46 protein-coding genes are annotated in these 44,959 nt (G+C 72.0%); 19 read left to right on the forward strand and 27 right to left on the reverse strand.

Annotated features, from left to right (window positions below; genetic code table 11):
- On the reverse strand, window positions 1–948 hold a 948-nt coding region (locus HWD93_RS12085), incomplete at its 3' end, for an epimerase (RefSeq protein ID WP_261646947.1).
- Between the two features lie 129 nt (window positions 949–1,077).
- Entirely contained in the window at window positions 1,078–1,623 is a 546-nt protein-coding gene (locus tag HWD93_RS12090; RefSeq protein ID WP_092384800.1) for a DUF4166 domain-containing protein, read from the reverse strand.
- Window positions 1,624–1,670: 47 nt separating this feature from the next.
- On the opposite strand from HWD93_RS12090, the gene HWD93_RS12095 reads away from it, so the two are divergent.
- Window positions 1,671–2,591 carry a cation diffusion facilitator family transporter gene (locus tag HWD93_RS12095; RefSeq protein WP_070419278.1) on the forward strand — a complete coding sequence of 307 codons (921 nt, stop codon included), beginning with the start codon at window positions 1,671–1,673 and terminating at the stop codon, window positions 2,589–2,591.
- A gap of 37 nt (window positions 2,592–2,628) precedes the next feature.
- Here HWD93_RS12095 and HWD93_RS12100 read toward each other — a convergent pair whose 3' ends face one another.
- Window positions 2,629–3,240, reverse strand: a complete 612-nt coding sequence (locus tag HWD93_RS12100; protein WP_092384802.1) for a hypothetical protein — start codon at window positions 3,238–3,240, stop codon at window positions 2,629–2,631.
- 156 nt (window positions 3,241–3,396) lie between these two features.
- A complete protein-coding gene (locus HWD93_RS12105; protein ID WP_092384804.1) occupies window positions 3,397–4,671 on the reverse strand; it encodes an MFS transporter in 1,275 nt (424 codons plus the stop codon).
- A 48-nt stretch (window positions 4,672–4,719) separates the two neighbouring features.
- Here HWD93_RS12105 and HWD93_RS12110 point away from each other — a divergent pair, with 48 nt between their 5' ends.
- Window positions 4,720–5,649: a LysR family transcriptional regulator gene (locus tag HWD93_RS12110; RefSeq protein ID WP_175495988.1), complete on the forward strand. Its 930-nt coding sequence runs from the start codon at window positions 4,720–4,722 to the stop codon at window positions 5,647–5,649.
- 73 nt (window positions 5,650–5,722) lie between these two features.
- Here HWD93_RS12110 and HWD93_RS12115 read toward each other — a convergent pair whose 3' ends face one another.
- From HWD93_RS12115 to HWD93_RS12145, 7 genes are all read right to left on the reverse strand, one after another.
- Entirely contained in the window at window positions 5,723–6,484 is a 762-nt protein-coding gene (locus tag HWD93_RS12115) for a hypothetical protein (RefSeq protein WP_139219747.1), read from the reverse strand.
- Window positions 6,474–7,013: an RNA polymerase sigma factor gene (locus tag HWD93_RS12120; RefSeq protein WP_083403343.1), complete on the reverse strand. Its 540-nt coding sequence runs from the start codon at window positions 7,011–7,013 to the stop codon at window positions 6,474–6,476. Before HWD93_RS12120 ends, HWD93_RS12115 begins: the two co-directional genes overlap by 11 nt.
- A 104-nt stretch (window positions 7,014–7,117) precedes the next feature.
- Window positions 7,118–8,614 (reverse strand): DHA2 family efflux MFS transporter permease subunit, encoded by a 1,497-nt coding sequence (locus tag HWD93_RS12125; protein ID WP_254789388.1) that lies wholly within the window; start codon window positions 8,612–8,614, stop codon window positions 7,118–7,120.
- A complete protein-coding gene (locus HWD93_RS12130) occupies window positions 8,586–8,849 on the reverse strand; it encodes a hypothetical protein (RefSeq protein ID WP_070417166.1) in 264 nt (87 codons plus the stop codon). The genes HWD93_RS12125 and HWD93_RS12130 overlap by 29 nt, the downstream gene beginning before the upstream one ends.
- Window positions 8,846–9,487, reverse strand: coding sequence for a DUF308 domain-containing protein (locus HWD93_RS12135; RefSeq protein WP_254789389.1), 642 nt, complete (start codon window positions 9,485–9,487; stop codon window positions 8,846–8,848). The genes HWD93_RS12130 and HWD93_RS12135 overlap by 4 nt, the downstream gene beginning before the upstream one ends.
- A 118-nt stretch (window positions 9,488–9,605) precedes the next feature.
- Entirely contained in the window at window positions 9,606–11,567 is a 1,962-nt protein-coding gene (locus HWD93_RS12140; RefSeq protein ID WP_261646948.1) for a hypothetical protein, read from the reverse strand.
- 98 nt (window positions 11,568–11,665) lie between these two features.
- The gene (locus HWD93_RS12145; RefSeq protein ID WP_092384814.1) at window positions 11,666–13,303 is read right to left on the reverse strand and encodes an alpha-amylase family glycosyl hydrolase; all 1,638 of its coding nucleotides are present in this window, start codon (window positions 13,301–13,303) and stop codon (window positions 11,666–11,668) included.
- A 103-nt stretch (window positions 13,304–13,406) separates the two neighbouring features.
- On the opposite strand from HWD93_RS12145, the gene HWD93_RS12150 reads away from it, so the two are divergent.
- From HWD93_RS12150 to HWD93_RS12170, 5 genes are all read left to right on the forward strand, one after another.
- Window positions 13,407–13,964, forward strand: coding sequence for an NADPH-dependent FMN reductase (locus HWD93_RS12150; RefSeq protein ID WP_070417170.1), 558 nt, complete (start codon window positions 13,407–13,409; stop codon window positions 13,962–13,964).
- A 138-nt stretch (window positions 13,965–14,102) separates the two neighbouring features.
- Entirely contained in the window at window positions 14,103–14,615 is a 513-nt protein-coding gene (locus HWD93_RS12155; protein ID WP_070417171.1) for a MarR family winged helix-turn-helix transcriptional regulator, read from the forward strand.
- 92 nt (window positions 14,616–14,707) lie between these two features.
- A complete protein-coding gene (locus tag HWD93_RS12160) occupies window positions 14,708–15,214 on the forward strand; it encodes a Dps family protein (protein WP_070417172.1) in 507 nt (168 codons plus the stop codon).
- A gap of 10 nt (window positions 15,215–15,224) precedes the next feature.
- Complete coding sequence (locus HWD93_RS12165; RefSeq protein ID WP_261646949.1) at window positions 15,225–16,025, forward strand: SDR family oxidoreductase; 801 nt, start codon at window positions 15,225–15,227, stop codon at window positions 16,023–16,025.
- 8 nt (window positions 16,026–16,033) lie between these two features.
- The gene (locus HWD93_RS12170; RefSeq protein ID WP_092384818.1) at window positions 16,034–17,227 is read left to right on the forward strand and encodes an NAD(P)/FAD-dependent oxidoreductase; all 1,194 of its coding nucleotides are present in this window, start codon (window positions 16,034–16,036) and stop codon (window positions 17,225–17,227) included.
- A gap of 92 nt (window positions 17,228–17,319) precedes the next feature.
- On the opposite strand, the gene HWD93_RS12175 is transcribed toward HWD93_RS12170, so the two are convergent.
- From HWD93_RS12175 to HWD93_RS12195, 5 genes are all read right to left on the reverse strand, one after another.
- Window positions 17,320–18,399 carry an alpha/beta fold hydrolase gene (locus HWD93_RS12175; RefSeq protein ID WP_092384820.1) on the reverse strand — a complete coding sequence of 360 codons (1,080 nt, stop codon included), beginning with the start codon at window positions 18,397–18,399 and terminating at the stop codon, window positions 17,320–17,322.
- Between the two features lie 89 nt (window positions 18,400–18,488).
- Window positions 18,489–19,364, reverse strand: a complete 876-nt coding sequence (locus HWD93_RS12180; protein ID WP_261646950.1) for an SMP-30/gluconolactonase/LRE family protein — start codon at window positions 19,362–19,364, stop codon at window positions 18,489–18,491.
- A 48-nt stretch (window positions 19,365–19,412) separates the two neighbouring features.
- The gene (locus HWD93_RS12185) at window positions 19,413–20,246 is read right to left on the reverse strand and encodes a DUF1206 domain-containing protein (protein ID WP_261646951.1); all 834 of its coding nucleotides are present in this window, start codon (window positions 20,244–20,246) and stop codon (window positions 19,413–19,415) included.
- Between the two features lie 123 nt (window positions 20,247–20,369).
- Window positions 20,370–21,536 (reverse strand): RtcB family protein, encoded by a 1,167-nt coding sequence (locus tag HWD93_RS12190; RefSeq protein ID WP_261646952.1) that lies wholly within the window; start codon window positions 21,534–21,536, stop codon window positions 20,370–20,372.
- Between the two features lie 390 nt (window positions 21,537–21,926).
- Entirely contained in the window at window positions 21,927–22,400 is a 474-nt protein-coding gene (locus HWD93_RS12195; RefSeq protein WP_261646953.1) for a MarR family winged helix-turn-helix transcriptional regulator, read from the reverse strand.
- Between the two features lie 63 nt (window positions 22,401–22,463).
- On the opposite strand from HWD93_RS12195, the gene HWD93_RS12200 reads away from it, so the two are divergent.
- From HWD93_RS12200 to HWD93_RS12215, 4 genes are all read left to right on the forward strand, one after another.
- Window positions 22,464–22,991, forward strand: a complete 528-nt coding sequence (locus HWD93_RS12200) for a phenolic acid decarboxylase (RefSeq protein ID WP_261646954.1) — start codon at window positions 22,464–22,466, stop codon at window positions 22,989–22,991.
- Window positions 22,991–23,758 carry an alpha/beta fold hydrolase gene (locus HWD93_RS12205; RefSeq protein ID WP_261646955.1) on the forward strand — a complete coding sequence of 256 codons (768 nt, stop codon included), beginning with the start codon at window positions 22,991–22,993 and terminating at the stop codon, window positions 23,756–23,758. Before HWD93_RS12200 ends, HWD93_RS12205 begins: the two co-directional genes overlap by 1 nt.
- A 94-nt stretch (window positions 23,759–23,852) precedes the next feature.
- Entirely contained in the window at window positions 23,853–25,682 is a 1,830-nt protein-coding gene (locus tag HWD93_RS12210) for a glycoside hydrolase family 15 protein (RefSeq protein WP_261646956.1), read from the forward strand.
- Window positions 25,683–25,695: 13 nt separating this feature from the next.
- On the forward strand, window positions 25,696–26,298 hold the full coding sequence (locus HWD93_RS12215; RefSeq protein ID WP_261646957.1) for a DUF1992 domain-containing protein: 603 nt from the start codon (window positions 25,696–25,698) through the stop codon (window positions 26,296–26,298).
- A gap of 95 nt (window positions 26,299–26,393) precedes the next feature.
- Here the strand turns inward: HWD93_RS12215 and HWD93_RS12220 are convergent, their stop codons facing one another.
- Window positions 26,394–27,074 carry a hypothetical protein gene (locus HWD93_RS12220; protein ID WP_070417182.1) on the reverse strand — a complete coding sequence of 227 codons (681 nt, stop codon included), beginning with the start codon at window positions 27,072–27,074 and terminating at the stop codon, window positions 26,394–26,396.
- Window positions 27,075–27,283: 209 nt separating this feature from the next.
- On the opposite strand from HWD93_RS12220, the gene HWD93_RS12225 reads away from it, so the two are divergent.
- The 5 genes from HWD93_RS12225 (at window position 27,284) to HWD93_RS12245 (ending at window position 32,432) form a co-directional block, all read left to right on the forward strand.
- Window positions 27,284–29,755 (forward strand): phosphoketolase, encoded by a 2,472-nt coding sequence (locus HWD93_RS12225; protein WP_070417183.1) that lies wholly within the window; start codon window positions 27,284–27,286, stop codon window positions 29,753–29,755.
- Window positions 29,756–30,189: 434 nt separating this feature from the next.
- The gene (locus HWD93_RS12230) at window positions 30,190–30,405 is read left to right on the forward strand and encodes a hypothetical protein (RefSeq protein ID WP_071303366.1); all 216 of its coding nucleotides are present in this window, start codon (window positions 30,190–30,192) and stop codon (window positions 30,403–30,405) included.
- A 34-nt stretch (window positions 30,406–30,439) separates the two neighbouring features.
- Entirely contained in the window at window positions 30,440–31,123 is a 684-nt protein-coding gene (locus tag HWD93_RS12235; RefSeq protein ID WP_261646958.1) for a fumarylacetoacetate hydrolase family protein, read from the forward strand.
- A 159-nt stretch (window positions 31,124–31,282) separates the two neighbouring features.
- Complete coding sequence (locus HWD93_RS12240; protein ID WP_261646959.1) at window positions 31,283–32,245, forward strand: sugar phosphate isomerase/epimerase; 963 nt, start codon at window positions 31,283–31,285, stop codon at window positions 32,243–32,245.
- Between the two features lie 10 nt (window positions 32,246–32,255).
- Window positions 32,256–32,432, forward strand: coding sequence for a hypothetical protein (locus tag HWD93_RS12245; RefSeq protein ID WP_156794789.1), 177 nt, complete (start codon window positions 32,256–32,258; stop codon window positions 32,430–32,432).
- A gap of 27 nt (window positions 32,433–32,459) precedes the next feature.
- On the opposite strand, the gene HWD93_RS12250 is transcribed toward HWD93_RS12245, so the two are convergent.
- The 6 genes from HWD93_RS12250 to HWD93_RS12275 form a co-directional block, all read right to left on the reverse strand.
- Window positions 32,460–32,789 (reverse strand): hypothetical protein, encoded by a 330-nt coding sequence (locus HWD93_RS12250; RefSeq protein ID WP_070417187.1) that lies wholly within the window; start codon window positions 32,787–32,789, stop codon window positions 32,460–32,462.
- Window positions 32,786–33,355: a hypothetical protein gene (locus HWD93_RS12255; protein WP_261646960.1), complete on the reverse strand. Its 570-nt coding sequence runs from the start codon at window positions 33,353–33,355 to the stop codon at window positions 32,786–32,788. Before HWD93_RS12255 ends, HWD93_RS12250 begins: the two co-directional genes overlap by 4 nt.
- A complete protein-coding gene (locus HWD93_RS12260; RefSeq protein ID WP_229086513.1) occupies window positions 33,352–33,966 on the reverse strand; it encodes an RNA polymerase sigma factor in 615 nt (204 codons plus the stop codon). The genes HWD93_RS12255 and HWD93_RS12260 overlap by 4 nt, the downstream gene beginning before the upstream one ends.
- A 206-nt stretch (window positions 33,967–34,172) precedes the next feature.
- Window positions 34,173–34,328: a hypothetical protein gene (locus HWD93_RS12265; protein ID WP_175473746.1), complete on the reverse strand. Its 156-nt coding sequence runs from the start codon at window positions 34,326–34,328 to the stop codon at window positions 34,173–34,175.
- Between the two features lie 135 nt (window positions 34,329–34,463).
- Entirely contained in the window at window positions 34,464–36,986 is a 2,523-nt protein-coding gene (locus HWD93_RS12270) for an ATP-dependent DNA ligase (RefSeq protein ID WP_261646961.1), read from the reverse strand.
- The gene (locus tag HWD93_RS12275; protein WP_261646962.1) at window positions 36,983–37,873 is read right to left on the reverse strand and encodes an SDR family oxidoreductase; all 891 of its coding nucleotides are present in this window, start codon (window positions 37,871–37,873) and stop codon (window positions 36,983–36,985) included. Before HWD93_RS12275 ends, HWD93_RS12270 begins: the two co-directional genes overlap by 4 nt.
- A 106-nt stretch (window positions 37,874–37,979) precedes the next feature.
- Between HWD93_RS12275 and HWD93_RS12280 the strand changes: the two genes are divergently transcribed.
- Complete coding sequence (locus HWD93_RS12280) at window positions 37,980–38,942, forward strand: Ku protein (protein ID WP_261646963.1); 963 nt, start codon at window positions 37,980–37,982, stop codon at window positions 38,940–38,942.
- Between the two features lie 49 nt (window positions 38,943–38,991).
- Window positions 38,992–39,597 (forward strand): antibiotic biosynthesis monooxygenase, encoded by a 606-nt coding sequence (locus HWD93_RS12285; RefSeq protein WP_374115162.1) that lies wholly within the window; start codon window positions 38,992–38,994, stop codon window positions 39,595–39,597.
- Here HWD93_RS12285 and HWD93_RS12290 read toward each other — a convergent pair.
- Genes HWD93_RS12290 through HWD93_RS12305 form a run of 4 tightly spaced genes read right to left on the reverse strand, consistent with a single transcriptional unit; the run spans window position 39,594 to window position 43,844 of the window.
- Window positions 39,594–40,529, reverse strand: a complete 936-nt coding sequence (locus HWD93_RS12290; RefSeq protein WP_071296586.1) for a Ppx/GppA phosphatase family protein — start codon at window positions 40,527–40,529, stop codon at window positions 39,594–39,596. The two genes, HWD93_RS12285 and HWD93_RS12290, sit on opposite strands and share 4 nt — an antisense overlap.
- A 50-nt stretch (window positions 40,530–40,579) precedes the next feature.
- The gene (locus HWD93_RS12295; protein WP_261646965.1) at window positions 40,580–41,437 is read right to left on the reverse strand and encodes a ribokinase; all 858 of its coding nucleotides are present in this window, start codon (window positions 41,435–41,437) and stop codon (window positions 40,580–40,582) included.
- The gene (locus tag HWD93_RS12300; protein ID WP_092388224.1) at window positions 41,434–42,843 is read right to left on the reverse strand and encodes an MFS transporter; all 1,410 of its coding nucleotides are present in this window, start codon (window positions 42,841–42,843) and stop codon (window positions 41,434–41,436) included. Before HWD93_RS12300 ends, HWD93_RS12295 begins: the two co-directional genes overlap by 4 nt.
- A gap of 5 nt (window positions 42,844–42,848) precedes the next feature.
- On the reverse strand, window positions 42,849–43,844 hold the full coding sequence (locus HWD93_RS12305) for a nucleoside hydrolase (protein WP_071303357.1): 996 nt from the start codon (window positions 43,842–43,844) through the stop codon (window positions 42,849–42,851).
- A 179-nt stretch (window positions 43,845–44,023) separates the two neighbouring features.
- On the opposite strand from HWD93_RS12305, the gene HWD93_RS12310 reads away from it, so the two are divergent.
- Window positions 44,024–44,959 (forward strand): LacI family DNA-binding transcriptional regulator (locus HWD93_RS12310; protein WP_261646966.1); only part of this gene is annotated, 936 nt, incomplete at its 3' end.

The following is a 44,959-nucleotide window of genomic DNA, read 5'->3' on the forward strand; positions in this document are numbered from 1 at the left end:
AGTGTGTATAAGAGACAGGCGCAGGTGCGGGTAGCGGAACTCGTACCCGGCCTCCACCAGGCGCGTCGGCACCACCCATCGGCTCTTCAGCACCAGCTCGGTCTCGGTCCGGATCGCGAACGACCCGAGCTCGAGCATCCACCGCCACGTCGGGATCCCGAAGCGTCGCCCGACGGCGTCCCGGATGGTGGCCATCACGGTGCGGTTGTCCGACGGGTTCGGGCTGGAGACGTTGACCGCGCCGTCGATGTCCTCGTGGTCGCGGACGAAGCGGATCGCCCCGAGGACGTCCGCGATGTGCACCCAGCTGAACCGCTGCCGGCCCCGGGTGTGGCGGTTCACGTGGTACGTGCCGGCACGGAGCCGGGAGCGCGTCGGGAACCACGGGCCGTCGTACTGCGGCCCACCGAGTCCCGCCTGCGCCAGCCGGAGCAACGGCACGAGGGCGCTGCCGTCGCCGAACACGATGGCCATCCGGAGCGCCACGCGGCGGGTGCCGGGCAGGTCGACCGCGGACAGGGCGTCCTCCCACGCCTTCGCGACCGAGACCGAGAACCCCTCGCCGAGCTCGCCCGTCGCCTCGTCCTGGGGGCGGTCGTCGGCGTGCCGGTAGATCGTCGCCGTCGAGGCGTTCACCCACAGCGGCGGCGGGTGCTCGCTCGTGCGGATCGCCTCGGCCAGTTCGAGCGTGGTGTCGACCCGGGAGCGGATGATCTCCGCCCGGTTCCGGCGCCCGTACCGGCAGTTGACGCTCTTGCCGGCCATGTTCACGACGAGTGCGGCCCCGTCCACGAGCTCGCGGATCCGCATGGTGTTGCCCCACACAGCGTCGCCGGTGCGGCCGATCGTGACGACCTCGTAGCCCTCGTCGCGGAAGGCGTCCTGCAGGTACTGCCCGACGAAACCGCTCGCCCCCGCGATCACGGCGCGGCCCTTGTGGTCGCTCATCTCATCCCCGTCCTGTGTCCGGCGCGATCTCGTACCGGAACGCCCCCTCGTACCGGTACAGCGTGCCGACCAGCGGGGCCGAGAGCACCAGGGACACGCGCTGCTGGTCGGCATCGTCATCGAATCGTTCTACGCGCCCCGCTCGGCGGCAACGCGCCAGCGTTGCGCGGGGTGCGCCGGGCGAGCCTGCGAGTCCGGGTCCCACGCCCGAGTTCGGACCAGGCGCAGGGCGCCCGCGTCCGGCCCCTGCGCGTCGACCTCCGCCCGGAGCAGGGCGCTGACGCGCCCACGGCGACCGAGGTGGTCGACGAGCCCGTCGGGTCCGGCGGTGATGGCGTCGACCATCGTGCGGGAGCCGGAGCGGAAGCGGAAGGTGCGGTGCGCGCGGACGGCGACCCGGACCTCCTGGACCGCATGCCCGCGACCGACGCGAGCCGGGCGGTTCTCGACCGTGAAGGGGACGTCCCGTTCCCAGACCGGGAACATGACGGCGTCGCGGGCGAACCACGCGAGTACCGGCCAGAGCCAGCGGCGGGGCGTGCCGACGACGTCGAAGAGGCCCTCGCCACGGCCGACGTGTCCGGGCGGGATCGCGCCGAAGTAGGTCGACAGTCGCGGGTGCAACCGGGCCAGCACGTCGGGCGGTGTGGACAGCTCGTATGGCGACCGGGTCACGTCCCGATCCTGGCATGTCGTCGGTGCGGATCCCTACGATGATGCGCATGGGACACGACCACGGAGCAGGGCACTCGCACGGGCACGCGTCCGAGCGCGCACTGCTCATCGCGTTCTGCATCTCGGCGACGATCCTGCTGGCCGAGGTCGTCGGTGCCGTCGTGACCGGATCGCTCGCCCTGCTCGTCGACGCCGGGCACATGGTCGTCGACACCGGCGGGCTCGGCATCGGCCTCGTGGCGACGCGGCTCGCACGACGCTCGCCGACCGCGCAGCGCACGTGGGGCTTCCAGCGCGCCGAGGTGCTCGGGGCCACGGCGCAGGCGGCGATCCTGCTCGCCGTCGGCGTCTACGTGATCATCTCGGCGATCCAGCGGCTGTTCGTGCCGGCGGAGATCCACTCCGGTCCGCTGCTCGTGTTCGGGATCATCGGCCTCGTCGGCAACCTCGTGGCGTACGCCGTGCTGCTCCGGGCCTCCGGCGAGGGGTTCACCTCGCGGGCCGCCCGGCTCGAGGTCCTCAACGACACCCTCGGCTCCGTCGCGGTCATCGCCGCCGCGGTCGTCCTCATGCTGACCGGGTGGGAGCGTGCGGACTCGGTCGCGGCGATCCTGATCGGGCTGCTCATCCTGCCGCGGGCGATCCGGCTGCTGCGCGAGACCGCCAATGTGCTGCTCGAGTCGACGCCCCCGGGGCTCGACCTCGACGACGTCCGGGGGCACATCCTCGAGCTCGACCACGTCATCGCCGTGCACGACCTGCACGCGACCCTCGTGGCGACCGGGGTGCCCAACCTGACCGCGCACGTGGTGGTGGACGACGAGTGCTTCTCGACGGCGCACGCCCCGCGGATCCTCGACGAGCTGCAGCAGTGCGTGGCGGAGCACTTCGACGTCCCCGTGGAGCATTCGACGTTCCAGCTGGAGCCGGCATCGCACCGGCGGCACGAGCACGAGGTGCACGCCTAGGCGGTGCCCGCCGCGCCACCGTCGCCCGGGGACGAGGTCAGCAGCCGCCGTCGCTCGTGGGGAACGCCGTGATCACGCGGTCGGTGGTGGCCGACACGATCACGCGGACGAACGGCTCGGCCGCGGGGCGAGACCCGTCGTCGAACCGCACGGGAGCGGCGAAGCAGACCTTGCCGTCGCCGGCGTCCTGCGGGTACCCGGTCGCCGGTGCCTCGAGGGCGGACTGCACCGCGGTGAGCATCGCGTCGTCCCAGTCCCGGGAGCCGTGGCCGGTCACGACGTCCTCCCAATCCGCGGTGTGCCGGACCCGGATGTGCTCGTAGCCCTGGCCGGAGTTCCCGCACTGCAGCACGACCGTGCCGAGCGCATCGGTGTCGTACCGGGCCACGGTCTCGCGGGTGCTCCGGTCGCAGCGGGCGAGGACGTCGTCGCCGGGCAGGTCCGGGCCGGTGCGGGTGATCGTCACCGTGCCGTCCTTCGTCGCGCCCCCGCCGGCGGTCGCACTCGGGACGACGCTGGCCGCCGTGCCCCCGAGCACCGGGTCGTCCGCACCGCGCTGCGCCGTCAGCGCGACGCCACCGGCCACGAGGCCGGCGGCCAGCACGGCGGCGACGCCGGTGATGACGGAACGGTTGCGCTTCTGGGACACGCGCCCAGTATGCCGGACGGGTGTCGCGCCTCCTGGACCGGCCGCGGGACGCAGTCGAACCACGTTCCCGACATCGCGCCGCGCCCCAGCGGTGGTGCGAAGTCGGAAACGTGGTTCGACGTGGCCGAACGCGCAACGCGGGACGCGGACCAGCGCTCAGGCCCGCGCCGCCAGGCGGGTCCCGGCGACGACGGCCAGTGCGACCACGAACACGACGTACCCGAGCAGCACGGGCAGCGTCGGCAGCACGAGGAGCGCGGCACCGACCGCCACCACCGGCACGGTCAGCCCGGCGTAGGCGATGAGGAAGGTCGCGGCGAGGACGCCGCCGCGACGTTCCGGGCCGACGAGGGCGCCCGCGCTGCCGATCGACGCGCGGAACAGCAGCCCGACGCCGGCTCCCGCGACGACCCCGCCACCGATGAACCCGGCCACCTGCAGCACCACCGCGGCACCGGCCAGGACGACCAGACCACCGACGAGCAGGACCATCCCGAGGCGGATCTGCGCCCGCTGCGACAGCCGGGCGAAGACGATCTGCGACACCGCGCTCGCGGCGAACACCCCGAACGTCGTGGCTCCGGCGGCGAGCCGGTCGGTCACGTGGAAGGTCGTCCCGAGGAACGTCGGCGCGACCGAGGTGAAGAGTCCCTGCACCGCGAGCGCGGCGAACGCGGCGGTGCCGGCGGTCCAGAACGCGCCGGCCTGCCCCTCCGGCGCCTGCAGTCGCTGCGGGCGGTAGGGCACGGGCGACGTGGGACGGTCGACGGTCTCCGGGGCGGCGAGCACCACCACGAACGCGACGGCCAGCGCCACGACGAACACGACGTACGGCACCATGAGCGGCTGCCCGACGAACTCCGCGAGCGCTCCTCCGACGAGGGCGCCGAGCGACAGCCCGCCGAGGTTCACGACCCCCGCAACCACGCCCGCCCCACCGGCCGACGACTGCGAGCCCGTCGCCCGGACCCGCAGCTCGCCGAGGTGCGCGGTCGCCGTCGCCGTCAGGAGCCCGACCCCGAGCCCGGTCACGAGCCGGGCGACGATGAGGCCGCTGACGTCGTTCCAGAGCAGGAAGAGCACCGCTGCGACGAGCTCGAGCGCCACCGACACGAGGATGAGCGGGCGCCGTCCGTGCACGTCGCTGAGGTGTCCGGCGAGGTACAGGGACCCGACGACGCCCACGCCGTACGCCGCGAAGACCACGGTCGTCGTGAAGGTCGGGAAGCCGTCGCGTGCCTGGTAGATGACGTAGAGCGGTGCGGGCACGGTCGCGAACGCCATCACCGCGAGGAACGCGAACGCCACGGCCCAGAACCCGACGCCGTGCCGACGGCGCGTGTGCGCTCGTCGTCCACGCGGGGCGGCGACGCGCTCGCTCGCGGTGGCGACGGTCGACGACGTGGGAGCGGATGCGGTGGCGGTTGACATGCTCCGATCGTGCCGCCGAACACCCATCGAGTCCAACGGATGCTCTTGATGTCGTCCATCGACCTGATCGATACTGAACCGGTGGAGACCCGCCTGCTCGAACAGTTCGTCACCGTCGCCGCCGAGGGCAGCGTCACCCGCGCCGCCGAACGGCTCTGGGCGGCGCAGTCCACGGTGTCCGCGGGGATCGCGTCACTCGAGCGGAGCTTCGGGGTCCGGCTGTTCGACCGCACCGGACGGCACCTCGTGCTGACGACCGCTGGTGAGGACCTGCTCCCCCACGCCCGCGGCGTGCTGGAGTCCCTCGACCGGATGCACGACCTCGCGACCGTCGACGACGCCGACCTGCGGGGACGGGTCCGGCTCGGCATCTTCACGAGCATGGACATCGTCGACCTCACGGGCGTACTGCGGCGGTTCCGGCAGCGGCACCCGCTGGTCGCGGTGGAGCTCATGACCTCGCCCTCCGGGACGACCGGGCTCGTGCAGGATCTGGTCGCCGGGCGGCTCGACATCGCCTACACGGGCCTCCCGGCGGTCCCGGCCGGGGTCGAGGTGGCGCCGCTCCGAGAGATGCCGTTCCGGGTCTTCACCGCCGCCGACCACCGGTTCGCCGGTCGTCGGTCGGTCTCGCTCGCCGAGCTCGCCGACGAGCCGTTCATCGACACGGCGCACGGCTTCGGCAACCGGATCATCCTCGACACCGCGCTGGAGCGACTCGGGATCCGGCGGCGGATCGTCGCGGAGATGAACGACATGCCCGCGGTGATCCGGTTCGCGTCGGCCGGCCTCGGTGTCGGCGTCGTCCCGGACTCCGGGGTGCGCCACGACGGTGCGGTGCTCGAGCTCGAGGACGAGGTCGACCCCCTGCGCATCGGCCTCGCGATGCGGACGAGTCCGGAGCCGAACCGAGCGGTGCGCACGCTGGCGCGCGACATCGTGGCGGCGCGCGTCGACGTCGCTGCGCAGCCGGGCTGAGCGGCCGGATTCCCGTCGTACCCCACCGACGGCCTGGAGGCGCGGGTCGTCCCCGCCACGCGCCTCCAGGCCGTCAGTCCCCCCAGATCTCCCCGACGATCGCACCCAGCAGGTTGTCGGTCGGGAAGTTGGTCTGGTCGATCACGACCCATGCCGTGCCGCGCGTGTAGTACGTGTACGCGCGGTCGACGTCGTACGGCTCGACGTTGGACACGGTCTGGCAGACGGTCCCGTGATCGCGCTCGCTGCAGGTCCCACCCTCGCCCCGGATGACGGCGAGGTTCTCGCTGATCGCCTCGGGGGTCGACTCACCGGCCATGATCCCCAGCCCGGTCACGTCTGCCTGGGGGTCCCGCCAGACGCACCGCAGCGATATGTCGTCGCCCGTCTCCCGCTCGAGGTCGCGGTACTCCTCCGGGGTGTCCGGGAGCGACGGCTTGATCTGCACGAGCGGTGTCTCACCGAAGAACCGGTCGTAGTCGGACGACGGGACGAGTGCACGGCAGTCGGTCGGGATCGTCGCCGTCGTGTTGACCGGGGTCGGGCGTGGTGTCGGGCGCTGGGTGATCGGCGCGGACGTCGGGGTCGTCGCGGAGGGCGACGGCTCCGGCTGTTGCGTCCGGGTGGGCGCGGCGACGGGCGTCTCCTGCTGCGACAACGACAGGGCCACGGCGCCCGTTGCGGTCCCGATCGCCAGCAGGCCGATGACGCCGAGCGCGATGCCCGGACGGAACCGACGCCGCTTCGGACGCGGGGTGGCACGTTCGAGGACGTTCTGCTTCATCGAGACGAGCATGCGCTGCAGGTCGTCTCCCTCGGGGGGCTCAGTGTTCATCGTGCATCACCACCTTCTTGAGTCGGCGTCGGGAGCGGGAGACCCGCTGGGTGACCGCACCGACGCTGAGGCCCAGCATCTCGGCGGCCTCGGCGTAGGAGTGCCCCTCGAGGAGGCACAGTTCGCAGATGCGTCGGTCGGTCTCGGGCAGCGCGGCGATCTCGTCGCGGACCCAGCGGAGGCGCTCACGGGCCTCGGCGTGGTCCTCGGGTGCGGCGAGCTGCTCGGGGAGTTCGTCGGCGCGACGGCGGGCTTGCTTCCGGCCGGTGTTGAACGCGTGGTTCCGGCAGACGACGAGCAGCCACGGGAGCATCGTGTCCGCGGGGAGTTCGAGGGTCTCGGCACGCTGCCAGAGCGTCAAGAAGGCGTCCTGCACGATCTCCTCGACGTCCTGGCGGTCGTCGACGAGTGCCCAGGCGTAGCGGGTGAGGGTCGCGGCGTACCGGTCGAACGCCCGGGCGAGCGCGCTCTTGTCGCCCCGTGCCATCGCACGGACGATCGCCTCGTCCGTGTCGGTGCCGGTCGTCACGTCCACATCCCACCTCCTTCACTCCAGAGGTGTCGGCTGCACGCGCGATCGTGACAGGACCGTGGCGAAAACGTGATCCCGGGCGTGTCGGTCGCCCGAGCGGCTCAGGCGTCGAGCAGGTGCGCGATGCCGGCGACCGAGCGCTTCGCCGCAGCCGAGGTCGACAGGTACCCGACGAGGACGATCCCAGCTCCGATCCCGACGACGATCCACCACATCGCGTGCGTGGCCACGGCGAACCCGGCGCCGACGGTCGCGACCGCACTCGCGCCGGTCACGGTGCCGGCGAGTGCGACCCCGAGCGACACCCCGGTCTGCCGGCTCGTCGACGCGACGGCCGCAGCGGACCCGGATTGCGCGCGGGGCATGCCCGAGACGGCCGTGTTCGTGATCGGCGCGTTCACCATGCCGAACCCGAACCCGAACAGCACGAAGGCGACGACGAGCACCCACATCGGTGTCGTGGCGTCGATCGTCGTGAGGATCGCCCCGGCGCCGCCGACGCCGATGCCGGCGAGGACGAGCGGGACCCGGGTGCCGATCGAGCCGACGAGCCGCCCGGACAGCGGCGAGACGAGCATCGTCGCGACCGCCGCGGGCAGCGTCCACAGGCCGGCCTGGAACGGCGACATGCCCCGGACCTCCTGCAGGTAGAGCGCGTTGAGGAAGAGGAACGCCCCGTTGGCGCCGAACGCGCCGATCGCGGTGACGACCGCGGCCGAGAACGGGATGCTCCGGAAGAACCGGACGTCGATGAGCGGTTCGCGGCGACGGCGCTCGACGGCGACGAGCACGACGAGGGACGCCGCGGCGAGGACGAACAGCCCGAGGGCGGCCGGTGACGTCCAGCCGAGCCGCGGCCCCTCGATGAGCCCGCCGACGAGCGTCGCCAGGAGCACGATCACGAGCACCTGGCCGACGGGGTCGAGGCGGCGGGGCTTCGGCGACTTCGACTCGGGGACGAACAGGAACGTCAGCACGATCGCCGCGATGCCGATCGGCACGTTGATCCAGAAGATCGCGCGCCAGCCGACGGTGTCGGTCAGCGCGCCGCCGACCAGCGGCCCGAGCCCCATCGACACACCGACGACGGCACCCCAGACGCCGACGGCACGGGCACGCTCCTTCGCGTCGTCGAAGGTGGCGGTGATGATCGACATCGCGACCGGGTTCATCATCGAGCCGCCCACCGCCTGGACCATGCGGAAGACGACGAGCCAGCCCACCCCGGGCGCGAGCGAGCAGAGCAGCGACCCGACCGTGAAGAGCGCGAGCCCGATCTGGAAGGTGGTGCGGCGGCCGATGCGGTCGGCGGCGGAGCCGGAGAGCAGCAGCAGGCTGGCGAGGACGAGCGTGTAGGCGTCGATCGTCCACTGCAGCCCGGAGATCGAGCTGCCGAGTTCACGCCCGATCGAGGGCAGGGCGACGTTCACCACGGTGGCGTCCATCGAGACGATGAAGAGGCTCATGCAGCAGACCGCGAGGATGAGGTACCGGTGCCGGTACCGCTGCGGCAGGCCCGGGTCGCCCTGGAACGGCCGCCGTGACAGCACCGCGGGGGCGGTCTCCGACTCAGTGGAAGTCGTTGCCGTCTCCTTCACCCGGGGTCTTGTGACCACCGAGCATGTCGTTGTCGTCCTGGTCGCTCGTCGAGGCGAGCTGCAGCATCGCGAGGACGACCACGACGACGATGAACGCGATGCCGAGGAAGATCGCGGCGAGCTGGAGCTCACGCGTGGCGAGCAGCACGACGAGCCCGGTGAAGACCGCGACGATCGCGGAGATCCCGAGGAGCTCGACCGGGCGCAGGCGGTCGCGACGGCTGGGGGTGGTCATGCGTGTGGTGCTCCGTCCGGGGTTGCGGCCGGGGCCGCCGTTCCCCACTTGTGCGAGAGGCCGGCGATCACGTGGAAGACCGCGGTGATGGCGAGGTAGGCGCCGAGCAGGCCGACGAGGACGATCGAGGCGTCCAGCGTGCCGGTGACCCGCTCGACACCGCCGAGCTCCTGCGAGTAGTCGGGCGGCGTCACCAGGAAGGCGACGGCGAGCAGCAGCGTCAGGCCGCCGACGGTCGTCCAGTCGCGCGCGAACGGCGAACGCTCACGGGCGCGGAGCCCCTGCGTGAGCTCGAGCGCCCCGGTGAGGACGGCGAAGGCGACGACGACCGCGATGAACGCCGGCAGGCCGAGGCCGTTGCACGCGAACGCGGCGACCGCGGCGACGAGGGTGATCACCGCCTGCAGGAGGGTCGTCCGGCGCGACCGTCCGTCCGCCGGGAGCCGCGTCGTGCCCGCGAGCAGCAGCACGAGTCCGTCCACCGCCGCGAACCCACCGAACAGCAGCAGGCCGTAGCCCGCCGCGTGGTTGGACGAGAAGGTGATGACGATGGCCACGATCGCGGCTGGCACGGCCCGGAGGACGGGGATCGGCCAGTACCGCGCGCGCTGGCCGGAGTCGTCCACGGAGTCGGACACGAGACCTCTTTCGGGCATGCGGATCGTGGTTCGATCCTACCGCCGCACGGTGCAGCGGCCGACCGCGCGGGGCGATCGGCCGCTGAGGATGCTCGAACCAGCAGGCGTCAGCGAGGGGTCAGCGGGGCCTCGACCCGACCTCGTCCTCCGCCGCACGTCGGCGCGCACGCCGCCGCGCGAGCCACCAGCACGTCGCCCCGGCCGCCACACCGACGGCGGCCACCGCCGCGACCACGCCGAGGTCCTCCGTGCCGGTGTAGGCGAGCGCTCCGGTCCGGGCTGGCCTGGCGTGCCCGCCGTCTCCACCGTCCCCGGCGGGACGGGCCCCGCGGTCGTCGGGCGCCCGGTCGCGCGGACCCGTGTCAGCGTCCCCGCCGTCACCCGGCCCGTCGGGGCCGCCGTCGCCACCGCCGTCGCCGCCGGGGACCACCACGATCCCGACGCCCGGCGAGGGGTCGCCGCCGTCCGGATCGCTCGGCGACGTCGCGGTCGCGACGTTCACCACGTCCGACCCGTCCCCGGAGTACGCCGGGTCGAGCTGCGCGCGGACTCGGAACGACACGGTCTCCCCCGCGGCGAGCGCGGCACCGGAGCGACAGGTCACGTCCTGCCCCTCGGCCGTGCAGTCGTCCGGCGACCCGACGAACCGCATCGCACTCGGCAGCTCGTCGACCGCCCCGACGTCCTCGGCGGTACCCGGGCCCCGGTTGCGGGCGGTGATCGTGTACTCGACCTCGTCACCGGGCTCGACCGCGGTCGAGGGGGACACGGACTTGTCCGTCTCGACGTGTGCGTCCACCCGGGCGGCGACCGTGGTGCTCGCCGCCGAGGTGTTGTCGTCCTCGTTCGTGTCGGCGGTGCGGGGCGCCGGTCGGATCGTGGCGACGCTCTCGAGCGTGCCCTCGGCGTCGTCGGCGGTGCGGCCGCGGATCGTCACCGTGGCCGTCCCGTCGCGCGGCAGGCCGAGATCGGTGGCGACGTCGCCGGTGCCCGATTCGGTCCCGCACGACGACCCAGCGGCCGCCGAGCAGGTCCACGTGACGTCGCGCAGGGCGTCGGGCACGTCGACCTCGAGCGCGCTCGGGTCCGACGCGTTCACGCCGGCGTTCCGTGCGGTCACCGTGTACTCGACGTCGGCACCCGCCGGGACGCTCGGCGCGAGGTCGTGCGTGACGGCGACGTCCGTCGGGGTCCAGACGCGCAGGGCGTCGACCTCGTGCACGTTGACGTGGCTGCCCGTCGCCCCCGCGAAGCCGAGGCGGAGCGTGCTCGGCAGCGGTGCCTGGCCGTCGCCGTGCAGGGGGACCCGGTCGAGCACGGTCCGCATCCGGTCCCCGTCCTGCAGCCGGACGGTGACCGCGAGTTCTCCGGCGTCACCGGGGAGCAGGGTCACGCGGACCTTCCGGAGCGTCGCCCCGGCGGTCTCCGTGCCACCGGGAGCGGGGGCAGCGCCGACCCAGCGGTAGCCGAGCACCCCGTCGCCGGAGCCACGGATCGACACGGTGTCCGGGCGCGCCCCGGGACCGGAGTAGTTGATCGGCGTCGAGAAGTTGCCGTAGTGGTCGACCGCGATGCCCGCGAAGCCGCCGGGCACCCCGGGCAGGTCGCAGGAGAGGCCACCGCCCTGGGACGTCTCGCGTCGGCACGCGTACCCGAGCCCGGCCCCGAACGACCCGACGCCCTGCTCGGCGGCGCCGTCCGCGAGGAACAGCAGCAGGCCGTCGGCACCCGGGTCGTCCACGTCGCGGTACATCGCGTAGCTGAACTCGATCTCGAGCCCGAGGTCGGACGGGAACGTGTCCTGCATCGACCACGCTCCCGCCTGGTCCTTGACGTCGTCGGTCAGCCGGAGCCGACCGTCGACGATCGCCGCGTCGCCGTGCAGGGCGCCGCCGGCAGCGGTGGAGAACTGGTTCTCGTAGGGGAAGGCGAGCTCGTCGGCCGAGGAGGCCGACGGCACGAGGCCGGGTGCCGCGAGGACACCGAGCGCGGTCAGGACGGACGCGACGGCCGCGACGCGGCGGAGCCGGCGTGACCTGGCGGGCGGTCGACCGCCCGGCGGGGTGTTGGGAGCTGTCATGCCCCGATCGTCGCGACCGGAGGGTCCCCGTCAGGCGGGCATCGGCCGATCTGTGGAACGCGTCCCCGCGCCTCCTGGCTGTGGAGGAAGAGTCCGGCTCAGCGCAACCAGACGGTGGTCTCCCCGGGGAGCACCCCGTCGCCGAGCGGACCGGACGACACGACGACCTCGCCGGCGGGCAGCTCCACCGGCTCGGTCCCGAAGTTCGTGACGGAACGCCACCCGTCGTGCCGCGCGAACGCCACGACCCCGTCCGGCGCCTCGATCCACGCGAGGTCCTCGCCCCGCTGCAGGTCCCGTCGGGCAGCGGTCGCCGCGCGGTACAGGGAGAGGGTCGACGCGGGGTCGCCGTCCTCCGCCTCGACCGAGGACGCCCCGAAGTCGGCCGGTTGCGGCAGGTGCGGTGCGACCGCCCCGAACCCGAACGACGGCCCGGACGTCGTCCACGGGATCGGCACGCGACACCCGTCCCGCCCCTTCACGGTGTGCCCGGTGCGGATCCACTTCGGGTCCTGCAGCACCTCGTGCGGGATCGCCGCGGCCTCCTGCAGCCCGAGCTCCTCGCCCTGGTAGACGTACGACGAACCGGGCAGCGCCAGCATCAGCAGCGTCGCCGCCCGCGCCCGCCGGAGCCCCCGTGCACGATCGAGCGACGGTGTCGTGCCGTCGGTCATGAGCCACGCGTCGGTGTCCGTGCCGTCCGGCAGGCCGTACCGGGTCGCGTGCCGGACAACGTCGTGGTTCGACAGCACCCACGTGCTCGATGCCCCGGACTGCGCCGACGCCGACAGGTTCCGGTCGATGATGCCCCGGAACGCCGCGGCGTCGAACGGCGCCTCGAGCAGGTCGAAGTTGAAGGCCTGCCCGAGCTCGGTCGGCCGGGCGTAGAGCACGCGGCGCGGCGCGGGCGCCCAGGCCTCCGCCACGGCGGCTCGCGGCGGGTCGTACTCGTCGAGCACCCGGCGCCACGCCGCGAAGATCTCGTGCACCTCGTCGCGGTCGTAGAGCGGGTCGGAGCCGTCCAGCGGCAGGTGGTGCTCGTCGGACGGACGGTACGGGGTCGACAGGTCCTTCGCCAGGCCGTGCGCGACGTCCACCCGGAAGCCGTCGACCCCGCGGTCGGACCAGAAGCGCAGCGTGTCCTCGAAGTCGGCACGGACCTCCGGGTTCGACCAGTCGAGGTCCGGCTGCTCGGGCGCGAACAGGTGCAGGTACCACTGGCCGTCGGGCACGCGGGTCCAGGCGCTGCCGCCGAAGTTCGACACCCAGTCGCTCGGCGGGAGCGACCCGTCGGCACCGGCACCGTCCCGGAACACGTACCGAGCGCGTTCGGGCGAGCCGGGGCCCGCGGCGAGCGCGGCACGGAACCACGCGTGCTCGTCCGAGGTGTGGTTCGGGACGATGTCCGCGATCAGCCGGATGTCGTGCTCGTGGAGGGCACGGACCAGTGCGTCGAAGTCGTCGAGTGTGCCCAGGCGATCGTCGACGTCCCGGTAGTCGGCGACATCGTAGCCGCCGTCCGCCAGCGGCGAGGGGAAGAACGGCGACAGCCAGACCGCGTCGACGCCGAGCGACGCCAGGTAGGGCACGCGGCTCGTCACGCCCGCGAGGTCGCCGAGCCCGTCGGCGTCCGTGTCCGCGAAGCTCCGCGGGTAGACCTGGTAGACGACGGCGTTCCGCCACCAGTCCGGGTCGGTCGTGCGGGGCGTGCTGGCCGGCGTCCGAAGCGTGCTCACGTCGCCAACGTACCGACGATCCACCGGACCGGGAATAGGGGTCCACGCGCACGCATTGGTTGTCGATGACACCTTTCCGTCACAGAACCAGTAAGGATCCCCGATGACGAACGTCCTCGCCCTCGTCGGCAGCCTCCGCGCCGAGTCCATCAACCGCAAGCTCGCCGAGGCGGCTGCGCACCACGCCCCGGAGGGCATCGAGCTGTCGACCTTCGACGGCATCGTCGACCTGCCCTTCTACAACGAGGACATCGACGGCGACACCCCGCCCGCCTCGGCCGTCGCCTTCCGCGACGCGGTCGCCGCCGCCGACGCCGTCCTGCTCGTCACCCCCGAGTACAACGGCACCATCCCGGCCGTCCTGAAGAACGCGCTGGACTGGGGCTCGCGTCCGTTCGGCGCCTCGCCGCTGTCCGGCAAGCCGCTCGCCGTCATCGGGTCGGCCTTCGGCCAGTTCGGCGGCGTCTGGGCGCACGACGACGCCCGCAAGGTCGCCGGGATCGCCGGCGCGAAGGTGCTCGAGGACGTCAAGGTCGCCATCCCGCAGTCGGTGGTCCGGTTCGCCGAGACCCACCCGCGCGAGGACGCCGAGGTCACCACGCTCGTCCAGGGCGCCCTCACCGCGCTCGCCGAGGCGACCGAGGAGCAGGCCGCAGCCTGACGACGTCACGTACGTGACGACGGACGGGAGGCGCGGTGCCGGCCCGCACCGCGCCTCCCGTCCGTCCACGGGTGCGGGAGACCGCATCCCGTGAGATCCCTAGACGCTCTAGCAACGAGACGGGCTACCCTGAACGCCATGTCCACGCAGGAGATCACGGAAGCGTCCGGGTACTGGTTCCCCGATGACGACGCGACCCAGCGGGGCGTCACCGTCCTGAACGCCCTCCGCCGGTACCGCGCCGCCGAGACCGCGATGCGTCGACGCACCCGCGACTCGATGGGCATGGGCGAGACCGACCTGCTCGCGGTGCGCTTCCTGTTGCAGGCGCAGCGCGCCGGGCGCACCGTGAAGCCGAAGGACCTGGCGGCGTACCTCAAGATCTCGTCGGCCTCGACCACGATCCTCATCGACCGCCTCGTGAAGTCGAACCACGTCCGCCGCGACCCGCACCCGACCGACCGCCGCGCGCTCGTGATCACCCCGACCACCGAGACCGACGAAGAGGTCCGTGCGACCCTCGGCATCATGCACCGTCGGATGATGGGCATCGCCGAGGGACTCTCCCCCGAGGACGCCCGCGTCGTCGCCGTGTTCCTCGAGCAGATGCGCTCCGCCGTCGACCAGGTCGACCCCGCCGTCACGCACTGATCGGACCACGGGGGACGCGTCCTCTGAGCGGACGTCCTGCCGCACCGCGTAGACCGGTCTGGTACCGGTCACCAACGCGGAAGGAACCGATCATGCACGCATCGGACAAGCTCGCCAAGAACCTCCAGGCGGTCCTCGTGGACCTCATCGACCTGCACCTGCAGGGCAAGCAGGCACACTGGAACATCCTCGGGACCAACTTCCGGGACCTCCACCTCCAGCTCGACGAGATCGTCGACGCCGCCCGTGAGTTCGCCGACGACACCGCCGAGCGCATGCGCGCCCTGTACGCGGTCCCGGACGGCCGCTCGAGCACCGTCGCGGCGTCGAGCCACCTCGACCAGTTCCCCGAGGGTGAGATCACCACGCACGACGCCATCGACCAGGTGACGCTCCGCCTCTACCAGGCGACCGGCACCATGCGCGACGTCCACGACGAGGTCGACGAGGAAGACCCGACGACGGCCGACCTGCTGCACGGCTTCATCGAGCGCCTCGAGCAGCTCGCGTGGATGGTCTCGGCCGAGAACCGCGCACCGAGCACCCCGCTCGCCTCGGCCACCACGCCCGCGGTCGCGGACGCCTCGGCGCACGCGTAGCGGCCACCAGGTGGACCTCGGGATCCAGGGCAAGACCGCCCTGGTCTTCGGCGCGGACTCCGGCATCGGCTGGAACACGGCTCGCATCCTCCTCGCGGAGGGTGCGACCGTGGTCGTGTCGGACCTCGACCAGTCGCAGCTCGACAACAGCGCCGACCAGCTCGAGGCGCCGTACGGCAGGCTGCACGCCTTCGCCGCGGACGTCACGAGCGCCGCGAGCCTGGCCGACCTGCACACCAGGGTGCGCGACGCCGTCGGCGAGATCGACATCCTCGTGCAGTCCTCCGGCGTCACGGGCGCCCAGGGCCTGTTCCACGAGATCGACGAACAGGGATGGCTCGACACCATCGACGTCGACCTGATGGGGCCGGTGCGGATCACGCGTGAGTTCATCGGCGACCTGCGCCAGGGCGGCTGGGGTCGCATCGTCTACCTCGTGTCCGAGGACGCGTCGCAGCCGTACGACGACGAGCTCCCCTACTGCGCGGCCAAGGCCGGGGTGCTGTCCTTCGCGAAGGGCCTCTCCCGCACCTACGCGAAGGAGGGCCTGCTCGTGAACACCGTGTCGCCGGCGTTCATCCACACGCCGATGACCGACGCGATGATGAAGAAGCGTGCCGAGGAGACCGGCCAGACCTTCGACGAGGCGATCGCGTCGTTCCTCGACGACGAGCGCCCGTACATGGAGCTGCAGCGTCGCGGCGAGCCGGAGGAGGTCGCGAACGTCATCGCGTTCCTCTGCTCCGACCTCGCCAGCTTCGTGAACGGCTCGAACTACCGGGTCGACTCCGGCTCGGTCGCAACGATCTAGGAGACGCCATGACCGACTTCCGCTACCTCGTCGTCGGCGGCGGGATGGTCGCCGACGCTGCTGCCCGTGGCGTCCGCGAACTCGATGCCGATGGCTCGATCGGCATCATCAGCGAGGACGTCGACCGGCCGTACGCCCGGCCGGCGCTCTCGAAGAAGCTGTGGACCGACCCGGACTTCAGCTGGGACGAGAAGGTCGACCTGCACACCGAGGAGACCGGCGCGACGTTCGTGCTCGGCACCGCGGTGACGGCGATCGACCGCGCGGCGAAGACCGTCACGACCTCGGACGGGCACACCCACGGCTACGAGCGACTGCTCCTCGCGACCGGCGGCAAGCCCCGCGGGCTCCCCGGGCTGTCGCCGTCCGACCGGGTGCTCGACTACCGGAGCGCCACCGACTACCGACGCCTCCGCGAGCTCGCCGACGCCGGGGCCCACGTGGCCGTCGTCGGTGGCGGGTACATCGGCACCGAGATCGCGGCCGGCGTCGTGCAGAACGGCGCCCGGGTGACGCTCGTCGACCCGGACGAGGTCGTCGGCGGCCGGATGTTCCCGGAGGACCTCGCCCGGGCGTTCCAGCAGCGCTTCGTCGACCACGGCGTGGAGCTCCGGCTCGGGCGCCGGGTGGACCACGGGTCCGAGCACGGGGGTGGCGTCACGCTGACCCTCGACGACGGGTCCGGGGTGTCCGCCGACGCGGTCGTGGTCGGACTCGGCATCGAACCGGCGACCCGGCTCGCCGCCGACGCCGGGCTCACCGTCCGGGACGGCATCGTCGTCTCCTCGACGCTCCTCACCGACGACGACTCGGTGTTCGCCGCCGGCGACGTCGCCGAGTACCCCGACCGGATCCTCGGCACGCGCCGGGTCGAGCACGTCGACAACGCGCAGCAGCAGGGCCGGCAGGCGGGGCGCAACCTCGCCGACGCCGACGAGACCTACGACCACACGCCGATGTTCTACTCCGACGTCTTCGACATGGGGTACGAGGCCGTCGGGCAGGTCACCACGAAGCTGCGCACGGTCGAGGACTGGCAGGACCCGACGGTCACAGGTGTCGTCTACTACCTCGACGACGACGACCTCGTGCGCGGCGTCCTGCTCTGGAACGTCTGGGACAAGACCGACGAGGCCCGCAAGGTCCTCGCCGAGGCCCACGCGCTCACGCCGGACATGCTGATCGGGCGCATCACGCCGTAGCGTCGCGTCCACACTGGAGGCGCGGTGCCGGCTGACGAGACCGGCACCGCGCCTCCAGTCGGTCGCGTCCGCCCGCGGGCCGGTCCGCGGGATCAGCCCGCCTTGCGGGTCTCCGGAGCCACCTCGTCGACGATCTCGCGGCGATCCGCCGGGTCGACCGGCAGGTCGTCGCCGTCCGCCATGGCGACCGCGTGCGCGGACTTCGCCGCCTCGAGCGTCTCGTCGTCGTTCTTCGCCATGCCGAGCAGTTCGACGAAGCGCGACTTGACGAGCATCCAGGCTTCGCGCGGGCCGAGCCGCGACAGGTCCGACGCCGTCGAGTCGTCGCGGACGCGCTGCAGCGAGGACACGCCGCGGTCGGGGAGCCGGCCGGCGACGTGGTCCACCGCGAGCCGCGCAACCGCGTCCGCCTGTGCGTGCATCACCGAGTGCGCGCCGTCGACGACCTCACGCAGCACCGCGTACGGGAACACCCGGGCGAGCCGACGCACCCAGTCCCGCGGGACCATCGCGTCGTGCTCCCCGCGCACGATGAGCGTCCGTGCCTGCACGTGGGCGGCGCGCTCCTCGATCGGGAAGGCGATCATCCGCGGCAGCACCTTCGAGAACCAGTGCCAGCCGCACAGGGCGTACGCCGTGATGCCGTGCCAGCGGACGGCCGCCGGCTCGTGCAGCGTGGACCGGAGGAACCGGAACGCCGACTGCCGGACGGTGCGCGCGTGCGAGTCGACCACCGGGCTGATGAGCACCAGGTCGGAGATGTCCGGACGACGCGCTGCCACCTCGGTCACGACCTGGGTGCCCATCGAGTGACCGACGAGCACCGGGTCGACGAGCCGGAGGCCGTCGATGACCTTCTCGACCGCGTCGGCGTACCGCTCGATCGAGACCTTCCCGCGGAATCGCGGGACACCGGCGAACCCAGGCAGGTCGAGGGCGTGCACGGGGCCGTTCTCGTTGAGGTGCGGGGCGAGCCGCTCGTAGTAGGTGGCGGCGATGCCGAGCCCCGCGACGAGCAGGAAGGCGCGGTCGCCGGGTTCGCCGACGGAGCTGACGCGCACGTACGTACCGTCGACCGCGACCCGGTCGACCTCGACCGTGACGTCGGCGTTCTCGGCCTCGCCCAGTCGCTTCGCGGGGTCCGGTGTCGCGTCCGTGCGCTCGTCGTCCACTTCGGTCTCCTCGGGTCGGGCGTCGCTCCTCGGTTCGGGCGATCGCTCAGGATACCCGCGGCGCCCCCGATCCCGCCGTCGGCGCCCCGTCAGCCGCTGAAGGTGTTCGCGGGGAACCCGTGCACCCGCGTCGGCACCGCGAGGACGGCACCGGAGTGCGGGTGCGCGACGAGCTGCTCCTCGGTGAGGTTCTCCCGCGCCGAGGCGACGAACAGCGTCGACATGTCCGGGCCGCCGAACGCCACCGACGTCACGTTCGGCACCGGGAGCTCGACGGTCTCGAGGTGCGACCCGTCCGGACCGTACCGCTCGACCCGACCGCCGCCGTAGACCGCGCTCCACGAACAGCCCTCGTCGTCGCGGACGAGCCCGTCGTGCGCGGACCCGACGACGAACGGCTCGAGCTCGCCGAGCTCCCCGTCGGGGCCGTACGACCCGCGGTAGATCGTCGACGCGCTCGTGTCCGTGACGTACATGACCGTGCCGTCCTCCGACCACTCGATGCCGTTCGTCACGCCGAAGCCGCCGCGGAGGAGTCTCGTGGTGCCGTCCGGCTCGATCGAGTACAGGGCACCGTCAGGCTCCCCCGTGGTGAGGTTCATGCTGCCCACGAGGAACCGGCCGAACGGGTCGCACTTGCCCTCGTTGAACCGGAGGCCGGCCGTGGCGTGCTCGACCCGGGCGATCTCACGCTCGACGACGCCCTGGGCGTCCATCACGACGACGGAGTCGCCGAGGGCCGCGACGAAGCCACCGCCCGCGCGGGGCTGGAAGCTCGCCAGTGGAGGCGACAGCTGCACGGTGGACGTGACCGTGCCGTGGGCGTCCGCGGTGGTGAGGGTGCCGAGGGTGATGTCGACCCACCGCAGCTCGTTCGTCCCGGGGTCCCACACGATGCTCTCCGCGAGGACGGCCCCGGCGTCGGAGAAGACGGTCACGGGTCCGGTCGTCGCGCTGCTGCTCATGACACCGGTCTACCGGTGCCGCCTCCGTGCGCGTCCACCGTGTCCGTGTCAGAGGCGGGCGTAGCGGGCGCGGAAGAAGCTGTAGATGCCGAAGGCCACGAACCCGATGCCGACGGCGACGAGCACGACCGCCCCGCCCGGCATCGAGCGGAGGGCGTCGAACGCCCCGTCCAGTCCGGTCGCCTGGTCGGGGTCGCTCCGGAAGCCCGCGACCGCGATGAGCACGCCGACGACCACCACGGCGATCCCCTTCAGCACGTACCCCACGACGCCGAGCACGGTGACGACGCGTTCGAGCGGCTGGCGCGGGCGCACGAGCTGCTTCCAGAACGAGCGGCGGCAGCCGATCACCACGAGGCCGACGCCGATCGCGACGGCGACCGCGGCGACGAGCAGCAGGAGGAACACGCCGCCGGGCGTCGCGAGCGCCTTCGCGGCAGCACTCCGCGAGGACCCGCTCGAACTCGTGCCGGCTCCGACCGCGTAGGACGCTGCCGAGTACGCGATGAGCCCGTAGACCACGGCCTTCCCGACGTTCTTCAAGCGGTTGCCCCAGGCGCGGGCGCTGTCCGTCCTCCCACCGACCACGGCTTCGAGCACCAGCCGGATCGTCAGCGCAGCACAACCGACGGCCATGACCCAGAGCAGGACGACCCCGCCGGGGACCGCGGCGAGCTGCTGCAGCGCACCCGACTGGTCGGTCTCGCTGCCCGAGGACGCGTTGCCGACACCGAGCAGGATCGCCAGGTAGCCGATCAGCAGGTGCACGATGCCGCTGCCGACGAACCCGGCGCGCGCCGTCAGCTCGAACCACCGGCTGTCGGCCACGCGCTTCGCTCCACGACCGGTCTTCCGGGCCGCCTGTTCCGCCTGTTCACTCACGCCATCGAGCGTGCCCGACGGAACGGGCCCTGTCCGGCAGGGGCGGTGACACCCGGCCGTCTGGCAGTCGGGAGGCGCGGTGCGGGCCCGCACCGCGCCTCCCGACTCGGCGTGGCGGCGACGTCAGTCGCCCTTCACGTTGACGACCTGCCGCAGCGTGTGCCGGATCGACACGAGCTCCGAGGCGTCGGCCATGACCTGGTCGATCGGCTTGTACGCCGCCGGGATCTCGTCGAGGAACGCGTCCGTGTCGCGGTACTCGATGCCGACCATCGCCTCGCGCAGCTGGTCGTGCGTGAACGTCCGACGTGCCGCGCTCCGCGAGAACAGCCGGCCCGCTCCGTGCGGCGACGACTCGAGCGACGGCTTGTTGCCGAGGCCCTCGACGACGTACGACGCGGTGCCCATCGACCCCGGGATCAGACCGGGCTGGCCGGCCGTCGCCTGGATCGCACCCTTCCGGGAGACCCACACCGACTTCCCCCAGTGCGTCTCGCGCTGCGTGAAGTTGTGGTGGCAGTTGATCCGCTCCTGCTCGTCGACCGGGGTGCCGACGACCTCGGACAGCTGCCGCACGACGCGGTCCATCATCTCCTCGCGATTGAGGAGCGCGAAGTGCTGCGCCCACCGCAGCTCGGCGATGTACCGGTCGAACTCCGGGGTCCCCTCGACCAGGTACGCCAGGTCGGGGTCGGGCAGCTCGATCCACCAGCGCTGCATGGCCTTCTTGGCGACCGCGATGTGCCGCTGGGCGATCTTGTTGCCGACGCCCCGCGACCCGGAGTGCAGGAACAGCCAGACGCGGTCCGCCTCGTCGAGGGACACCTCGATGAAGTGGTTGCCGGACCCGAGCGTGCCGAGCTGGTTGCGCCAGCCGCCGTGCGCTCCGGCGGGGTCGAACCCGGCTCCCTCGGCCAACGTCTCGAGCTCCGCGATCCGAGGCTCGGCCGTGGCGACGATCTTCCGGTTCGACGCACCGGCCGACAGCGGGATCGCCCGCTCGATCTGCTCGCGCAGCTCCTGCAGGTCGTCGGGCAGGTCGGCCTCGGTGAACTGGGTCCGGACCGCGATCATGCCGCAGCCGATGTCCACGCCGACGGCTGCCGGCATGACCGCGCCGAGGGTCGGGATGACCGACCCGACGGTGGCGCCGAGGCCCAGGTGGGCGTCCGGCATGAGGGCCAGGTGCGGGAACACGAACGGCATGCGAGCAGTCGTGCGGGCCTGCTGCTCGGTGTTGTCCTCGAGCATCGAGGCCCAGCTCAGCAGCCGGTCGGTGATCTTCTCCATTGCTTCGTCTCGCTTTCGTGACGGTCTTCGGTGACGGTCCGGGGCGAGGTCCTGCTGCCGTCCGGCACCACGAGGCGTGGCGTTCGGAGGGCAGCGTCGTGGAGAGGACGCCCCGGGCCGGGTGGGCACGGGGCGTCGGGTGACGTCGCGTGCCTACGCGGGATAGCGGTCGGACTGCTGCTGGTTGCGCTGTTCGGGCAGCACGAGGAGCGTGTCGAGCTGGAGCTCGACTCGCTGTTCGTGGTGCTGCACGGTGCGCACGCGCGGTCCTTCCGGTGGTGCCCGGGACGGGCGGTCCTGCCGATGGGCAGGAGGACGACAGTAGTGCGACACGCCCGGGGTGCACAAGCGCGACACGCCCGGGATGCGCTGGGCCCGGTGGCCGAGGGGTCAGGCGCCCCCGCGCTCGTCGAGTCGTGCTCGCAAGCGCTCGAGTGCCGGCACGGCCGCCACGAGCGCTCGCCGGTCGTCTACGGAGAGCGCGTCCATCGCATCGACGAGGACCCGCTCGGCGGATGCGTCGTAGTCCGCGAGGCGGCGTTGGGCGAGGCCGGTCAACCCGACCTCGGTACTCCGCCCGTCACCACGCGCGAGACGACGCTCGACCAGGCCGTCCCGCTCCATCGCCTGGACGAGGTTGCTCACCGTCGAGCGCGCGAGCCCGAGCGAACGGCCGAGTGCGGTGGGACTCGACCACCCGTCCTCCCCCAGACGCCGGAGCACCTCGATCTGCGCGTCGGGGATGTCGGGCAGGGCCACCGAGCGGCGGGCCGTGGCGAGCAGTGTCCGACGGAACGGGCCGATCTCCGCGCTCAACCGCCGCGCGACCCGGGGCAGGTCGGGGTCGTCCGGTCGCTTGTCCACACTCCCAGGGTAGTCACCGCAGATGCGCTTGCAACAAACGCACTTCGGGAGCAAACTCGAACCATGGACATCACCACCAGCGTCGAACACCCCGTCCCCGAACAGGACCTCTCCGGCATCGTCGGGCACCGCTTCGTCTACACGTACGCCAACGGGTGGCAGTACGAGATGTACGTCAAGAACGCCACGACGATCGACTACCGCATCCACTCCGGCATGGTCGGCGGGCGGTGGGTGAAGGACCAGCAAGTCGACCTCGTCGCGCTCACCACCGGCGTCTACAAGGTGTCCTGGAACGAACCGACCGGCACCAGCGTCGTCGTCACGGTCGTCCCCGGTGAGCGGGTCCTGCACGGCACGATCTTCTTCCCGCACTGGGTCGAGGAGGACGGCAGCAAGACGGTGCTGTTCCAGAACGACCACCTCGACCGCATGCGCGAGTACCGCGACCAGGGGCCCACCTACCCGATCTACGTCGTGCCCGAGTTCGCGCACATCACCCTGTTCGAGCACGTCGGCGAGGACGACGAGAGCGTCGTCGACACGGCGCCCGGCGACCTGCCCGCAGGCTTCGCGGACCGGTCGAACTGATGACCGTGTTCGCCCCGGTGACGCTCGAGCACGGCGGTCGCACCCTCCGCGGCTGGCAGCTCGGCACCGTCTCGCGGGACGCCTCCGCGGCCCTGCTCGTGCACGGCTTCGGCAGCACCGACACCGGCGGGCAGCAGCTGTTCGTGCAGACCGCGCGCACCCTGGCCGAGCACGGCTCCGCGGTCCGGTCGTACAGCCGGCTCGGGCACGGGACGAGCGACGGCGACTTCGCCGACATCACCATCGGCGACGAGGTCGACCAGGTCGTCGCGATGATCCGCACGCTCGCGGCGGACGCGGCCGGGCCCGTGCACGTCGTGGCGCACAGCCTCGGGGCGGTGGAGTCCGCCATGGCGGCCGCACGCGTGCCGGAACTCGTCGCGACGCTGACCCTGTGGTCACCGGCCGGTGTCGTCGTGGACGACATCGCACGGCACGACCGGATCCAGGGCCAGCCGCTCGCCCGGGCACGGGAACAGGGCTGGTTCGACTTCGGCGGCATGGCCCTCGGCACGGCGTTCATCGACGAGGTGACGGCCGGCCTCGACGTGTACGCGACGATCGACCGCTACACCGGTCCCGCCGAGGTCCTGCACGGCACCGCGGACCAGATCGTCCCCGTCCGGTACGGGCAGCGCTACGGCGAGGTGCTCCCCGGGGCGACGTTCACCGCGGTGGAGGGCGCCGACCACGGCTGGTCGTCCGTCCCGTGGCGACGGACGTTGCTCGACCACCTGGTCGCCTCGACGGGCGGCGGCGCCCGCTGACGGCTTCTCCACAGCCTGGAGGAACGGCGGGCGTCCTCCACGGCGGGGTACGCCCGCCTGATGGTCGGGCCCAGGGCGCGGGCAGGCTGGGAGCATGACCGAGCGGACCCGAGACACCCCTGACGTGATCGACGACGAGGAGCGCACCGACGGCTACGCACCGCTCCGGTCCTACGGCGCGATCGGCGACGGTCGGACGGTGGCGCTCGTCGCACGGGACGGCCGGATCGACTGGCTGCCCATCCCCTCGATGGACTCGCCGCCGGTCTTCGCGAGCATCCTCGACGCCGAGCACGGCGGACACATCGCCCTCCGGCCGGTCGACGCCGACGCCGAGGTCTCGCGCGAGTACCTGCCGGGCACGAACGTGCTCGTCACCACCTGGACCACGCGGTCGGGCTCCGTGACCGTGACCGACGCGATGGTGACCGGCGTCGCGGGACGCCTGCCCTGGGCCGAGGTCGCCCGGTGCGTGCAGGGTGTCGACGGCACGGTCGAGATGGAGTGGGCGGTGGTGCCGGGGACCCTGCTCAACACGGCCGAACCGAGACGTCTCGACACCGCGAACGGCGCCGTGATCGGCATCGACGGCATCACGATCGCCATCGTCGAGCAGGGTTTCGAGCCCGTGCACGACGACGGGCCCCGGTTCTCCGGCCGCTTCACCACGGCCGAGGGCTCGAAGCACATCCTGACCATCGTCGGGACCCACGACGAGCCGATCTTCATGCCCCGGCCGGAGAGCGCGCTCCAGGCGATGGACCGGACGATCGACAACTGGGCGACCTGGTCGGAGGAGTTCTCGTACGACGGGCCGTGGGCCGAGCCGGTGCAGCGGAGCGCCCTCGCCCTCAAGCTGCTCATCTTCTCGCCGACCGGCGCGATCGCAGCGGCGCCGACGACGAGCCTGCCCGAGGACCGCACCGGCGGCAAGAACTGGGACTACCGGTTCGCCTGGGTGCGCGACCTGTCCTACACGGTGCACGCGCTGACCCGCTTCGGGCTGCGCGAGGAGACCCACGCCGCGGTGTCCTGGGTGATGCGCACGATCGCCGAGCACGACGAGGACATGCCGATCTTCTACGAGCTCGACGGCTCGAAGAGCGACGGCGTCGAGGAGCGCGACGTCCCGGGCTGGAACGGCATCGGCCCCGTCACCATCGGGAACCGCGCCGGCGACCAGCTGCAGCTCGGGGTGTGGGGCGACGTCTTCGAGATCCTGCGCCAGTACGTCCGCGCCGGCAACGTCCTCGACCGGAAGACCGCGGCCGTCCTGCAGGAGCTCGCCGACGACGCCTGCCACCGGTGGGAGGAGGCGGACTCGGGCATGTGGGAGCTCCAGGACACGCAGCACTACGTCTCGAGCAAGATCGGCTGCTGGCAGGCGCTCGACGCCGCGGCCGAGCTGCACGAGGCCGGGATGATCGACGGGCCGCGCGACAAGTGGATCGAGAACCGCGAGCTCATCGAGCAGTGGGTCGCCGAGCACGGGTGGGACGAGGAACGCGGGTACTACGTGATGTACCCGGGCTCCGACAAGCTGGACACGTCGATCCTGCTGCACGCGATGAGCGCCTTCGACCGGGGTCCCCGCATGGAGTCGACCATCCGGGCGATCGAGGAGCAGCTGCAGCACGGCCCGCTCGTGTACCGGTACTCGGGCATGGAGTCCGAGGAGTCGCCGTTCGTGGCGTGCTCGTTCTGGCTCGCAGCCGCGATGGCCTGCGTCGGACGGGTCGACGACGCCCGCGACCTCATGGACGAGATGGTGGAGCAGACGAACGACGTCGGCATGTTCAGCGAGATGATCAGCGAGGACGGCACGTTCATGGGCAACATCCCGCAGGGGCTGTCGCACCTGGCGCTCATCCAGGCAGCGCTCACGATCGAGGAGGTCGCTGGCGAGGAGCGCTCCGGGGAGTGATCATGGAGGGGTCATGAACGACGTCGATGCACGCATGGACCGGTTGCGACGGGCCGCCCGCTACCGGTACCAGCAGCTCGTGGACAGCGAGATCGAACGCGGCTCCCTCGACCCCGACGAGGTGCGCGAGGAGCGTCGGCTCCTGAAGGCCGCCGACGTCGCGGCGCACGCTCGGGCTCAGATCGAGGAGGCCGAGCGGCGGGGTGTCTTCGAGGGCAACCCGTACCACGGCAAGCGGCTCCCGGGGAACGACGGACGCCACGACCCCGACTGGTGGATCAAGGCGAAGATCGAGCGCGAGGAGATCACCGGCATCGCCCCGCCCGCCCTGGCGCTGCGGAAGGAGGACGCCGAGCTCGACGAGCACCTCGACGCCCTCTCCGCCGAGCCCGACGTCCGTGACGTGCTCGACGACTTCAACGCCCGCGTGAAGGAGGCCCGCCGGCAGCTCCTCGGTGGGCCGCCGGTGGTGACCCCGCTCCGAGACGTCGAGACCGAGGTCGCCGGCTGGCGAGCGCGTCGGCAGGAGCGTCTGGCGACCGAGGCGCAGGCGGCCGCGGACCGGGCCGCTGCCGAGGCGGACCGTCCCCGGCGGTGGTGGCGCCGACGTCGGTGAGGTGATCCGCGCCTCCTGGACCGCCCCCGGACACGGGAACGACCGCAGCACCGCGCTCGTGGCGCGGTGCTGCGGTCGTCCCTGGCGTGGAAGCGTTACTTGATCTTGGCGGTGATGGTGGCGGTGCCGACGAGGAGGCCGGACTTCACGGCGTCGGTCTTGAAGGTGCTGTTGAGCAGCTTCGCGGCGTCACCCGAGACGTGCACCGTGGTGCCGGTCAGGATCGCGTTGTCACCCTCGAGCTGCAGCGGCTTGAGCGTGCCGCCGTGCAGCGAGAACAGGTACGCGTTGTTCACCGCGACCTTGCCGTTGACCAGCACGTCACCGTAGAGCTTGGACGAGCCCGGGTTCACGACGAAGTTCTCCAGCGTGACCGTCGTCTCACCGGCGGTGAGGGTCAGGCCCGAGTCGTCGTGGTTCAGCAGACCCTGCACGTACGGACGGTAGTCACCGTCCGGCGACCAGTACGTGACCGAACCGGACGTGATCGGGAACGACACGGACCCGTCGGCGAGCTTGGCGTCACCGGAGACACCCGGGGTCAGCTTCAGCGCGGTCAGGGCGTCGGTGAAGCCGGAGTCGAGCTTCACGGCGGTGTCGCCACCGAGGACCTCGGGCACCGACGCGACGGGGCCGGGGATCTTCGACGAGGACGACGACACGGTGTGCACCGACGGGGTCGAGGCCTGCGCCGAGGTGATGCCGAACGCGGCACCACCCAGCACGAGCGCACCCGTCGTCGCGAGCGTGATGGAGGTCTTCAGGGACTTGCGCATGGGTTGGGTCCTTTGCTGTCTCGGGGGCTCCGGCCGGTGGCGACGTGCTCCTGTGCACGCGCCGTGCTGTGTGCTTGCTGTGGCCCGGCCGTTCGTGACCGGAGAGCGCCCTGGGCGTTTGCCCTTGTGACATGCATTCGGCACCCCCTGCCGAACGGTTTGGAACTTTTTCTGGGATTCCCCCGCGACCGCCTCCGTACCGTGGGGGCATGGCCCCCGCATCCCCCTCGAGCACCGACCGGATCCGCGCGATCGACGCCTGGTGGCGCGCCGCGAACTACCTCACCGTCGGGCAGATCTACCTGCTCGACAACCCGCTGCTCGACCGCTCGATCACGCCGGACGACGTGAAGCCCCGGCTGCTCGGACACTGGGGCACCTCGCCGGCGCTCAACCTCGTCTACGCGCACTGCAACGCGCTCATCGCCGAGACGGACCGGCAGCTCCTGTACATCTGCGGGCCCGGTCACGGCGGTCCCGCGATGAACGCCAACGCGCTGCTCGACGGCACGTGGGGCGAGCTCTACCCGGACATCACGCCGGACCCGGACGGGCTGCGGCAGTTCTTCCGGCAGTTCTCCTTCCCCGGTGGGATCCCCTCGCACGCGGCGCCCGAGACCCCGGGGTCGATCAACGAGGGCGGCGAGCTCGGCTACTCCCTCGCGCACGCGTACGGAGCGGCACTCGACAACCCGGACCTCGTCGTCGCGTGCGTCGTCGGCGACGGTGAGGCCGAGACCGGGCCGCTCGCCGGGTCCTGGCAGGCGCACACGTTCCTCGACCCGGTGTCGGACGGCGCCGTGCTGCCGATCCTCAACCTGAACGGGTGGAAGATCGCGAACCCGACGGTCCTCGCACGCATCCCGCACGACGACCTGCACGCCTACTTCCGTGGGCTCGGGTACGAGCCGATCGTGGTCGACTCCGCCCGCGTCGACGACGACCCGTTCGCCGTGCACGCCCTGTTCGACGGTGCGCTCCGGCGTGCACTCGCGACGATCGACGACATCCAGGCCGCGGCCCGCGCCCAGGCGCAGCGAGCGGCCGCCGGGCAGCCGGCCGGTGCTGCGGACCTCCGACCGCGCTGGCCGATGATCATCCTCCGCACGCCCAAGGGCTGGACCGGCCCGAAGGTCGTCGACGGCCAGCAGGTCGAGGGGACCTTCCGCGCCCACCAGGTCCCCCTGCCCGCCGTCCGCGAGGACGACGACCACCGCCGGCAGCTCGAGGAGTGGATGCGGTCCTACCGCCCCGAGGAGCTGTTCGACGACGACGGCCAGCCGATCGGCATCCTCACAACCATCCGGCCCACCGGCGACCTGCGGATGAGTGCGACCCCGCACGCGAACGGCGGCCGGCTCCGCACCGCACTCGACCGCCCCGGGCTCGAGGAGTTCGGCGTCCCCGTCGGCGAGGACGCGAGCGCCACCGGCACGCTCGGCCCCTGGCTCGCTGCCCTCATCCAGCGGAACCCCTCGTCCTTCCGGCTCTTCGGCCCGGACGAGACGGTGTCGAACAAGCTCGACGCGGTCTTCGACGTGACGTCGCGGGTCTGGCGTGCCCAGCGTGGCGTCGGAGACGAGCACCTCGGCGCACACGGTCGGGTCACCGAAGTGCTGTCCGAGCACCTGCTCGAGGGGATGCTCGAGGGCTACGTGCTGAGCGGCCGCCACGGTGTCCTCAACACCTACGAGGCGTTCGCGCACATCATCGACTCCATGGTCGGCCAGTACGCGAAGTGGCTCGAGTCCTCGACGGACATCGACTGGCGTGCACCCGTCTCGAACCTGTCGATCCTGCTGTCGTCGCACGTCTGGCGCCAGGACCACAACGGCTTCTCGCACCAGGACCCGGGGTTCCTCGACGTCGTCGCGTCGAAGCAGCAGGACCTCGTCCGCATCAAGCTGCCGGCCGACGCGAACACCCTGCTGGCCGTCGCCGCGCACGCACTGGAGACGACCGACCGCATCGAGGTGATCGTCGCCGGCAAGCACCCCGAGCCGGTCTTCCTGTCGCTGCCCGACGCGGTCGAGCACGTCGCCGCGGGGCTCGGGGTCTGGGACTGGGCCGGCACCGAGGAGTCCGTCGGTCGCGTCGACGTCGTGCTCGCCTGTGCCGGGGACGTCCCCACCGTCGAGGCCGTGGCCGCCGCGGACATCATCCGCCAGCACGCTCCCGAGGTCGGCGTCCGTGTCGTGAACGTCGTCGACCTGCTGTCCATCGGCGACCCCCGGAAGCACGAGCACCCGGTCCCCGACGAGCGCTACGACGAACTGTTCCTCCCCGGTACCCCGACCGTCTTCGCGTTCCACGGGTACCCGTCCCTCGTGCACCAACTCACCTACCGCCGGAACGGGCACGACGACCTGCACGTGCACGGGTTCCTCGAGCAGGGCACGACGACGACCCCGTTCGACATGCTCATGCGCAACGAGATGGACCGGTTCGCGCTCGCGCACGACGCCCTGACCCGGGTGGACGCGTCGGCGCACGACGCGCTGCGCACGCGGCTGTCCGAGGCCCGCACGGCGGCCCGCGAGTACGCGTACACGAAGGGCGAGGACCACCCGAGCGTCGGGGCGTGGCGGTTCTCGGGGTGGCCGCAGGATGAGGCGGCATCGGAGGGCACGGGTGGCGACCCGGGCGAGGGGGAAACCGAGGGGGCCGCGCCCGGCAACTGACGCGCGTCCGCGCACTCCTCCACATCCAGGAGGCGCGGATCACGTTCCACAGGACCGGTCACGCTCGGCGCGTGGCCGGCCCTGTCGCGTCAGGGTGGTCGGCATGGATGCAGGCTGGACGAGCGCGAGCGTGTCGTTGCTCAGCGCCCTGGTGGCGGTCGCGAGCGTGGTGGTGACGGTGGTCGAGGGGCGTCGGGCGCGACGGAATACAGAGTTCTTGGGGCATCGGGACCACTGGTGGCAGCGTTGGTCGTGGGTGGTCGCACGTGCCGTCTCAGAGGATGAACGGCAGCGGGATGCGGCGGCTCTGATGACGGACGCACTCATGTCCCGGCCCTGGGTCACCGATGACGACGAGTGGGCCCGACGAGCGCTCGACGACCACGAGACGATGACTGCGCGACGGCGCCGATCTGGGAAGGAACGACAGGACGATGATCTCCGACGAGGATGACCGGTCCTTCAAGGCACGGCTCGACCGGATGGAGCGGCGCACGCCCAAGCTCCTCGCGCACCCGCACTACGGGCCGCTCGTCCGTGCGGCCGGTGACCTCGAACGACTCGCGGAGATGCGGATCGAGTGGCGCGAACGACAGGAACGGGCACGAGCACGGAAGCTCCGGTGGGAGGCCTCGATCAGCGAGGGCTGACCGAGCACCGCGCCGCCGGTGGCACGCTGGAGGGGTGAGCGACCTCGTCATCCCGGCCCCGACCCTCCCGACCGTCCCCACCACGACCGGCGGACGCTTCCCCGTCCGGCGGGTGTTCTGCGTGGGCCGCAACTACGCCGCGCACGCTCGCGAGATGGGCCACGACCCGGACCGCGAGCCGCCGTTCTTCTTCGCGAAGCCGGCGGGCGCGGTGGTGACCGACGACGCGGACACCCCGTACCCGTCCGTCACCGGGCGCCTCGAGCACGAGGTCGAACTCGTCGTGGCGATCGGTCGCGGTGGAACGGACATCCCGGTCGACACGGCCCTCGACCACGTCTGGGGCTACGCCGTCGGGATCGACCTCACGCGGCGCGACCTGCAGGCCGAGGCGAAGCGGCTCGGCCGCCCGTGGGACACCGCCAAGGGCTTCGACGCCTCGGCCCCGGTCGGCGCGATCGTCCCCGCCGCCGACGTCGACCCGACCTCGGGCACGATCGAGCTGCGGGTGGGCGGCGAGCTCCGACAGTCCGGGGACCTCGCCGACCAGATCTGGTCCGTCGCCGAGACCATCGCGGAGCTCTCGCGGTTCGTGTCCCTCGCGCCGGGCGACCTCCTGTTCACCGGCACTCCGGACGGTGTCGGGGTCCTCGCCCGCGGGGACCTCGTCGAGGGCACGATCGCCGGCGTGGGCTCGGTCCGGACCGTGATCGTGTGACCCCACGCGTTTCCCCCGTGTGTCGGCGGCCTGGGAGGGCTCGCAGCACCACCGAGTAGCAATGTCTCGATGCCGCTGCGGGGTGCGCGGTGTCGCCACACTGGGGACACCCGACCGCGACGGGGCGGGGCGGCGTGTCCGGAGAACGGAGGTGCCGCCGTGCAGGAACACGACCTGCTCGCGACGTCCTGGACATGGGCCGGGACCGAACCGATCGGCGAGCGCATCGACGCCGTCGGTGCTGCCGGCTTCGCCGGACTCTCGCTGTCGCTCGGTGACCTGCACGAGGTGCGGGCGACGATCGGGTTCGCCGCCCTCCGCCGCATGCTCGACGGTGCGGGGATCGTCTGGGTCCAGCTGGGGCCGCTCGAACACTGGTGGACCTGCTCGAGCCACACCACCGACCAGGACGCCGACCGCGGTGTGGTGCTCGAGGCCGCCGCGACCCTGAGCGCCTGGCAGGTCGTCGCGCGTGCGGACGTCACGCTGCCGGGCGTCTCGCCGTCCGCCATGGTCGACGACTGGAACGAACTGGCCGGGCAGGCCGCGAAGGTCGGTGCGCAGCTCGTCCTCGAGCCCGAGCCGTGGTCGAACCTGCCGACGGTGGAGCGCGCGTCCCGGTTCGTCACCGCCGCCGGTCACCCGAACGGCGGGCTCCTGGTCGACGTGATGCACGCACTGCGCGGCGGGTCCACGCTCGCCTCCATCCGCGAGGGCGTCGCGCCCGCGACGCTCGCCGCGGTCGAGCTGAGCGACGGCCTGCTCCACACGCCGGCGGGCATGACCCTCGCCGAGGAGGCCCGCGAAGCTCGCCACCTGCCCGGAGCCGGCGCCTGGGACGTCCCGGGGTTCGTCCGCACCGTGCGCGACCTCGGGTTCGACGAGCCGTGGGGTGTCGAGGTCCGGACGGCAGCACACCGGGCGATGCCGATCGGGGACGCGCTCCGGACCGCTGCCGCGGCGACCCGGGCGGTGCTCGACGCCGCCGATGCCTTCGGGACGCCCGCCGTCCCCGCGATGCCGACGACCCCGGCGCCGACCTCGGCGGTGGACTTCGAGCCGCCGGCTGCTCGCCCGCCGAGCGACCGTCGCCGCGATGCCGGCTCAGGAGCTCCGGCGTAGCGTCACCGGCATGACCGACCAGCCAGCACACGACGACGACCTGCTCCGCCGCTCCCAGGAGTCCATCGACGAGGCGAAGGCGGCTGCGGCCGAGGTGGTCGAACCGGACGAGGACGACCTCATCGACGAGGACCTCCCGGTCGCCGACGACGCCGAGCCCGCCGACGGTCCCGCGCCCGCTCCCTGAGATCCCCCGGCCGGTGGTCGTCGGCGCTCAGTCGATCTCGACGACCCGCACGGTGACGTCCGACGGTCGACGTCCCAGCAACGCCGTCCCCTCGGCGACCACCGCGTCGCGGACGCTCCGGACGAGCCCGAGCGTCGGGACCCGCCGGTCGGTCGTCACGACCACGCGGATCCGGGCGCCCTCGCGTCGGTCCTGCACCAGGACCGCGCCACCGTCTCGGGGCAGGTCGAGCACCGAACGGACGTCGCGGACGAGCGTGGCGAGGTTCGGCCCCGGCGGCAGCACCGAGCGGACCCCGGGGACCCCGAGCACGACCGCGGTCAGTCCGCGCGAGACACTGCGCACGTCGTCGGTCACGGTCGTCCTCCCTCGATGAGGTCCGCCACCCGCACCACGAGCGACCGCACCACGAAGGGTGCGTGCGCCGCGAGCGCGTCCTCGATGATCGACCGGAGTGCCTCGGCGCGGAGGTGCACCGGCCCGTCGGCGCTCGCGGCGATCGACACCTCGACGTCGACCGATCCGCCGGCCGTCCCGACGTCGCCCGTGAACCGGGTCCGTCGGACGACCACGCCGGGTACCTCGTCGCCGAGAGCCCGCACGAGTCCGCGGAGTGCGCCTTCGGTCACGACGAGCGTCGACGCGGGGTCGTCGTCCGGGACGGGGATGTCCCGCCCCGCGTGCGCCGTCGTCCGCACCGACGCGAGCACGCTGGCGATCCAACCGGCGTCGGCCCCGGCGGCCTCCGCGGCCTCGGCGTCGAGCAGGTCCCGCGAGGCCGTCCGCAGCGACTCGAGCCGCACCAACGCGGCGGCTGCCTCGGGGTCGCCGTCGATGTCCGGCCGCGCCGGGGTGCGGTCGGTGTCCAGGTAGTCGGAGAGTTCCTCGAGGGTGAACGCGCCGAACCGTTCGTCGTCGGTCATCGCCACCCCTCCATCTGCTCGAGGACACGACGTCGTGCCCGCGCCAGCACCCCGCGCACCGTCGCCTGCGGCATCCCCGTCGCCTCGGCGATCTCGGCGTACGACGCCCCACCGATCTCCCGCATCACCCAGACGGCACGGTGCGCGTCCGGGAGTGCCTGCACGATACGCGCGAGTTCCTGGACCTGCAGCCGCGTGCTGACGACCTCGTCGACGGGGCGGTCGTCGGCCGAGTCGACCACCGCTTCGAGGTCCAGGTGCGGATGCCGCCGACGGAGGCGGTCGAGCGCCTTGTTCGCCGCGATCCGGAACAGCCAGTTGCGCACGCGGTCGGGGTCGTCCACCCGGTCGATGCGCTGCCAGGCCTGGAGCGCCGCCTCCTGCACGGCGTCCTCGGCCTCGCCGTCGCCGTGTCCGAGGATCCGAGCGGCGTAGGCGCGCATGTGCGGGCCGTAGCGGCGGATCAGCACCCCGAACGCGACCGTGTCGCCGTCGGCGCTGCGCGCGACGAGGGAGGCGTCCGACAGGGACGCCAGGGCGTCAGCGTCGCTCAGGGTCGGCTCCTCGTCGATTTTCTTCGGTTCTCGCGTGACGATCGCGGTCGTCGTCACGTCTTACGTACGGGTCTACCAGGAGCGCGGTGCGTGCCTGGTGCGAAGCGCGTCGTGACCGGTCATCCCTGAACGACCGGTCACGGCGCCCCGACGGCGGCCCGTGCGTCCCCTGATCCGGCGCACGGGCCGTCTTCTCCCCCAGCCCGCGGCGTCGGGGTCGATCACCACGCGGAGCGAACACTGCGTGGACCGTCGTCCCCGACCTACTCGTCGACCTCGTCACCGAGGAAGTCCGCGTAGGTCACCTCGGACTCCGTCACCGCGACCCCCGGGTCCACGGGTGTGCGCGCCGATCGGTCCCCTGCGATCGTGACTCGTTCCTCCGCGGTGAACGGGGGCAGGTACTTGCTCGCGCTCATGCTCGCGCCCTTTCGTCCCGGCGAACGTAACAGCCCCTACCGGAATCCCGGGGCATCACCCCCGATTCGTCCCCCGGTCGAGGGTGGAACGGGGGACGGAAGTTCGCCCCGGGCTGACCCCATGCGGATGCATGCTCACGATTCCCGGACGACGTCCGCGGGGTCCTTGTCCACCCGCCACCCGCGCCACGAGGGCTGTCGCAACCGGCCGTCCGACGTCCACTCGGCGAACTCGACCTCGCCCACGCACTTCGGCGTCACCCAGTGCGCGTCGCGGGCATCGGGCCGAGGGACGTCGACGAACGGCGAGGTCTTCCGCTCGAGCGCGGCGAGCGTCGCACCGATCTCGTCGAGGTCGCGATCGCGGAAGCCGGTGCCGACCTTCCCGATGTACTCGAGCCCGTCCGGCCCGGGGACGCCGAGGAGCAGCGAGCCGACCCCACCCGCACGCCGACCACTCCCCGGCTTCCACCCGCCGACCACGACCTCCTGCGTGGCGTGGTGCTTCAGCTTGAGCCACGCCTCCGATCGCCGACCCTCGGCGTACTTCGACGTCCGCTTCTTCGCGACGACCCCTTCGAGTCCCTGCTCCGCCGAGTCCGCCATCGCCCGGGCGAGGTCGCCCTGGTACGCGGGCGGGACGTCGATCGCGCCACCCGGTTCGACCACCGTCTCGAGCGCCTGGCGACGCGCGTCGTACCCGAGGCGGGTGAGCTCGTGCCCGTCCGCTTCGAGCACGTCGAAGAGCAGCAGCCGGACCGGTGTCCCCCGCTGCGCTGCCTCGACCTCGCGCGACTTCGTCAGTCCCATCCGGTTCTGCAGCAGTTGGAACCAGGGCCGCCCCCGATCGTCGAGGGCCACGATCTCGCCGTCGAACACGCCGTCCACCCCGGCGCGGTCGCCGAGTTCCTGGAGCTCGGGGTACTGCACCGTCAGGTCGTTGTCGTTGCGGCTGCGGAGCGTCACCGAACCGTCCCGGACGGTCGCGAGCGCGCGGATGCCGTCCCACTTCATCTCGAACGCCCAGTCCGATTCGTCCAGCGTCGGCTCGCCCTTCGCGAGGGTCGCCTGCATCGTGCGGCGGTCAGCCGGAGCGGTGTCCGACGCGGCCGTCCGGTCGATGCGCGCGGTCGGGTCGCCGCCGGCGGGTGCGGGCCGGGAGGCGCGGCTCGTCCCCGCCCCGTCCCCGCCGTCCGCCAGGCGGTCCGGCTGGTCCTTCGTGCGGTGGATGAGCCAGTTCTTCTCGTCGCCGTCGCGCCCACGACCCCGCCCGCGGGTGTGCAGCAGCGCCAGTCGGCGAGCGCCGCCGGTCCGGCCGTGCAGCGTGACGATGACCTCTTCGCCCTCGCGCCACTTCTCGAGCTCGTACGTGCCGTCGTCCCAGATCGTGACCGTCCCGCCGCCGTACTCGTCCTTCGGGATCGTGCCCTCGAATGCGCCGTACTCGAGCGGGTGGTCCTCGGTCTGCACCGCCAGGTGGTTCTTCCCCGGGTCGGTGGGTTCACCCTTCGGCAGCGCCCAGCTGACCAGGACCCCGTCGTGCTCGAGCCGGAAGTCGTAGTGGTCGCGTGTGGCGTGGTGTTCCTGGATGACGAACGTCGGGGTGCCGTCCTTCCGCACCGTCGGCGCGTCCTCGGGCACGGGTTCCGGGGTCTTCGACGCGTCGCGCTTTGCGCGGTACGCGGCGAGCCGGTCGCGCGCGGGCTGCTCCGCGTCGTTCGCCTGCTGGGTCCGGTCGCTGTCCCAGTGACCGTGGTCGTCCCGTCCGACCGCCAACGAGGCGGAGGCGACCGGGTGCAGGTGGTCGCCCCGTTCCTCCAGGCGTTCGAGGACCTCGTCCAGGGTGAGCTGCGCGAGCCCGCGTTCGGTGAGTTCCTTCCAGGTGCGCGGCGCGGCGACCGTCGGCCGGTCACGGCCGCGCAGGGAGTACGGCGCGATCGTCGTCTTGTTGCCGTTGTTCTGCGACCAGTCGACGAACACCTTGCCCGTCCGCTCCGCCCGGCTCATCGAGGAGAGCACGAGGTCCGGCAGGTTCTGCTCGAGCGCCTTCGCGAGTTCGTGCGCCACCTCGGAGACGTGTGCGGTGGAGGCCCCGCCGTCGAGCGCGGCGTAGAGGTGGATGCCCTTCGACCCGGACGTGACCGGGTACGGGTCGAGCCCCATGCCGTGCAGGATCTCGCGTGCTGCGAGGGCGACCTCGACGCACTCGGGCAGCCCGACACCGTCGCCGGGGTCGAGGTCGAGGACGAGCCGGTCCGGGTTCTGCTGCCCGCCGCGGGGGCCGAACCGCCACTGCGGCACGTGAAGCTCCAGCGCGGCCTGCTGCGCCATCCACACGAGGGTCGGCAGGTCGTCGACGATCGGGTACTCGTTGTCGTGCTCGGCGTGGTGGATGGTGTGGTGCCGGACCCAGTCGGGCGCGGAGTCCGGCAGGTTCTTCTCGAAGAACACCTTGCCGTCGACGCCGTTCGCCCAGCGTTTCCGGGTCACGGGGCGGTCCTTCACGTGCGGGATCATCCACGGCGCGACCCGCTCGTAGTACTCGATCACGCGTCCCTTGGTGGTGCCGGTCTCCGGGTAGAGCACCTTGTCGGTGTTCGTCAGGGCGATGCGGCGGTCCCCCACCAGGACCACGGTCTTGCGCGCGGTCGGACTCACAGCGCCACCCCGGTCGCCCCCGCCACCGTGAGGGTCGTCCCCGACGTGTACGACGACTCGGGGCCGGCCAGGTACACGTACGCGCTGCCGAGCTCGACCGGCTGTGCAGGTCGGCCGAAGGGCGTGTCCTGCCCGTAGGAGGCGATCTCGTCGCCCGGGTAGCTGATCGGCTGCAGCGGCGTCCACACCGGGCCCGGGACGACGGTGTTCGCCCGGATCCCCTTCGCCGCGAGCTGCCGCGCCAACCCGTTCGTGTACGTGATGATGGCGGCCTTCGTCGCCGCGTAGTCGATCATCCGGTCCTGCGGTTGGTAGGCGGACACCGAGCTCGTCGTGACGATCGCACTGCCGGGCGCCATGTGTGGAACGGCCGCACGTACCAGCCAGAACAGCGAGTACAGGTTGACCTTCATCGTGCGGTCGAAGTCCTCGGTCGACTGCGCCGTCACGTCGTCGTGCACCTTCTGGTGGCCGGCGACGAGGACCAGCGCGTCGAGCCCCCCGAGCTCGCTGACCGCGTCCCGCACGAGTGTGTCGCAGAACCCCTCGTCGGTCAGGTCGCCGGGGAGCAGCACGGCCTTCCGCCCGAGGTCGCCCACGATGTCCCGCACGGCTTCGAGGTCGTCGCGTTCCTCGGGCAGGGCGTTCAGGGCGACGTCCGCGCCCTCCTTCGCCATCGCGATCGCCGCTGCCCGCCCGATGCCCGAATCGGCCCCGCTGACGAGCACACGGTAGCCGGGCATGCGGCCCGTGCCGAGGTAGCTCGTCTCGCCGTGGTCCGGTGCCGGGTCCATCGCGCTCGCCAGTCCGGATCCCTGCTGCGTCTGCGCCGGGAAGGGCGGACGGGGAAACTGGTCGCGCGGGTCCTGCTTGTCGAGCTGGCTCATGGGCCCATGGTGCTCGCGCCGCGGCCACCGCGGTTCAGCGAAGCGGGATCTGTGGAGAACCCGTCCGCTGCGGGCGCTCCCGTGGAGAGACGGGCATCATGTGCCCATGAGGTCGATCTGGAAGGGCTCCATCGCGTTCGGGCTCGTCAACGTGCCGATCAAGGTCTACGCGGCAACCGAGACGCACGACGTGTCGCTGCACCAGGTCCACGACGAGGACAAGGGCCGCATCCGGTACAAGCGCGTCTGCGAGTTCGGCCACGAGGTCGAGTACGCCGACATCCAGCGCGCCTACGACGACGGCGACAAGACGGTGGTGCTCACCGCCGACGACTTCAAGCAGCTCCCCGAGGAGCAGTCGCACGAGATCGAGGTCCTCGAGTTCGTCCCCGTCGACCAGGTCGACCCGATGATGTTCGAGAAGTCCTACTACCTCGAGCCCGACTCCCGCTCCCCCAAGGCGTACGTGCTCCTGCGCGAGACCCTCGCGAAGACCGACCGGCTGGCGATCGTGCAGTTCACGCTCCGGCAGAAGACCCGGCTCGGCGTCCTGCGGGTGAACGACGACGTGATCCTGCTGCAGGGGCTGCTCTGGGGCGACGAGGTCCGCGCTGCCGACTTCAAGGGGTTGGACGCAGCGGTGAAGGTCAGCGCGAACGAGCTGAAGATGTCGTCGTCGCTCGTCGACAGCATGTCCACGGACTTCGACCCCGACCGCTACACCGACGCCTACCAGGTGGAGCTGCAGCAGCTCATCGACGCGAAGCTCGAGTCCGGCGACGACATCGACACCGAGAAGACCTTCGGTGAGCGCTCCGAGGACGACGACGATGACGAGGGTGGCGACGTCATCGACCTGATGGCCGCCCTGCGCGCGTCGGTGGACAAGAAGCGGTCCGGGTCGGGAGGCCCGGGGTCGCGTTCCCGGAGCGGGTCCCGTTCCACGAAGCAGGACTCCACGGCCGACGAGTCACCGAAGAAGGCCCCGGCCGAGAAGGCACCCGCGAAGAAGACCCCGGCGAAGAAGGCACCCGCCAAGAAGCCGGCCGCCAAGAAGCAGGCCAGCTAGCCGGACCGCGCGACACGAGCAGGAAACACGCGTCGGCCAGACTTGACGCATGACTCCAGAAGAGCCTGGGGCCTTGTCGTCGCCACCCGCGACCGATGGCCCGCCCGTCACCGTCTCCATCACCCGACTCGTCGAACCCGAACGGATCCCCGACGTCACCCGATGGGTGCAGTCCGGCGTGAACCTCGCCAACCGCTACCCGGGCTTCCTCGGCTCGGGCTGGGTCCGCTCGCACGCGACGAGCCGTGAGTGGCACATGCTCTACCGATTCGCCGACCACGACTCCCTCGCCACGTGGGAGAACTCCGACGACCGGCTGCGGTGGCTCGACCTCGGTCGTGACCTCGTGGTGGAGTCCCGCGTCGAGAAGCGCACCGGGATCGAGGGGTGGTTCGACGCACCGGCCGATGCCCCGGCGTCGAGCGCACCGCCGCGGTGGAAGCAGGCCGTGAGCATCTGGCTCGGGTTCTTCCCGGTCAACCTGGCGTTCACGTACCTCGTCAGCTGGCTGGTCCCCGCGTTCGGCGCACTCCCCGTGCTGCCGCGCGTGCTCGTCACGACGCTCGTGCTCACGCCGATCATGACGTTCTGGGTGCTGCCGTTCGTCACGCGGATGATCCGCCCGTGGCTCCTCGCACCGCCGAGGAACGGCTAGCCGAGCACCGACAGCTGGTCGAGCCGCTCGAGGATCACGCCCTCGCGGAGCGCCCACGGGCAGATCTCGAGCGCCGGCAGGTCGAAGATGTCCAGGCAGGCCTCGGCGACGAGGGCTCCCGGCACCACCTGGTGCGCCCGGCTCGGCGACACCCCGGGGAGCTCGGCCAGCTCGGCGACCGACATCGTCAGGAGCGCCGGCAGCTTCGCGCGGAGCACGTCGCCGTCGAGCGCGCGCGGCACGAGCGGCCCCGCACCCGAGGGCGCCGCGCCGCAGATCCGTGCGATCGACCGGAACGTCTTCGAGGTCGCCACGGCACGGTCCGGCCGCCCGGCGCGCAGCAGCAGCCCGGCGTCGCGGGCGATCTCCACCCGGATCTCGTGCCGGATCCGGCGCACGTCGTCCTCGGTCGGGGTCCCCGCCGCGAAGTACGACCGGGCGAGCCGCGCGGCGCCGATCGGCATCGACCACGCGACGTCGGGCGCTTCGTCCGCTCCGCCGGCGATCTCGAGCGACCCACCGCCGATGTCGAACACGGCCAGGCGACCGGCGGACCACCCGAACCACCGCCGCACGGCGAGGAACGTCAAGCGCGCTTCGTCCCCGCCGGACAGCACGGCGAGCTCGACGCCGGTCGCCCGTTCGACGTGGGCGAGCACAGCGTCGGAGTTCACGGCGTCGCGGACGGCCGAGGTCGCGAACGCGAGCATGTCCTCGCACCCGCGGTCCTCGGCGACGCGGACGGCGTCGGCGACGAACGAGGTCAGGGCGTCGACGCCCGCCTCCGTCACCGCGCCGGCGTCGTCGAGGTGCTCGGCGAGGCGCAGCGGTTGCTTGAACGACGACGCCGGCAGCGGGGCGGCACCGCCGTGGGCGTCCACCACGAGCAGGTGGCCGGTGTTGGACCCGATGTCGAGGACTCCCACGCGCATGCCACAACGCTAGTGGCCCCGTCGGACGGGCACGGCCCAGGAGGCGCGGTTCAGCCCCGCAGGAACGCCTCGAGTTCCGCGGTGGTCGGGTACGACGCCTGCGCGCCCGCCTTCGTCGCGGCGTACGCCCCGACACCGACCGCGAACCGCGCGGCCTCGACCAGCGGGTCCCCGGCGGCGAGGCGCAGCGCCACCGCACCCATGAACGCGTCGCCGCAGCCCGTGGTGTCCACCGGGTCGACCCGGACGGCGTCGATCGACACCGGCTCGGCGTCACCGTCGTGCACGACGCAGCCCGAACCGCCCCGGGTCACGATCGACCGTCGGACGCCGTGCTCCCCGAGCTCCGCGGCCTCGTGCTCGTTGACGAGCAGGACGTCGGTCAGCTCGAGCAGCTCCGCCGGGACGGCACCGAACGGGGACAGGTTCGTGAGCACCGTGACCCCGGCGGCCTGCGCTGCCCGGGCGGCGGCCAGGACGACGTCGATCGAGACCTCGAGGCAGAGACCGAGCACGCCGGCACCGTCGAGGGCATCGGCGGGGACGTCGTCCGGGGTCAGCGTGCCGTTCGCGCCGGCGGAGATCACGATGGTGTTCTCCCCTGCGCGGTCGACCGTGATGACGGCGGTGCCGGTGGCCACGCCCTCCCGGACGGCGACGTGCGTCGCGTCGACACCCGCCGCCGCGACGGAGTCGCGCAGCAGTCGACCGTTCCCGTCGTCGCCGACCGCGCCGATCATGCGCACGGTGCCCCCGAGCCTCCCGGCAGCCACCGCCTGGTTGGCGGACTTGCCGCCTGGCAGGATCGCGAGGTCGGACCCCTGGAGGGTCTCACCGGGCTTCGGGAAGCGCTCCGTGCGGACCACCAGGTCCGCGTTGAGGCTCCCCACGACGACGATGCCGGTCATGCGGCGGCTCCTGTCTCGGCCGAGGCCGGGCGCGGGATGAGGAAGGACGTGGCGAGTGCCGCGCAGGTGATCACGGCACCGAGCAGCATGCCACCGGAGTACCCGGCGGTGCCCGCGGACCCGCCGGTCCCGAGCGCGATCTGCAGGGCCGGCAGGACGGCGAAGCTGATGCCGGCACCGAGGTTGAACGCACCGGCGTTGAGGCCGGGCAGGAAGCCGGGGTTCGACTCCGGCGAGAGCACGATGCCGAGCCCGTTCAGGATGATGTTCGCGATGCCGGCGTAGGTGATGCCGATCAGCACGGTCGCGGCGATGAGCACCGGCAGCGAGTGCACGCCGACGAACGCCATGACGAGCGTCGCGACGATGCTCCCGACCAGGCCGACGCGCAGCACGGCGCGGTAGCCGAGGGTCGGCGCGAGCCGGCCGGCGAAGGGTCCGACGATCCAGCCGACCAGCGCGTACGGGGTGAGGAACGCGAGCGAGGCGAGGTCGGCCTCCATGCCGAAGCCCGCGTCCGGGTTCTGCGCGAGGCTCGTGACGAGGCCGTTCACGACCGCGAACACGCCCGTCATGGTGAGCAGGGTCGTGACGAGCAGCGCCCAGGTCGCACGGCGCTTGAGGAACCGTGTCTCGACGAGGGGCTCGCGCACCCGCGACTCGACCGCCCAGAAGACGCCGAAGGCCACGAGGGCGAGGACGATGCCACCGACCACGAGGCCCCAGTTGGCGGCTGCGAGCTTGCCCGCCTCGTTGAACGCGGTGAGCAGTGCGCCGACGCTGACGACGAGCGGCAGGACACCCCACCAGTCCATCCGGGTGCCGGCCGACGGCTTCGACTCGACGCCCCACGCAGCGACCATCAGCGCCGCGACGACGGTGACGATCGCGATGACCCAGAAGATCCCGCGGAACCCGAAGTGCGTCGCGATCCACCCACCGGCGAGCGCGTCGACGCCCGCGATGCCGCCGTTCACCGCGGTGAGCAGGCCGAGGGCGGCGCCGTAGCGCTTCGGGTCGGCGATCTCGTTGCGGAGGATGAGCAGGCCGATCGGGACGACCGGGCCGGTGACGCCCTGGATCATGCGACCGACGAACAGCATCGGGACGTTGACCGCGAGCGCCGCCACGATGCTGCCGACGAGCATCACCGCGAGCATGCCGAGCAGGACGCGCTTGCGGCCGACGATGTCGGACAGGCGCGGCAGGAACAGCGAGAACAGCGCCGCCAGGGTGAAGAACAGCGTCTGCGACAGGCCGATCGTGGCGTCGTCGGTGTGCAGCTCGCGGGCCATCGTGACCAGAGCGGGGCTGAGCATGCTCGCGTTCAGCTGGAACGCGATGCAGGCTGCGAGGAGCGCGGCGGTGAGGGCGCCGATCGACTTCTTCGTCGATGTGGTGGTCATGGGGGTCAGTGCTCCGTGGTGGTCGTGGTGGCTGCGGTCCGGGGCGTCCAGCCGGTGTCCGGGGTCTCGCCGATGCGCTCGAGGGCGTCGACGACGAGGTCCCAGAACCGGCCGTGGTCGAGCTCCGTCGCGGCGCTCGTGCGGCAGTCCTCCGGCGCGGGCGCGCGGAAGTCGGCGACGGTCATGCCGAGGGTCAGGGTGCCCTGCGTCTCGACGTGGATCGGGACCTTCACCGCACGGACGACGGTCGGGTCGATGACGTACGCGACGGCGCAGGGGTCGTGCACGGGCGGGGCGTCGAAGCCCTGGGCGTCCTTGTACGTCTGGCCGAAGAAGTCGAGCAGCTCGCCGACGAACGCGGCCGGGGCGGTGCCGACGGCGGCGATGCGCTCGGCGACCTCGGGCGTCGCGAGCGCCTGGTGCGTCAGGTCGAGGCCGACCATGACGACGTCCCAGCCCGCGTCGAAGACGATCGAGGCGGCCTCGGGGTCGATGACGATGTTGAACTCGGCGACCGGGCTCCAGTTGCCGACGTGCACCCCGCCGCCCATCAGGACGACCTGCTTGACGCGCTCGACGATGCGGGGCTCCTTGCGGGCCGCGAGGGCGATGTTCGTCAGGCCGCCGGTCGGCACCAGGGTGACCGTGCCGGGCTCGTGCGCCATGACGGTCTCGATGATGAGGTCGACCGCGTGCCGCTCGTCCAGCTCGAACGACGGCGAGGGGAGCATCGGCCCGTCGAGACCGCTCTCGCCGTGGATGTCACCGGCGACCTCGATCTCGCGGAGCAGCGGACGGTCGGCACCGGCGGCGAACGGGACCCCGGTGATCCCGGCGATGCGGGCGACGGCGAGGGCGTTGCGGGTGACCTTCGGGAGCGTCTGGTTGCCGACGACGGTCGTCACGGCGAGGAGCTCGATGTCCGGGTTGCCGTGGGCCAGCAGGATCGCGACGGCGTCGTCGTGGCCGGGGTCGCAGTCGAGGATGATCTTCTCGGGCACGCGGGGCGCTCCACTTCTTCGGGGATCAGGAGGTCGAGGCTCGACGAGGTGGGGATCCGCGGCGAGGATCAGCTCCCGTGGCACGTCAAGCGTTTGACATGGAAACACGTCAAGCGTTTGACGTCAAGTCATCGGCGGCGGACCCGAACTGCGCGGTCCGCGCTCGGTAGCATCGACGCGTGCCATCCTCCGCCGCCCCCGGCCGTCGTGTGACCGCTGCGATGGTGGCCGAGCGCGCGGGGACGAGCATCGCCACGGTGTCGCTCGTCGTGAACGGCAAGGACCGCGGCCGGGTCTCCGTGCCGATCGCCACGAGGGTCCGCGACGCCGTCGACGAGCTCGGCTACGTCGTCGACCACGCTGCCAGTTCCCTCGCGCGGGGTAGTGGCGACCTCGTCGTCCTGATCGCCCCCGACCTGTCGAACCCCTTCTTCGCCGAGGTGATCCGCGGCGTGCGCGACACCGTCGGCGACCGCTTCCAGCTCGTGCTCTCCGTCACGGAGCGCGGGGCCCAGCCCGTGGCCGCCGACGTCCGACGGTTCGAGCGGCTCCGACCGGCCGGCATCCTGGTGGACGCGCCCGCCGCCGACGAGACGATGACCGCCACCGTCCCCGTGGTGCTGCTCGATGCACCGGGCGGACCCGAGGCCGTGAACTACGACCTCTCCCCCGGTGTCCACGAGCTCGTCGCCCACCTGCACGAGCGCGGGCACCGGCGGGTGGGGTACCTCGACGGGACCTCGCGGGCTGCGACGTTCGGCGTCCGTCGGGAGCTCTTCGAACAGGAGTGCGCAGCCGTCGGCATCGAGGTCTCCGAGGTCACCGCCCGCGCCGACCTCACGGTGGACGCCGCGGCCTCGGCGACCGAGCACGTCCTCGAGGCCTGGCAGGACGACGACGTCACGGCGGTCGTCGCGGCTGCCGACACCCTCGCGTACGGGGTGCTCCGGGTCGCCGGGCAGCTCGGCATCGCGGTCCCCGGGGAACTCGCCGTCGCGGGGTTCGACGACCTGCCGTCGTCCTCGGTCACGGCGCCGGCCCTGACGAGCGTCGCACTCCCCGGCGCGGACCTCGGCCGGGCCGCGGCGCTGCGGTTGCTCGCGACGCTCGACGGC

It is taken from the genome of Curtobacterium sp. C2H10 (assembly GCF_025407985.1).
In the GTDB taxonomy this organism is placed as follows: domain Bacteria; phylum Actinomycetota; class Actinomycetes; order Actinomycetales; family Microbacteriaceae; genus Curtobacterium.

Coding starts and splice junctions, on each gene's coding strand:
- HWD93_RS12255 (WP_261646960.1), bottom strand. CDS start 33,355: ATGACCGACGACGAACGGTTCGGCGCGTTCACCCTCGAGGAACTCTCC.
- HWD93_RS12160 (WP_070417172.1), top strand. CDS start 14,708: ATGCACGCATCGGACAAGCTCGCCAAGAACCTCCAGGCGGTCCTCGTG.
- HWD93_RS12200 (WP_261646954.1), top strand. CDS start 22,464: ATGGACATCACCACCAGCGTCGAACACCCCGTCCCCGAACAGGACCTC.
- HWD93_RS12115 (WP_139219747.1), bottom strand. CDS start 6,484: ATGAACACTGAGCCCCCCGAGGGAGACGACCTGCAGCGCATGCTCGTC.
- HWD93_RS12280 (WP_261646963.1), top strand. CDS start 37,980: ATGAGGTCGATCTGGAAGGGCTCCATCGCGTTCGGGCTCGTCAACGTG.
- HWD93_RS12285 (WP_374115162.1), top strand. CDS start 38,992: ATGACTCCAGAAGAGCCTGGGGCCTTGTCGTCGCCACCCGCGACCGAT.
- HWD93_RS12210 (WP_261646956.1), top strand. CDS start 23,853: ATGACCGAGCGGACCCGAGACACCCCTGACGTGATCGACGACGAGGAG.
- HWD93_RS12220 (WP_070417182.1), bottom strand. CDS start 27,074: ATGCGCAAGTCCCTGAAGACCTCCATCACGCTCGCGACGACGGGTGCG.
- HWD93_RS12230 (WP_071303366.1), top strand. CDS start 30,190: ATGATCTCCGACGAGGATGACCGGTCCTTCAAGGCACGGCTCGACCGG.
- HWD93_RS12130 (WP_070417166.1), bottom strand. CDS start 8,849: ATGACCACCCCCAGCCGTCGCGACCGCCTGCGCCCGGTCGAGCTCCTC.
- HWD93_RS12295 (WP_261646965.1), bottom strand. CDS start 41,437: ATGACCGGCATCGTCGTCGTGGGGAGCCTCAACGCGGACCTGGTGGTC.
- HWD93_RS12140 (WP_261646948.1), bottom strand. CDS start 11,567: ATGACAGCTCCCAACACCCCGCCGGGCGGTCGACCGCCCGCCAGGTCA.
- HWD93_RS12225 (WP_070417183.1), top strand. CDS start 27,284: ATGGCCCCCGCATCCCCCTCGAGCACCGACCGGATCCGCGCGATCGAC.
- HWD93_RS12155 (WP_070417171.1), top strand. CDS start 14,103: ATGTCCACGCAGGAGATCACGGAAGCGTCCGGGTACTGGTTCCCCGAT.
- HWD93_RS12205 (WP_261646955.1), top strand. CDS start 22,991: ATGACCGTGTTCGCCCCGGTGACGCTCGAGCACGGCGGTCGCACCCTC.
- HWD93_RS12110 (WP_175495988.1), top strand. CDS start 4,720: ATGTCGTCCATCGACCTGATCGATACTGAACCGGTGGAGACCCGCCTG.
- HWD93_RS12275 (WP_261646962.1), bottom strand. CDS start 37,873: ATGAGCCAGCTCGACAAGCAGGACCCGCGCGACCAGTTTCCCCGTCCG.
- HWD93_RS12215 (WP_261646957.1), top strand. CDS start 25,696: ATGAACGACGTCGATGCACGCATGGACCGGTTGCGACGGGCCGCCCGC.
- HWD93_RS12245 (WP_156794789.1), top strand. CDS start 32,256: ATGACCGACCAGCCAGCACACGACGACGACCTGCTCCGCCGCTCCCAG.
- HWD93_RS12180 (WP_261646950.1), bottom strand. CDS start 19,364: ATGAGCAGCAGCGCGACGACCGGACCCGTGACCGTCTTCTCCGACGCC.
- HWD93_RS12290 (WP_071296586.1), bottom strand. CDS start 40,529: ATGCGCGTGGGAGTCCTCGACATCGGGTCCAACACCGGCCACCTGCTC.
- HWD93_RS12190 (WP_261646952.1), bottom strand. CDS start 21,536: ATGGAGAAGATCACCGACCGGCTGCTGAGCTGGGCCTCGATGCTCGAG.
- HWD93_RS12265 (WP_175473746.1), bottom strand. CDS start 34,328: ATGAGCGCGAGCAAGTACCTGCCCCCGTTCACCGCGGAGGAACGAGTC.
- HWD93_RS12150 (WP_070417170.1), top strand. CDS start 13,407: ATGACGAACGTCCTCGCCCTCGTCGGCAGCCTCCGCGCCGAGTCCATC.
- HWD93_RS12105 (WP_092384804.1), bottom strand. CDS start 4,671: ATGTCAACCGCCACCGCATCCGCTCCCACGTCGTCGACCGTCGCCACC.
- HWD93_RS12300 (WP_092388224.1), bottom strand. CDS start 42,843: ATGACCACCACATCGACGAAGAAGTCGATCGGCGCCCTCACCGCCGCG.
- HWD93_RS12095 (WP_070419278.1), top strand. CDS start 1,671: ATGGGACACGACCACGGAGCAGGGCACTCGCACGGGCACGCGTCCGAG.
- HWD93_RS12170 (WP_092384818.1), top strand. CDS start 16,034: ATGACCGACTTCCGCTACCTCGTCGTCGGCGGCGGGATGGTCGCCGAC.